This window comes from Streptomyces sp. NPDC030799 (assembly GCF_055572255.1).
This window is the reverse complement of the sequence record NZ_JBVIDS010000017.1, coordinates 99,406-154,229: the sequence shown is the minus strand read 5'-3', so window position 1 is coordinate 154,229 and position 54,824 is coordinate 99,406. Positions and strand designations below refer to the sequence as shown.

Sequence of the window (54,824 nt, the reverse complement as noted above, 5' to 3'; positions counted from 1 at the left end):
AGCCAGATCAACGGCTGCGGGGGATGCCTCGACATGCACACCAAGGATGCCTTGCATGCGGGGGAGACGCAGGTACGGCTGAGCCTGGTCGCGGCGTGGCAGGAGACGACGGTCTTCACTGACGCGGAGCGGGCCGCGCTGGAACTCACCGAGCAGGGCACCCGCCTTGCCGACTCCAGTGGTGTCACCGACGAGGCGTGGTCGAACGCGGCCAAGCACTACGACGACGAGCAGCTCGCGGCCCTGGTGTCCCTGATCAGCGTCATTAACGCCTTCAACCGGATGAACGTCATCACCCGACAGCTGGGCGGCGAGTACCAGCCCGGGCAGTTCGGCTGACGGGCGATCTCGATGCAGGCGGGGTCGGGCGGCCTGGCAACGCCCAGGTTCGCCCGGCTCTGCCCTCGGCCGGACCGCCGGACCCCTGTGCTCGGTGTCTCGGCGAGAAGGATGCGTACATCGCATGTTCGACCGCGCGTTCCCGGCAGGAATAGCTACAACCCTCTGAGGAGAGATCTCGTGAACACCGCTCTGTGGACCGTTGCCGGAATCCTGACCGTCATCTACCTGCTCTCCGGCTTCGGCAAGTTGTTCACCCCGCAGGAGAAGATGGCCAAGATGATGCAAGCCTCGCGATGGGTCCTGGACTTCAGAGCCGGCACCCTCAAGGCCATCGGAGTAGCCGAGATCCTTGCGGCCATAGGCCTGATCCTGCCCGCTGTGCTCGACATCGCGCCGGTTCTGGTGCCACTGGCTGCCTTCGGTCTGGTGTTGGTCATGAGCGGCGCCGTGGTCATGCGCATCCGCCGTCACGAACCAAGATTCGCGCTGGTGGACCTGACCTATCTCGTCCTGGCCGCCTTCGTGGCGATCGGCCGCTTCGGACCCGAGTCCTTCACCAGCTGACCGCACCACGGCTCCGCGAGCATTATGCGCCGTGACTGGGCATCAATCCACGTTGGCGACCCGTCTCGCGCAGCACTCCGGCGCGACTTCGCGATCTCGTGTCGGACCCGCGGGGGAACGGGAACGGTCACCGCGTGATCATCGGGGGTTGTGTGGACTCCTGAAGATCGTGCGGTGGCTGCGGGGCCCAGCATAGACGCCCGGTGGCGGGCGATGTTCGACCAGGCCATGGCCCGGATCGCGGGCCGGTTCAGGCGGGTGGAACCGCGGGCGACCGCGCGCGCCTTCGTGCTCGCCCTGCTATCCGGCGTCGAGCGGAAGAACTGCTGGCGCTTGGCCGAGCAGGCCGGTCACTCCCGCCCCGGGCCGAGGCAGCGGCTACTGCGGAGCACCCGATGGGACGCCGAAGCGGTCCGCGACGATATCCGGGCCTACGTCCACGAACACCTCGGTGCCGAGGACGGTGTCCTGATCGTGGACGAGACAGGCTTCATGAAGAAGGGCGCCGCCTCGGTCGGCGTGCAGCGGCAGTACACCGGCACCGCAGGCCGGATCGAGAACACGCAAGTCGGTGTCTTCCTCGCCTACGCCTCCAGCAGAGGACGGGCGTTGATCGACCGTCGGCTCTACCTGCCCGACGCCTCGTGGTGCCAGGACACCGAGCGCCGAACCCGCGCCGGGATTCCCGGCCACCTGGCGTTCGCGACCAAGCCTGCACTGGCCGGGCAGATGATCGCCGCAGCGGTGGACGCCGGGATCGGCGCTTCCTGGGTGACCGGCGACGAGGCCTACGACCAAGGCCCCGGCTTACGTGCCCTGTTGGAGTCCCGTCGGATCGGCTACGTCCTGGCCGTAGCCTGCAGCACGCGGGTGCGGATCAACCAGGGGCGGACCGCCGCCCGCGCGGATGCCGTGGCCGACCGCCTGCCCGCCTCGGCCTGGCATCGGCAGAGCGCCGGAGCCGGGGCGAAAGGGCCGCGCTACTACGACTGGGTGTGGATCGAGAACGGTGCCGACGGCCATCGGCACCTGCTCCGCCGCAACCCAAGCAGCGGCGAGCTCGCCTTCTACCTGTGCTGGTCCCCGAGGCGGGTGCCGCTGTCTGAGCTGTTCCGGGTGGCCGGGACCAGGTGGTGCATAGAGGAATGCTTCCAGGCCGCCAAAGGCCAGGTCGGACTGGACCACTACCAGGTCCGCCACTGGACCGCCTGGCACCGGCACATCACCCTGGCCATGCTCGCGCTGGCCTTCCTGGCCGTCCTCGCCGCCGCCGACGCGCTGCCGGCAAGGACCCCGCAGCCGAACCGGCCACTCCGCAGATCCGACCCGATTGACCTGACGGTCCCGGAGATCCGTCACCTGTTCGGCGCCCTGCTGAACCCACCAGGCGCCTTCCCGAGCAGGCTGCTGGACTGGTCAAACTGGCACAGACACCATCAAGCCATCGCCCGCCGAAGCCACTACCGGCGACGACGTGCCACCTCCTCAACCGGATGAAGCACAACTCGGCCTTGTGTTTCTTCGCCCAGCGGCGGATGTCGGCGCCCTTGTGGGCGGACAGGTTGTCCAGGATCACGTAGATCGGTGCGCCGTCTGGGCGGGCGGCGCGGATCGATTTCAGCGCGGCCAGCGTGTTCACGGCTTCCTTCTTTCGCCGGTTCACGCCCCACAGGCGATCGTCGCCCACCGAGTAGCAGCCGTGGAAGTACCGGACCCCGTGGGTGCGGTGGTAGGTGGCCGGCACCCGGTCGGGGTGCTTCCGTTTCGCCCAGCCCGAGTGGGCCGGATCCCCAGCGGACCGAACTCGTCGAAGGCGAAGACCCGGTCCGGGAAGCGGTCCATAACGTGCTCGATCCGGTCCAGTTTCGCCTCACGGTCGGGGTCCGGGGACTCCTTCCAGACATCCGATGCGGAAGAACTGCCAAGCGGCCATAGGTAGTTGAGTGTCCGATGGGGCGGGGAAGGCGACTGCTTCGCTGTAGTGGACGCGGTGGGCCAGGCAGTGGTGGAGGCAGCCGATCATGCGATTGAAGAGATTGCGCTGGGCAGCGGTGTGGCGGTCGTCGGCCTCACGTCGTCGGTCGTAGTGGGCTCTGGCACCGTCTGAGTGGGCCATGGCCGAGAAGGCCCACACGTAGCCGACGGCGGCCAGTCGCTGGTTCTTGACCCGGCGGGTGAGGACGGCCACGCTCTTGCCGGAGGCCCTGGTGACCGGGGCCGAACCGGCGTATGCCTTCAGGCCTCTGGCGTCGGCGAAGCGGGATCGGTCGTCACCGATCTCGGCGAACACCCGGGCGCCGTTGAGCGCGCTGAGCCCTGGGAAGCCGGTGATGATCTCGGCGTCCGGGTATTTCTCAAAAGACTCTGCCGTGGCCTCGGCGAGGTCGTCGGCACTGCTGCAGGCGGTGTCGAGTTGTCGCAGGAGGGCAAGGGTCTGACGGCCCATGGCCTCTTCAACCAGCGGAAGTGGGCGCATCTGCGGGGCGCGGAGCGCGGTCTGGAGCCGTTCCGCCTCGGCGTCGATGGTGTTCCTGCGGTCGGCCGCGACGCCAACTCCAACCTGCGGCCGCCCGGCTTCGTCCGTGGCACCAAGCACAACCAGGCGCGCGGACACATGCTGGCGCAGGTACTCGGCGGCTCCGGAGACACCCTGGACAACCTCTTCACTATCACGCAGAACCCGACCAACTCGCCGCACATGAGGGATCTGGAATTGGAGATCCGCGACGCGGTTCTGGGCAAGGGCCTCCGCAAGGGAGAGGCCGTGCAGTACAGCGTTTATCTTGAGTACACGGACGACAAGAAGACCTCTGTGCCCAAGTGGATCACTATGGAAGCGGATGGCCACCGCGGCTTCCACCTCGCAGCGGACTTCGTGAACCCAGACCACGCAGCACAACAGATCCGACGCAGGAACGGAATCGAATGAGCCCCCTTGAGCGCCTCACTGGACTCTGCCCCCCACCCCCCACCGAACAGCCTCCAGTGGACTGGCCGAGCGTCGAATCCGCACTCGGCTTGCGCCTTCCCGAGGACTACAAGAGGCTGACCGCAACGTACGACCCCGGTTGCTTCGCAAACTACCTCTGGATCTACGACCCCCGACACACATCGGTGCACGTCAACCTCACCGGACCTGTATCCGAGCGTATTCGCGAACAAATGCGCTCAGATCACGCTCGGGGAATCTACCCGTCGCCTGTCGATCCAGATCTCCTCCTCCCGTGCGGCGCGACCGACAACGGCGAGTACCTGTTCTGGGTCACCGCCCCCCGCGAGGATCCGGATGCGTGGACGATCGCCGTCAACGAAGCACGCGGACCAGGCTGGTTCACCTTCGACGGGAACCTCACCCAGTTCCTCGTCGCCGTCCTGAGCGGCAGCACAGCCGTTCCCCAATTCCCGAACGGCCTTCCGCAAGCCGGCCTCGACTTCAAGCCCTCCCGCCTGGATGAATGGTCCCCACCGCTCCCACCGGCAGATGTTCCGACCTCCGACCCTGAGGCCATCCGAGAATGGGCGCGAGCAAACGGATACGACGTACCGATGCGTGGACGCATTCCCGCCGCTGTCCGACAGGCCTGGGAACAGGCACACGGCAGCAACTGATCACACCGACGCGCCCGGGGCACACGGTTGTGACGCGCGTGCATGGGCGGGACCTGCGGTCCACCCTGCTGTGTTAGGGCAAGGTTGCTGCAGGATGTGGAGTTGCTGGCCGTCGTATCGCGTGCCTCCACTTGCTGCGGTAGCGCCTGTTGCGGCGCGCAGCCGACGGTGGGCCGTACCCTGCGTCGTAGACGTGGAAATCCACGTCTACGATAAGGCGAACCGCGAGGTGGGGCTGTTCAACAGCCAGGGATGGTTCAATAAACATGGTCATCAAAGCCTCGGAAGTCCAGGTCCCGCCCAGTGTGGAGAACGCCATCAAGGGGCGGATGGTCTACGAGCTGCGGAAGATTGGCCGTATCGGCCCCAAGGGGACCGAAGGTATTTCGGGCGACAAGTGGAGGCGTCCGCCTCTCAATGCAGAAGGTTGCAAATGAAGTTCGTCACGGCTGTCTGGAAGCCTGAGCAGCATCGGGTTCTGGTTGGACCCCAGGCCCTATCTCACCGAACTTCCCAAGTTTCGCGAACATCTGCCGCCCGGCGCACAGGAATTTGCTTCCGATCCGGCGCATTACGATATGGGGCACGGCAACAGTCACTGCGTCAAGGACCTGGAATTTTCCGGTGCCCAGGTGGCTACTGACAAAAGCGGGGAGCTAACCCTGGAGTTTGCCCCCAATCAATGGAAGCACGGTGCCGGACTGCGTATCAGCTATTCGGGGGTGACGCACTTCTCCATCGACTACAGGCATTCCATCGACTGGATGCTGGTCGACACCGTGCTCCTCGACGAGATCCTTCCCGACGAGGACGGCGGGTGCCTGCACGAGATCGAGCTCACTGACGCGACGATCACCGTCCGCTGCGAGGACCTGCAAGCTGTCTGGGGAGACGCGTCCGAGGAGGCCGCGCGCTGAGGTATTGGTCATCACCGGGGTTTCGGGAGCGGCCGACTCGGCCAACCACGTCCCAGATCAGGGCATGATGACCCACCTCTCGGCCGCCGGCAAGGTCGGCGTCGTCGCCCCGGACGGCCGCGCCGGCCCGCCGCGACATCCTGGCCCAGGGCCTGACGGAGGCGGGCTTCGAGGTGTTCGTCCCGGCCGGGACCTACTTCAATCAAGTGGGCGCGGGGCCTGATGCAGGGTGAGGACGGCCTGGACAAGGCAGGTGATCCGGGTCGTCGAGCACCGGAGCTTGCGGAGGAGCCGCCAGGACTTGAGGGGGGCCATGGCCTGCTCGACGAGTGCGCGGACCTTCGCGTGGGACCAGTTCACCGCCTGCTGACCGGTGGAAAGGGTCTTCCACCGCCCCCAGCACGGAGTGCGGACCGTGCCGCCCGCACCCCTCTCTTGTGCTTGCCGGAATAGAAGGGCCGGTCTGCGGCGATGCGGTCGATCGGCAGAAGTGTGCCGTCCAGGAGCAGGTACGCCTTCACCGATGCGACGCGACGCGACGCGGACGGCGTCGGCCAGGGTGGGCGCGAGGGCGGCCAGGAGATCGACGGCCTCGGTGACGTAGCGGTAGGCGGTCGTGGTTCCGACGCCGAATCCGGCCGCGAGCTGGGCATGGGTGTGTCCCACCCGCAGGTGGGCGAGCGCGAGAAGGGCCTGACGGCCGACGCTCAACCGCCGCCAACGGGAGCCGACCACACGGCGGTGCCGCCGCAGCTCCTGGGCGAGGAAGCAATGAGCCGAGCTGGACACGTCCATGCCGGACGGGTAAAGAAGCACGTGAAGCCTCTGGCGGAGACGGTTCTCTCGGTGGCTTCACCACGTTGTCAGCTCAACTGCCGAGCTCTACCCTCAGCTTGGCAGAGGTTCACTGTTGGACGGGTGTGGCGCGGGACTTGTCAGTGCCTGCAGCTACGGTGAGCCTCCGACCCCCATCGAGGGAGTGCCGTGTCCGTCCAGAACTCCTTGCAGGCGCTGCTCAGTCTTGTCTCCCCGCAGCACGGGGCTGATGAGCAAGTGGACTGGCCAGCAGCGGAGCAGGTGCTGGGTACCCGTCTCCCGAGCGATTACCGAGCTTTCATGCCCGTCTATGGCGCGGGTGACATCGGGGAACTCGGGATCCTGGGACCTGTGCCCGTCGACTACCTGCAGTGGGATCCTGGGAGCATTCTGGACAGCAGGCCTACGTTTTTCAGGACCTGTGGGGCAGGGATGGCGGTGTCCCCGGCATCACGGCGGCCGGCAGTGCCGTTCTGCCCTGGGGCTCTGGCTGCAATGCCAACGAGCTGGGCCGGCTGATGCTTGACCCGGACCCCGACAAGTGGCCGGTGGTGGCCTGGCGTCGACAGATCCGTTACGGCGACTCCAGATGGGCACTCTTCGACTGCGGCGTGGTCGACTTCCTGGTCAAGATGATGCGAACCGAGTTCGACGCATGCCCTCTTGGTGACGCCTCCCTCTGGGGTGCGACTGCTCCTTTCGTGCACTGGCGTGAGCAGCAGCGCCGCTGGCTTGCGGGCCTTGATCCCGGGACGGGCGAGCCTGATCCGCTCGTGCAGGACTTTCTTCAGTGGCCCGCACCCTGACCAAGGAGCTCGCCAACCTGCTCATCAGCCAGGTTGGCAAAGGCTCACTGACCTGCATTTCCACCGCGTCGCCAATCCCTTTCTCGTGACTTTCACTGAATCTGGCATACCAGGCAAAGTGGCCTCCGTCCTATCCTCATTCGTCGGCACCGGACGGCCGGCCATTCCCGCACCCGCGGGGATGGTCCCTCCCGCTCCTCGCAGATCTTCATCGCCCCTCAGTGAGTCCCCGCACCCGCGGTGACGCTGCGCCGCCAGCTCACCCAATTCGTTGGTAGCAGCCCCAAGTACGGCAGGGTGCCGTTCCGGGAGTGTCTTCCGCGACGCGGCGTTCTCCGGCGGCACGGTGGACTTCGACGGTGTGACGGGTTCGGCTCCCGGGGGGCTTCTCGCCGCAGCTGGTACTCCGGCCTCTTCAGTAGTTCTCCTTCCCTCAGTCTGGCTGACCCCGGATCCATAACGCTTGGGGGCGAAAACGGACAGCTGCGTCGATGCGTCGTGCCTCAGCTGGCGCCGCGGTCCGTCAACTGTGAGCTCGCCGTCGGGTGCCAGGGTGAACCGGAGGCCTTCCATCACGGTCGTGGCGGTGGCCGAGGTGCCGTTGATGAGGCTTCGTGAATTTGGCTCTGTCCGCGGTTGCGTGATGGCTACGGCCAACTGCGGATCTGCCGCGCAGCTGGACTGGCAACACCTCTCTGTGGGGTCATGTCTGGGCTTCCCACACTGGAAGGCCAGCAGGGTTGGCTCAGACGGGCGTCGCCCTGCCCCGTGGGGGAGTTCATGAGATCCCCCACGGGGTCGTGGGCTGTGGCTGTCAGTAGCCGATGGTGAAGCGGCGCTGCACGAAGCGCGGCAGTTCCGCCTCATCGATCAAGGCGATAGCCGCGTCCTCCACCGAGATGCGGCTGCGGCCATCGGCGTCCAGGACCGGCTGGTCGCCGCCGACCCGAAAGCGGCCGGTGCGCTCGCCGGGGCCGATCTCCTCCGCGGGGCTGAAGTAGGTCCACAGCCGGTTCGATGTCCGCAGGACGGCCAGGGCGTCGCGGTGACCGCGTACCGCTGCGGCGTATTCGCGGGGCAGCCCAAGCTGGTCGAGGGCGGCGTGCAGCAGTTCGTCGGAGTCTGCTCGCACCACTCCTGGTTCGATTTCGAGGCTGCCGGCGCCACCGATCACGATGAGCCGGGTCCGTGGGCGGCTCTCCAGCGCCTTCAGCAGGGCCCGCGCCGCCGTCGCATAGACGGTCGGGTCGGCGATCGAGCGCCGGACGGTGTCCGCGAAGTCCTTGGCGGCATTGCCCGGCTGGAACCCGCTGATCAGGACGTCGAGGCCGGGCAGGATGCCAGCGATGCTCTTCGGGTCCAGGACGTCGACGCTCGTCCAGGTGATGTTGTCCCGACGCTCCTCGCGCTGCGCCTGAACGGCGTCCCGACTGAACGCCGCGACGCTGTGCCCGCGGTCGAGGGCCTCGGCGACGACCCGGCTGCCGATGGTGCCCGTGGCTCCGATGACTCCGATGTGCATGGTTCTCCCCTGTGCATGCAGAAGTGAGACGCCACTGAGAGTGACGCCGTGAAGAAACTATACGCCGTGAAGTTTTTATACGATGCTAAGTAAGTCGACACTGTAGAGTGGCTGTTGTGACAGTCAGGGGAACCGGGGGAAGGCGCGAGCGGCTACGGGCCGAGACCACAGCCGAAATCAAGAAGGTGGCACTGGCCTTGATGGCCGCGGGCGGGCCGGATGCCATCACCCTGCGGGCCATCGCCCGCGACATGGGCATGACCGCCAACGCCATCTACGGATACTTCTCGACCAGGGACGACCTGGTCACCACGCTGATTAACGACGTGTACACCGCCTTGGCCGACGCTGTGGACACGGCCTGGGAAGCCACGCCCTCCGCCGAGCCTGCCGTCCGGATCGAGGCATGGGCCAACGCCTTCCGGACCTGGGCCTTGGTCAACCCCCAGGGGTTCCGCCTCATCTACGGCGACCCCGTGCCCGGCTACCAGGCCCCCGAGGGAGGCCCCGCCCCGGATGCCGCACGCCGGGTCTGCACCGGGCTCACCGCCCTCGCGGCAGCCGCCTGGCCCCACGCCCGGCACCTCTACCAGGACAGTGCCTTCCATTGGTCCGACTTCGACCCTGGTCTCCTTGAGAAAGTGCGTCCCGCCTTCCCCGACCTGCCGCCCGCAGCCGTCGCCCTCGCCCTGCGCATCTGGGGGCACCTGCATGGACTGGTGTCACTGGAGGTCTACGGCCATATGGGCACCCAGACCACCAGCCCGGAGAAGCTCTTCCGGGAGGAACTCGCCCAGCTCATACAGACACTGGGAATCCCGCGTCGGCGCTGAGTGGCCCAAGCTCCGACGTGCTCTGTGTTCCGGATCCGCGTTCCAGGCTCGTTCATTATCCGAGGTCAGAGTCACCAGATCCGTTCCAGCGTTCCCCCTTCCCCGGCGGGGCCCCGGTGGGATGAAAACGGCTGCAGGGTTGCCTCATCGGCCGGCCAGCCGGGCTGGTCGGCTCGGCAGCCACCCTCGTCTGCTGATCGTGATCGCGTGGGCGAGTGGGTGCTGACTTTCCCAACGGCAAGAGAAGGAACGATGATTCACATTCCCCAAGGCAGCCCTGCGGGCCTGGCCCGCCGCGGTCTGTACGCGTGCGGTGCCCTCCTGCTGGCGCTGATCGCACTGATCACTTCGCCGGGCACCTCATCCGCCATCGGCTGGGAGTACCCGGTCCGAAACGGCGACATCTACGAAATCCGGCAGGATTGGCTGGTGATGGATGTGTACGGCAGCTCGCACGACGACGAGGCCTCGGTCATCGCCTTCGACTACTGGCCGAACCACGCCAACCAGCTGTGGCGGGCAGAGCGCGGAGGCCAGGACGCAGGCGGCACGTACTGGTACTTCCGCAATCTCAACAGCGGCAGGGTCTTGGACGTGCGGAGGGGCGAGCGGAACGCCGGCCTCGACCAGTTCCGCTTCCAGAGCAGCATGAACCAGCAGTGGTACGTGCGCCAACTGGGCACCACAGCCGTCCTCATCAACCGCCAGACCAATCAAATGATCACCCTCACCGGCAGGGAACAGGAACTGCGCATGGCCGACGTGCAGGTCTCTTCCTGGTCGCGAGGGAACTGGATTCTGACGGATAAGGGCCCTCTGCGGCCCCGCGAGCTATAGGGACGCAGGACGCTTCCTACCGTGGGCCCGCCGTTCAACGGCGGGCCCACGGGCTGGCGTGTCAGACCTCTGAGACCGCGGCGAGCGCGGCATGGTGGCCCCGGCCGCCGGCGGCTGCGTTCTCGCTGAGTTCGACGGCATCCTCGCCGCGGCCGCGCCGGAGCTCGCCGGTCACGGCCAGGCCGTGGCGTTCGACGCGGACACCGGCCGCGTGGACGTCGCCCCCGATGCCCCCGCGTACGGCACGAAGCTGCGCTGGAGCGCGCCGAAGCTGGTCGCGGCCGCCAACGAGAAGGTGCGCGGCGCGAACGTCCGCACGCTGCAGGTCCTGGCGCCCGCCCCCGTGGAAGACCGGCCCCGCCGCGGCGGCCGCCGACCCGACTCCGCCGACCGTGCCCGCCGCTCCGGTGCAGCGACGGACCACGCCAGACGGCTACCGCCATGCCATCGAGGCGCACCGCCAGGCCGTCCGGCCCTCCCGAGTTGACCCGGCCATCGCCGAAGCGGTGGAGCGGCAGACCGCCGCGATGCGGGAGCTGAGCCGCCGCGCGTTCGCCGAGCCGGACGTCGTCGCGGACGACGCGCCGGCCTCGAACGAGGCGACCCGGGCACAGCGCCGCCGCCAGGCCGCGGCCACCGAGGTTATCTCGGGTCGCAGCGAAGCGTGAGGCATGTAGGCCGTGTGCCGACTTGCCCTACTTGCCCCACACATATCCGAGGGTTCGTCAGGTACGTAAGGACAACCGCCTACATAGCTGTTGGGGGTGGTCAACGTTTGATGCGGCCGCGTACGGCGAGGGCGGCGAGCGCGAGGAGGGTGGGTTCGAGGAGGCGGGAGGTCATCTCGATGTAGGTGCCGGCGGTAGTGAGGTTCTGCCCGCTGGAGCGGAAGACGACGGAGTTGACGGCGACGCGGGTGGCCTTTTCCCCGCGGGCCCAAGTGATGCGCTTGGTCCATCCGCCGTGCAGGGCTGGGTCCGGGGTGTCGGTGGTGAGGCTGACCTTGCTGCCGTGGAGGGCTCCGCTGGTGGCGGGGTGGGGACAGTAGCCAGTACCCCCACAGCAGGCGCCGTTCGCCCTTGGGGGTGCCGGTTGAGTCGTGGCGGCGCATCTCGCACTCGCCGTAGTAGAAGTCGGCGGCGCCGGGTTCGTTCTTGCCGTCCTCGAAGGCTGTGCGTCACTGCCGGTAGAGAGCGGCGACGTCCACGGGATCGGGGGTGTGGCAGTGATCGGGGTGGTGCGGGCCGGCCGCCACCGGTGGGGCGAAAGCACTTGGTCTGGGGCTGGGGTGGACTGGCCTCGTGTGTTCGCGGGCCGCAGCCGTTTGCGTGCTGCTCAGGCCGTCACTGGATGCGGTTTGTGTGGTGGCGTCGATGCGTTGCCCGGGAACCAAGGCGACTGACCAGTTGCCTCGGCCTCATTGCTCCGGGGAAGTTGTCCTGAAACACCACAGCCGGTCTGTTGGCCAGTGAATCGGCCACTGCACCAGAATCGCTCTGTTTGAGTCACCCCCGCCTATTACGAGTCACTACACATATGACTGTGCGTTGCCGAACATGAGCGTTCCAAGAGTCTAAGCTGGGGGTTCCGTCAGGCATGCTTACGGCCTGTAGCAAGCGGAAGCAAAGTTACCGATTTGTGTCGCAGCCCGAGACAAATGAGTCACGGATTACATCTTGTCCTGGCAAGACAATGCGAAACTCGGTAAGGGGAATAGCCGTGGCATTTCCATGCTGTCAGCTTCCATTGCACTGACTGGCACAAACGTCGCTTCTGCTGCTCCTTCGGTGTCCAAAGGGCGCGAGGTGACTGTCGTGACGCCGATGAAGGTGGTCGGATTCGATGCGGCAGTAGCAGAAGAGCACAGCTACAAAATCGTCACGTTATCGAACGGGGAGCAGACCTCCGTGCCGAAGGACGGGCGCGTCGTCCCGAACACAACCGTGCACGGCGACTGTGGAGACTCGTACCTCCACTTCCATGCAACGGGTGGTAACTACGAGGGAGAGATCTCTACCGGCTACAAGGTCCACCACTCTGTCGTTCGCTACGGCTGGAGCGTAGATCCCAGGGTTTGTGCGGCGGCGTGTGCGGTGGGGAAGTCTCCGGCGAGCCGGGCGGCCTGGGCGAGGCCGCGCCGGGCGGCGGGGCCGGGCGGTCGTTGCCGTCGGCGACCTGCTGGTATCCGTGGCGTGGTTCCTGGCTGTGGCCGGTGTCGCGGTAGGCCTTGGCCCGGTAGTACAGGGCCATCTCGTCGAGTTCGGCGGGCAGGAGGCGGGTGTCGAGCACGGCGGTCAGCCGGTCCACGGTGCGGGCGCGGTGTTCGTGCTGGCGGCGGGTGAGGGCGCTGAGGAGTTCGACCAGGGCGTCGGCGGTCGTGTCCAGTCCGGTGTGGTCGCCGGTGTCGGGCGGGGCGAGGGGTTCCCAGACGGAGTCGCTGATGTAGGCCCAGGCCGCGTCGGTGGCTGTCGCGCTGCACCGCCAGGCGCCGGTCCTCACCCGCCACTTCGGTGTGTACACGCCGGTCGGTGCGGGCGAGGTCGCGGCGGAAGACGGCGGTCTCGGACGCGGTCCACGGCCGCGCCCGCTCCGCCCGCTCGGCAGCCGGACGGTGCCGCCAGCCCCCGCCGGGGGTGAGCTCGTTGGTGTAGAGGGCGGTGCCGTCGCGCCGTACGACGGTGACGCGGTCGGCGAGCTGCTCGGTCTCGATGACGGCCAGCGTGGCGAGCAGGCCCTTCGCGCAGGTGTCGTGGTTCTCCACGACACGTACCGACCCCCGCCGTCGGCGGCCTCGGTGAGGAAGCGGTCCACGATGCCGAGCTGGCTCAGGGCCTCCGAAATGGCCGGCACCACCACCTCGATCCGGTGGCCGGCCGCCCGGTAGGCGCGGGAGGAGGCGCGGAAGGCGTCCGGGTCGGCGAGTGCCGACTCCACCACGGCGTCGAAGCCCATCTCGCGGACGTGGTGCGCCTGCCGGATGACCACCCGGTCGTCAAGCAGGTAGCGAAGGCGAAGTGGCAGCTCACGCAGCGCGGACTCGGGTCGTGGGCGCGGATCTACCGCAAGGCGCAGGGGCGCGAGCGGCAGTGCGTGCAGCTGGCGATCCTGTCCTGGGACGCTCTCGATGAGCGGTCCTGGCCGGGCGTCGCCGACATGGAGCCGGCCGACATCGCCCGCGTTCTCGGCGTGTACGCGCAGCGGGTCATCACCCCGCGCGGCTCCACGGCCGTGTCCGGGCTGGAGCTGATGACGGCGCTGCGCCCGCCGACGAGGGCCGTGCAGGACCTGGCGACCGGGAACTGGGTCAGTGGCCACAACCCCGGCTCGCTGGGCACGGAGCCGATGGACCCGGCGCCGGCGGAGGCCACCCAGGAGCACCCCGTGGTCGTCAACTCCGGCTGGACGGGGGGCTTCCTCAATGAGGAGGCGTACCAGTGGGTGCGGTCGGTGGACCTGCTGACCGATGTGGAGTGCACGCTGCCCTTCGCGGTCGGCCTGGAACCTCAATACGGCGTTCCTTGCGGCCGCGGCCCGCCTGGTCGTCGGCCTGTCGGAGCCCGTGCACTTCGTGAATCCGCCGTTCAACCCGAAGATCCCCGGCTCCTGGCTGGTTGACCTGAGGCACATCGAGCTGGACCCGCGTCTGCCCAGCCCGTTCACGCCGACCGGGGAGCGCCCGACCGGCCCGGCCTGGTACCAGACGCACACCGTCGCCTACGCCCAGGAGCTCGGCTACAACGTCCAGCCGATCGAGGCGTACCTGCGCCGCGAGACCGGCGCCTACCTGGACCCGTGGCACGACCGGCTCAAGAACGCCTACGGCGACACCCTCGCAGACCTCGGCGTCACCAAGGACCTGGACGACCGGGCCTTCCTCACGGCGATGGAGCAGCACAAGCAGGTCGCCCCGGCCCTGGCCGCCGTCCTCTCCGCCATCAAGGCCACGGTCAAGGGCGGCGTCGGCAAGCTGCGCGAACGTCCGCAGGGCCGCCACTACAAGGACGGCGAGAGGTGGTCGGCCCTGGAGCGCCCGACCCGGCGCCCCGACATCCGCGCCGCTGTCATCTCCAAGGCACGGGTCAACATGCACCGCAAGCTCAACAACATGGCGAAGATGACGGGCCTGTACCCGCTGGCCGTACTGTCCGACTGCGTCGTCTACCCGAGCCCCGGCCCCTCCCCGCTGGACTTCCTGCCGCACGCAGCCTCCGGCAAGCCGTAGCCCGGCGGCTTCCGCCTCGGGCCCACCCCGGGCCTGGCGAAGCTGGAAGGCGTCCAGGAGATGCTCTGGGCGGTCGACCTGATGGAGCAGGGCTACAACCCCGCCCGGCACATCAAGGGCGGCGACGCCGTCCTGGACGAAGGCGAGTAGACGTGGCCACCCACACTGGCGGCACGACATCGCCGCTGGAGGCCGACGCGGAACTGGAGCGGACACTCGACCGGCTTGAGGCGCGCATGGAGGCCCTGCAGCACTCCATGCGCACCCGCCGCGTATCGCCGCGGGTGGAGCTGTGGCGGCATGACCTGCACGAGACGCGCGAGACCTGGTTCCGGCTCATCGACCCCGACGGCCAGGACCCCACCCGCGAACGGAGCTGAGCACCACCGTGGAGATCCATGACGCCCTGCAGCGCGCCGAACAAGAGGCCTTCACCCGGGAGCCGCCGAAGACGCTGAAGGGGCAGATCGGCTTCCTGCTCAAGCACTTGAAGTCCGCGAAGGCCGTCGCGGCAGAACTGGGCATCACGGCCGACTCCGTCAACCGCTACCGGCGCGGCGCGCGCAAGCACCTACCGAAGCACATCCAGCAGAAGATCGACGCCGCCGTCCGGTCCCGCTGGCAGCCCGGCGTACGCAAGCGCCGACAGCGCCAGGCCGCCGCCAACGGGTGGGATCACCGTCGAAATCAGGGCTCGGTTCGGTTACACCGCGCCCATCGGAACGACCGGCGACGGACGGTTCCGGCGATTCACCGTGCACCTCCCCCCCGACTACGCCCGCCGCCTGTTCGAAGCCCGCGAAGCGGGAGCCAGCGACCAGGAGATGCGCGAAATCATCGCCGAAGGATTTAAAGACGTGTACTTCCAGGATGGCGGTGCCCGCGCTATGGGCCTCTCGGACGTCACCTTTACCGACATCGACTATTTGGACCTGGAGACTGAGCGCCCCAGTTGGCCATTGATCACTTCAGTTGGCCGCTCTGCGCTCGGCCGCCGTCCTCGGAACGTGCCTGCCGGGCGGGCCGGGCGGTGCGGCATGATTGCGACCATGCGTAGAGGGGTGGGCGGGGGGCTCCGCCGATTGTGGCCATGGCGCGGACGTGACGAGTCGGCGCTTGCCGACATCGAGGCCGAGATCACCGCCTTCGGTGAGGCTTTGGATGTCCATTCCTTCAGTCCCGGCCAGCCCGGCGCCACCGATGAGATGCGGGCCGAGCTGACCCGTGCCCTCGACGCATACGACCAGGCAAAGCGGGACATTACCGACAATTGGATGCAGGCGGACACACTTGATGTCCTGCGCACGCTGGACGAGGGCAGGCACGCGCTGGCTTGTCTGGACGCCCTGATCGCCGGCCGACCGCTGCCGGAGCACATGCCGCTGTGTTTTTTCGACGCCCGGCACGGTCAGGCCGCCCAGCAGATCAGTTGGGCGCCTCCCGGGGGAGCCACCCGCAACATCGCCGTATGCGCGGCGGACGCGGTGCGCCTGAGGGAGGCCCCGAGCCCAAGCCCTCCGAGACAGCCGGGCAGCAGAGTCCGAACACAGCCCGGCGGGGCAAAGTCCCGTCCGCCGACGCCGACGCGTGTCCCCCAGCCGCAGGTCAGCGGGAAGGGAGACAGCGGCGAGTAGACTCATCAGCTGAAAATGCCGTCGTACCGCCCGGCCATGATGGTCTTCTCGACCAACGGGCAGACACGGGTCCACCTACGCTTCGAGGGCGGCAGGAAGGGGCGTTCCTCGCGCCTGTACCGGCTGTCCGGCGACGGCACCCCCATCACCGCCCGGATTCCGCTGCCGGAAGGGAACAAGGCAATCGCCTTCCGCGTGTTTGCCGCCGCCGAACAGGAGACGTGGACGGCGACTGCGGCCCCGCTGCGAGAAGTCCCGCGCTTCCACGACGAGACCAACGGGACCGGCTCGGATGTCGTGCATTACCGGGGCGAACCGGGACCGGGCGTCCTGCACTACGCGGGGCCGGGCCTGATCCAGTTGGAGGCGCTGGACGACCGCCTCGCCTACTGGGTGACGGTGGCCGAGGGGCGCGCGGGGGAGCATACATTCCAGTGGCCGGGCCGCGGCTACTACCAGGTGCGCTCGGCTGGAGCATGGAGCCTGTCTGCTACGTGACGAAGTGCGGACCGCTGGGGTTGAACCAGGCCGGTCCGGTGCCCGAGCCCTGCGGCAGACGCGAACCAACTGCCATCAGCTCCCTGCCAGACCTTCTCCCGGGCCACCATCCATACGGCCCACATCGCCCACGCCACCAGGCCCGTCCACAGCCAGAAACCATCCCGCCAGGTACCCGCCCTCCCACTGGCACCAACAGCACCAGGCTCGTCATCGTCACAGTGATCACGCCCGGAAGTCCGTCTGTCCCGCGTACCGCATCACGCGCCGGCCCCAGAAGTCGAAAACCGCCCCGGCCGCGGCCAACTCCACCACCGCACTCGCCAGGAACACCGCCCCCATGACGCGGCCGCCAAACGTCAGCGCCCGCAGCGCATCCGACAGCCCCAGCCGGAAGAGCACCACCGCCGACACCAGCAGCCCAAGCACCATACGGCAGCCCGTGGCACACCGCCGCCACCTGGGCTGCTCCCCACGGTCACGAACCTCAGCGTCGCCTTGCGGCCCACCAGTCCTCATCCCCCCAGCATTGACCGCCCACGACCGCCTTGCAGCCGCCGCACGCATGCGGGTGACACCCGCCCCACGGCGACCACGGCGAGATCATGGGCACCTTGCTGCATGTTGCCGAGGAGTGGGGGCCGGACGCGCTCTCCGTGCTCCCGGTCATCCTGCCGCTCCTGAAGGACACTCGGTACTCGTTGCGGGTGGTCGACGTGCTGCTGGCGACGGGGCCCGGTGCCGCTTCCACGGCGCCCGCCGTGCGTGACGCCGTCGTCCTCGACCATCCGGGCAATCACGACAGGATCGCCTGGGCCGCGTGGCGCATCGCGGGGGTGACGACGGTACCGCGCTGCGGCTCCTGGGCGAGGCGGTGCACGACGAGCAGGCGTCGCCGTACGGACCGGTCCTCCTCCTGTCCGACTTCGGTCCCGCCGCCGCGGCGCACGCCGGACGGGTGCGTGAGGTCATGGAGAACGCCGAGTACGGAAAGGCGTCGGCGGCGGTAGCGAAGCATGACGTTCTCCAGCGTGGATGCGGCCCGGCGTACGGCACTCGTCCTTCAAGGGCGCCGGGTGGACGATCCGGGGTGGGGCGTCTTCACCGTCACTGACGTCAAGGCCGACGCAACCTGCTGGCCGATCCAGGTCGCAGGCGATCCGAATGACTCGCATGCGGTGTTGAGAGCTCTCACGGCCACCGTCGTCTGGGACAACCGGCACACCACCTGCCCGAACGGTCGCACCAGCAAATCTGTAGTCGTGGTCCGCCCGCCGAAGCAGAAGGCCTGGCCCCTCGCGCAGCTGCGCGCGTGGTGGAAGGCGCGCGCGATCCTCACCTCCGGGGTGGCCCCCGACGTCATCAACTCTCTCCTCGAGTACGCCCGCGGCGCAGCGGCGGCGATCCGGGCCCGGGTCGCCGCCGTGGTCGATGTCGCCCTGGCGGCCGCCGACGTCGCCGCGACGGCGTTCGTGATGAACGACGGCGGCCGGTTCCACCGCCGGCACCTGCTCGCGAAGCGCGCGCCGGGTCCCAGCCGTCCGGCGCGTCGATCGTGAGCTGTGCGCGGATCCCGTGGGAGACGGCTCGAGCGGCTCCAGGAAGAGGGCGGCCGGCCTCGCCGAGTTGGCGAGGATCTTCCTCCGGTGGTTCCGGGCCGCCTTCATGGTCTTGCCGTGGACAGCCGCTGACCGATGCGGAACCGGGTGGCTCGGGCGGCATGCGCTCCGTGATCCAGTCCGGGACGTCGAACGCCGGTGCACCTTGGAGTCATCCGCACCGGCTCGAACCAGCGCTCGTCGCTGTTCGGGCGGTGAGAGTGACTGCTGAGGCTCATGAGGAGTCGTCCGGTTGCCAACTCGGCACTCGGTTGGAACGCTCGGCCGGACTTCGTGTCCGGGCTCTGGGCCGCAGCGCGGAGGGGAGGGCAGGCGGTGGTCTCTCCTCCTCCGAGGAACGACGCTTTCAATCCCTCCGGTGTCCTCGCCGGCGAGCAGGCCATGCCCCAGGGCAGCTTTCTCCACTACCTCTCGTGCGCGACGTGGTCGCGGCTGGTGAGGGCGTGGCGTCTGGACACCCGCACCTTTGCCCAGGGCGAGGAGGCTCCCCTCGACGGCAACGACGGCCTGGTCTACATACTCCTGGGCGGCTGCGTCGTACAGGAATGCTTTCCCTTCGGCACCGGCCGCAATGCGCCGGCCGTCGTCCGGTTCCGGGGCGTCGGCGAGTTCTTCGGCGAGGCCAAGCTCATAGAGGCGGCCGCCCAGGTACGCACCGTCTGCCTCAGCACCACGTGGGTCATGACGTGCCCCGTCCACCACATGAACGTGATCCTCAGGCGTCACCCGGATGTCCCGCTCGCGTTGCTGCACTGCCGAGGGCCGCTGACCGTTGCGACGCTCAGGTCACCCTGCCCCTCACCGATCAGCCGATCAGTCTGTCCCGCACCATCGCGCAGCCTCCGGCGGCGAAGACACCGGCGATGACGGCCTTGGGGCACGACCCGTCGGTGTAGAAGGTCAGGACACCGATGCTGTCATCCTGGCCGTCACCACCGCCCGCGATCTGAACTACTGACGCTGAAAGCCTGGTTCGCCGGGGCTGATGGTGGTGATCCTTGCGGTTCGCCGTGTGCATGAGGTACGCGCGGGGCGGGATCTCACGGCCGGACGGCGGGCCTTTGTGAGTGGTTGCGGATGGAGGCGGCCGAGCGGTTCGCGTACGAGGACGACAATCCCCATTGCCGGCCACGCCATAGGCGAGCAGGCTCTGCCGCCGATCAGCGGGGGCGTTGGCCCGCGATCACTCTTATGCCAGACGAGAGCTGCTTGGGCCCAGCAAGATCACCACATAGAGTCCGAATCGATGGAGCCGTCACAGCATTCGGCTGTACCCGGTCCGCTCATCGTCCCGGATGGGGCATTTAACAGCCGGAGGTTCGCGGTGGTCCTGTTTCGGATGGCGCACGCGCTGTTCATGGCACGACGGCCAGGAGGGCGCTACACCGCGGCAGGCTGTGCCGGCCTTCTTGCGGCAGGAACGCTCGTCTTCGGTGGCGCCGCAGAGGCCGCCGCACAGCCGACGTGCTTCGGTGTTCCGGCCACGATCCAGGCACAGCCGGGAGTGCCCACCACGGGCACCCCGGGCAATGACGTGATCGTCGGTACCTCGGGGCATGACAGCATCGACGGCCTGGGGGGAGACGACCTGATCTGCGGGCTCGACGGAAACGATCTTATCTTCGGTGGTCTCGGTGACGACCAGATCGATGGCGGCGCAGGGGGTGACGACATTACCGGCGACGTCGAGGCGCTGGCCGGCAACGCCATCGGAGGCGGCAACGACCACCTGTATGGCGGTGACGGCGGCGACTTTATGGTCGGCGACTCCTTTGCACACAGTGGAGACGCAGAGGGCGCCGGGGACGATGTGCTCATGGGAGGCCCTGGCCATGACGAACTGATTGGTGACTGCCTCAGCTCCCGCAACGCGCGAGGAAGTGACGGAGACGATTTCCTGGACGTGGGAACTGGTGGTGGGGAGGCCGCGACCGGGGATCACGTCGTCAACAGCCCCAGGGGCGGGACCGCGTTCGGATCCGGCAACGACCGGATCTTCGGCAGCGACGGCTTCTCAGGCGGACCCGGCTTCGACGATACTCTCGTCGGCGACTCCGTCGTACCCCACATCCCGCCCACGGCCGGTAATGATGTGATCTCAGGCCGTGGAGGAGACGACCTGGTGTTCGGCGACAACGCCAACCTTCCGCGCCCGACAGAGGTCTACCCCTCCAGAACCATCGGGACTGCGGGCGGCGACGACGACATGAGCGGCGCCGATGGCGTGGACACGCTTCGGGCGGGTCCGGGCAACGACTCCCTCAACGGCGGTCCCGACGCTCCTGACTACTGCAATGGCGAAGCAGGGACCGACCGCGCGACCGAGTGCGAAATCCTCAGAAGGATCCCGTAACCGCCGTGCGAAAACGGCCCACCGGCAAGGAGAAGCGGCTGAACGCCGCCTCCTGTGGCGACAAGAGCAGCCTCAAGGACGCCGAGTACGACCACCTCCTCAGCCCCCAGCTGGGTGGAGACCCGAACGACGCCCGCAACCTGTGGGTGGAGCCGGGTCACAAGCCGGGCTCGGGGGTGAACAACCTGAAGGACCCGGTGGAGACCAAGCTGCACACGGCCATCTGCTCCGGCAAGGACCACGTCATGACGGATCCCTTCCACACCAATCCCCGGCAGCGCAGCGAGCGGTGCTCAGTCATCCGGCAGCCGGTCGACGCGGCCCGGATCTAGTCGAGTGTGCCCAGGGCCGTGTCCGGCCGGCAGTGGACGCTGTTGGCGCTCTTTGAAAACGGCTCTGCCCGGAGTTCCGTGCAGCCTCGGCCCACCCATGCCCAGACACAGCAGATGCCCGGTTTGGACCACCGATGCGCCTATCCGAGTGCCTTGCGGACGTCCCGCGAGCGAGAGACGCGCGGTGGGGGGGTATGTCCTTTCGCGTGACGTGACCTTGGGATCCGTGAGGAGATCAGCTATGTACGCAGTGGTTCGGCGGTACGAAGGGGTGACCGATCCTGCCGAGGCAGGACGTCGAGTGGACGAGGGGTTCGTGCCTCTCCTGCGCCAGGTCCCCGGGTTTGTGGCCTACTACTGGGTGGACTCCGGGGAGGGAGTGATGGTCTCCACCAGTGTCTTTGAAGACCAAGCCGGGGCCGAAGAGTCGATCAAGAGGGCGGCCGACTTCGTACGGGACAACCTTGCGTCACTGCTCCCCAACCCTCCTCAGGTCATGGCCGGCCAGGTTGTGGCTGCTGGATAGCCACCTGGCGGTATGTCGCTGCTTCTCGTCTACCACCATTCGAGCGCGTGCCGGATAGCTACGAACCTCGCCTACAAGGCCGCAGTGCTGAAATCTTCGTTGCGGCGCTGAAATCTTCCGTGCGGTGGCACCGGGATAAGCTCCCCGCCTCAGGCCTTCGCGGGGTACCACTCGGGAGGCAGGAACAGCCTGTCGGGCAGGGGCTTGTCAGACGCCGGCACAAGACCCGATGGCGGTCGCCCCCTCGCCGTCGACAGGTCGACCGTGGCGCCGGAGAACGTCGCGCCGCGGAAGGAGACCGAGGCGTCGAAGAACTTTGCGCTGCTGAAGTCGACTGTGGCGCCCGAGGACTTCGCGCCCCTGAAGTCGCCGCCGTCGAAGGTGACACCAGTGAAGTCGAAGCGAAGGCCCGCCCAGGAGTGCGGGTGCCCGGGTTCAGGACGGAGACGGTCGCGGATGACGCGGATGACGAGGTGCCGCACTTCCCGCAAGGCCAGATGGGTGTTCCGGGCTTGCGCGTCGTCTGCTGCCAAATCGACCTCCGCTGTGTAGGGCAGGCGGAGGTAGGCACGCAGCACCTCGATGCAGGTCTGGCGCAGAGCGTGGGTGGGGGCGTCGTCGGCGAGGCCGGCCAGGGCGTGGACGGCTCCCGGACGTACGGCCTCGGACTTCTCGCCAAGCTGTGTGACTGCAGCGGTGAAGTGTTCGGTGTGTAGACGGGTGTCTTCGCGCAGGGTGCCGGCTTCGTCGACGCGATGGCGCGCCTCGTCGACACGCTGACGCCGGTAGACGTTGACCAGGGCGACCAGAGCGCCAGCACCAGCGACGCCCTTGAAGGACAGCTTCACGAGGTCGAACAACGTCTTGGAGCCGGTGTGCTGCTCATGCGCCAGGTCGTGTACATGGAGCAGTCCCCAGCCAGCGAAGAACGCCGCGGCGGACGCGGCGATCGCGGCGGTGAAGGCCGGGACAAGGATCCGGCGGACCGGCCGCAATCGCAGGCCGTTTTTACTGTTCCGGTCGGTGCCGGGGCAGTGGTGCGCTCACCTTCCACCACAACAGCACGGGCCGTGCACGGGGGCGTCAACGCGCCGCGTAACGCGACCTCTCCCCGGGATGCCGCATGGACTCCATATCGAGGTTCCATGGAAGCGCGTGAATCCAATGAATGGGGCTTTTTATGTCGGATGGTTAGAACGCGGTTGAACCGACCGTAGTACCGGCCGCGCCAGCCCGGCCGGAGGAGTACGACGCTGCGACCCGGGCCGCGCTCGACCACATCGACCTCCAGGCCGTGCGCACCGTCGCGGACGGCCGCCCGCCGAGCACCCGCAGGAGCTACGCCCAGGACTGGGCGAGCTGGACGAAGTTCTGCGCCGCCTCCGGGGTACCGGTGCTCGCCGTCACCCCGGGCTCGTCGAGTGGCTCCGGCTCAAGCAGCTGGTGAAGGAGATGGAGGAGCAGGGGGAGACCCGCGGCCGGGGTCAGGCCCTGCCGCTGCTTGTCGAGCACCTGGTGAAGATCAGCGCCGCCTGCCCGGACAACCTCACGGGCCTGCGCGACCGCGCCTTGGTGCTCATGCGCTGAGCCGTCGCCGGCCGCCGGCAAGAACTGGCCTTCAATCGGGTCCGGGACTATGCCGAGACCCCCGGCGGCATCCAGGCCGACCTGCGCGTGTCCAAGGTCCGCCCCCGCGTCCGCCCCCTACGGCTCCCGGCCCTCGGGTGAGGGCCTGGCAGGCTTTGGAAGGAGGCGGCTGGCCTCACCGACCCGGACGGATACGCCTGGCGCCGCCTGCACAACCGGTGGCACACCGTCCTGGCGGGTGGCCTGCAGCCCGCGGCGATCGGCGATGTCGTCACCCGCGCCGGTGAACCGGCCGGGACCGAGTTCCGCTTCACCGGCCGCAGCCTCACCACGTCCTCCCGGTCACCGAAGTGATGCGATCATTGCGAACCAGGGCCCATGCCCAGAGCACGGCACCCGCCTCGGCGCTTCGGGGCGCTGCGCGGGGTGCGAGCTGGACGACGCAATCCCCCGGCCTGCTCTCGTCCCGGTCCCGCGTGTACCGGAGAGCCCACCGCGCGGTTCCTGCGGAGACTGCAGCGCACGGATTCTGTTGGCTGGTCGCGCGCTCGAGGACGGACTGTGCAAGCTGTGTCGCGAGGAAGCCGCCGCTCTGGCCGCTGCAGACGCGCTCCCCGGAGTGACCTCAGGGACCATCCCCGCGGGCGCGCGGAGCACGCTTGCTGACCTGCATTCATACCGCGCCGTCAGCTCTCATTGGTTTCACCGAATTCGGCATCACGGACAAAGCACCCTTCCGTCTTGCTGAGGTGTAGCCCACGGCCTCTGCGCCAGCGACCGAATCATGGTGCTCGTCGGTCACTTCAGCTGAGATGTCAGCTTGAGGCGGTTTTGACGATCGCCAACACGCCAGCAGGATGAACGCCGGCATTGACACTTCCCGGGCGTCGTTCTGCGGAGGCCAATCCCGCACAGGCAAGCAGAGACGCTGCGCTCGCCGGTGTTGCGGGCGGGGAGAGGTCACCGTGGTCAGGCCACTGGTGTGGTGTAGCGGCGGGAAGCTGTTCTCTGCCCTGGTGGTCAGCAACCTGTTGCGGCGCCCGTCGCGTCAAGTGGTGATGGCATGGACCGTCGCGTGCGTCGGGTCAGGAAGCGGTTCGCGAAGAAGGTAATCCATGGGCTATTTGCGGTCCGAGCAAGAGTGGCCGCCGACGACTGAGACTTGAACGTGTTCAAAATCCGTGCCAGGGTACGGCATGAATTCTTGAGCCCATCGGTCGCGCACGTGGCCTGCGGAACCCATTAGGGGTGGAGTGTGTTGCGTTGCTGTCGTACTGCGCTGATCTTGCTCGCCTTGGCGCTTGCTCTTACGGCCTGCGGCAGGTTGACGGTCATGCCGCCGCCCGAGGGCGAACCGGTCGTGCTGAAACCAGCCGAGCTTGCGATCACGTGGACCGATGCCGAGGGCGGCACCCTCACGCTGAAGCAGGACGGGACGTTCATCGCCGACAAAGTCTGCGTCGCCGTCAGCTGGTACGACAGTTTGACCTGGTCCGGAACAGGCACCTGGGAACAAGTCTCCAACAAGAAGCAAAGCTTCGTCGGTGTGACCTTCGACGCCGCTCACCCCGTCGACACCTATCACCCCGAAATGGTTGAGCGGCGGCCCGACTCCTACGCCGCCTTGAGGCAAGGCAAGGTCCTGAAGCTCTGGGTCGCCGTCGGCGATCCCGACAACGATTATCCGAACTGCGTCCTGACCAGCCCGGCGATTTGACCCGGCTGCCGCGCGGCCGGGTGAGCTGCACAGGTCCGGCATCGCACATGAGCGGCTTTAGCCGATCGTGTCCCCCTGTGGCCGCAGCCGACCGCTCAGACCGCGGCCTCTTTTGCAATCCAGGCCGCAGCAGTTGCCGCTCCCGTGGCCGTCCGCCACGCGGCCCTGTCGTCACAAAGGCGGTCAATAAGGCGGCCCCTGTGGTCAGGGGCGCGGCCAGGGAACACCTCTCCGCCACGCTTCTGCGACTGTCCGCGATGCGTGCCCGGGAAATGATGAAGTACATAGTTCAGGTCAGGTGAGGCCTGTTCGGTCCAGGAGCTAACCACGGCGAGGCGTCGCACACGGAATCCTGTGCGGCGTCTTGTCGTGTTCGCCCGCGCACTATCAGTGGCCGCCGGTAGCGTGCTGCGCGTGACGGCGGTCCAGGACGGTGCGCGAGAGGCCCGGCGGTGACAATCGACTGGACCACCACCTCCTGGTCTACGTGGACCGGCAGCTTCGGGAGTACCGGGCCCAGCGGGCTTCTACCGCTCGCGCAGCTCGTACGGGCTGATCTCCTCGTACAGGCCGTCAGACTCCTCCAGGCCGAAGCTCGCTTCCCAGCGTTCCGGCCAGTTCGCCGGACCGCCGACGCGCAATCGGTCGTCCGCCCACCGCGGTTCTCCCACCCAGAAAGCATGAATCTGGGGCTGGTCGTCACCAGACCGGCGGATGAACTTCTCGTCATAGATACGGAACAACAGCCGACTGAGCCCGGCCCGGGTAGGGCGCGCCAGCGGCTGGGCACCGCGAGCGACAGACTCGTGCGCCTGGCGGTGAAGGCATCGGCGACCGGCTTGCTCGAGTGGACGGTCTCATCAGAGACAACCACGTCAGGACTTGCTTCAGCCTTCAGACGGCGGGTTGTCAGTGGTGCTGGATCCACCAGTTGAGGACCGCGAGGCCAGCAGCGCCAGCGGATCCGGCGAGACTGAGTACGGCGCGACGGCCGGCTTCCCGCCACAGCGGCAAGGTGCCGTTGGATCCGCAGCGGCAGGTTGCGGGACTGTGGTGGCGGGCGGGGTGGCGGGGGGCTTGCGGCGGCGAACAGCCGTGATCGTTCTTCCCCTCAGTTGCGAGACAGATACGGTTCGCCGGGCACCGGCGTTGGTCCGAGATTCGCTCGCGCAGGGGGGCAGTAGTCCTGATTGCGGGGTGAGTGAGGCAAGTTGGGCACTAACCTGCTGGTCCAGCCCGTTCCGTGCGGCTGCCCGATCCACCCGTGTCAGGCAGCTCGAGAAGATAGGCGGCTGATGCGGGCGTGTACAGGACGGGGAAGCAATGGGAGTGCACCGCCAGAGGTTGCACCTGCGGCTACGGCAGCTGCGCACCAAAGCCGAGGACGCGTATCGGGCCCGGGCGGGGTCGGGGGCCTGCAGAGGGCGCTGGAGAAACAGGTGCGACTCACCGGTCTGCCAGGGGCTTCCTCCTTCGAGGGCAAGGTGGCCAGCCGGTGGGCGCCGCAGCGTCCGGAGGACTTCAGTACCCCGCGCCCGGACAGCTTCGAGCAGGTGCTGTCTGTGGTCGCTGTCTGGGGGTCCTGGACGGGAACCCGCACTCTCGACTCCGACGGCCGGGTCAGACAGGCATGGATGTCGGGCGAGGCGTGCAAGGACTGGCAGCAGCTGCTGGAGAATGCGCACCAGGAGACCATGAGCGCCCGGCGCCGCAGCCCGGGGACTTCTGGGACCGAAGCCGAAGCGGATGCGGCCGTAGCCCGCTACCGCCGGCGGCTGGTGCAGGCCTACGGCCGGCTGAACCCGGATGTTCTCGGCCCGGACGAGCGAGCTGGTGAGCAGCCCGTGATCGGGTTACGCCAGGTTTTCGAGGCACCGCTGGTGGCGTGGGATCCGCCGCGGCCCGAGCTGCCGGCGCGGATGTGGCGGGAGCTGGTGGAACGCGGTGAGTTGACCGAGGAGGACCTGCCGCCGGGACTGCGCCCGGAACAGGTCGACACCTGGCGCAAAGCCCGTACCGAGCGGCCGCCGCAGCCGGTGCTGGAGGCCCTAGTCGCGGAGGCGGGCCAACGGCTGGTGTTGCTGGGAGATCCAGGGGCGGGCAAATCGACGCTCGCGAGATACCTGGCGCTGGCACTGGCCGGAGGCCTGGAGACGGTACCGGACGAGCTGGAGTACCTGGCAGACGCAGTGCCGGTAGTCGTGGAGCTGCGTCACCTGGCCGCCGAGCGCTGGCAGGGGCGGACCGTGGAGGACTTCTGGGAGGAGTTCAACACCACCGAACGGATGTTCCTGCCCCGCAACGTCCTGGAACACCTGCTCCACACCACGCAACGGCCGGTGATCACGATTTTCGACGGTCTGGACGAAATCTTCGACCCCGCCCGGCGCGCCGAGTTGCCCGGCAGATCGCGTCGTGGGCTTCGCCCCTGGTGTGTTCACAGCGGCCGGCTTCAGCCAGGCCAAGCTGGAGGACCTCACCCGCAGGCAGATCGAGTCGTTTATCCGCCGTTGGTACACCGCCGCCCATCCCACCGAGCCGGGCGAAGCCTCCCGCCTCGCCGACCGGCTGACCAGCGCAGTAAGGGGCTTTGCCTCGGTGGCCGAACTGGCCGGCAACTCGCTCCTGCTGACCATCCTGGCCTCCATCGGCCTGGGCACCACCATCCCCCGCGACCGCCGCGAGGTCTACCGGCACGCGGTCGACGTACTGACCGGGCGATGGGACCGCGACGCGAAAAACCTCCGTCTGCCACGCCAGAAACCCCCCGATGTCGCTGCCGCCATCGACGAACTCGACACTGGATCCCTGCAAGAACTTCCTCGAACGCCTCGCACGACAGCTTCAGGAAGGCGCCGTAGACACCCGCACCGGCACCCTGATCTCCAGCACCGACCTGACCGGGATGATCGCCCGCTTCGTGACCGAGGAGATGGGCTACGCCCAGCACGTCGCACGCATCGTCGCCCAAGCCATGGTCAAACGACTGCACGAGCGGGCATTCCTGCTCCACCCCTACGGCGCCGGCATGTACGGCTTCGTCCACCGCACCTTCCTCGAATACCTCGCCGCCCGCGACCTCAGCCAGCGCTACAGCGCACGTGAACGGACTCCCGACCAGCTGATCGACATGCTCGCCCAGCGGGCCATCGACCCCGCCTGGCACGAGGTCATCCTGCTTCTCCTCGGCCAGATCAGTCGTCAGGCAGAACCAGAACCCGCCGCCTTCATCGCACGGCTGCTGGACATGCACCGGCGACGCAGTTCCGCCGCCTACCGCCGGCCCTATCCCGATGCGGGATTTCTGAAGCTGGCCATCCGGGCGCTGGCCGAGGCCCACCGCATCGGCCGCACACCAGCTCATTCCCCCCAACACCCAGAGCGATCACTCGCTATCCAGAGCAACGCTGTTATCGACGCCCTCACCGCTCATCTGACCAACTACCCATGGCAGCACATGGACGATGCGCTGCCGGCTTTGGTCTCCTTCCCCTGGTCGTGGACCGGCCGTGAACGCTTCCAACGCTGGTACCAGGCACAGTTCACACAACCGCAAGTTTGGGCTGGGGGCGGAACTATCGCCGTATCAATGTGCCGCAACGCACGCGAGGCAGCCCGCTTGGCCCGTATCACCTGGGCATCAGAGACCGCCACCGTTCTTCGGGTGTTGGGGGAGTGGTTGCCGGATGCGGAGGACAGCCGCACCACCGTCACCGCCATCACTCGTGACACCACCGCCCACGAAGGCGTCCGCTCCACCGCCCTCCGTGTGTTGGGACAGCGGTTGCCGGACCCGAATGCTCGGGGTTACGTAGCAAGGTGTGTCAAGGAAGCCGAGTCGGAAAACGTGCGAGAGACAGCAGTCCGGCTATTGGCGCTGGTATGGCCTCAAGACTCGGAAACGGTAACGCTGCTACATAACGCAGCAGAACAGGACGCAAGTCAGCAAGTTCGTACCAGCGCGGCACAGGCCATGACCTTCGTTTACTCCACCGCTGGCTCCGGTCCTGCCTAACCGGATGGCTCTAGCACGGCTGATTGATTCGCTGTGACCGGCCGCGAACCGCAACACGGACCCGGACAGCGCCCACTGCGTACGGGTCCGGCTTGCTGTCGGCGGCCGTCACCGGCGTCATCGCGGCCGCCGCCTGTGCAGTCGGGGTGGCGGAGTACTTCCCGGCGCGCATCGCGGCGGTACGGGTGGACAGCAGATGCCGCACGGTGTGCTTACGGGCCTGCCGGGCGACTTCGGCTGCGGCCTCCTTGGTCGTGGCCTGGGTGGCGTAGCGGTGCGCCGACGAACGAATCTTCGTCTCGTACGCCAACCTCGCCTCGGTCTCGTCAGGCTCGCTGCGGGCCAGCACCGACAGAGTGGAACGCCGGTACTTCGAGGTCGCGTTCTCCACCGTCAGTATTGCCAGCAGCGTTGGCAAAGCAGACGTTGTCGCGGGCGGCGGCGAGTTTTTCGTTCAGGGACTTGCACTCCGAGGCTGGCTGGCGGGCTCGTTTCGTGAGATTGCTGTCCTCCGTGGTGAGCCGGACGATGTCCGTGCACAGAGTCTGTAGATCACGGAGTTGCCGGGAGATCGGCGATTGCCCGCACTGCTTCAGGAGCTCGCGGTGGTCGGCCTTGCACGCTGTGGACTGCGGCTTTCCCCGCACCAGGGCGTGATCGCAGAACAGTTCGACGGCGACGGGCTTGCCCACCGCTCCGACGGAACTGGCGCCCGCCGAGTGGACCGCCCCGGTCCTGACGCGGCCTGGGATAATGCGCCCATGGATCATGCGACCGCGCGGCAGTTCGTCGACTCCTGGGTAACGGCGTGGAACGCGCACGAACTGGAGGCTGTGCTGACGCACTATGCCGAGGACGTTTCGTTCCGGTCGCCAGTGGCCGCGCAACTGCTCGGTGGTGACGGGGTCGTCCGAGGCAAGGACGCACTGCGCGCCTACTGGGCAGAGGGCCTACGGCGTATCCCCGACCTGCGATTCGAGGTACTTGGCAGCTACGTCGGCGTGAACTGCCTGGTCATCAACTACCGCAACCAGAAGGGCGGCCTGGTCAACGAAGTACTCATCTTCGACGGCCCGCTGGTCATCGAGGGATACGGCGCCTACCTTGGCGAGGACACCAATCCGGCCGGAGCCCGGTGAACTTGCTCCAAGGTCATGAAATGGACAGCTGTCGGCTTTCCGGACGTGAGTATGGTTTCGTTCGTCGGGCACTTTGGCGGCGCGGCACCGGTCGCGGTCGTCGCTCCAGGACCTGGATAGGTACAGCTCGCGGCCGCCTGGGGCGCGGCCGATGGCTGTCGCACTCCGTCGGCATGACCATCACCGACGCCATCCACCGCGCCGCTCTACACGTTCCCGCGAGCCTGGACAGCGGCAGTCGAGCCGGGCGGGGAGATCCGCGAAGGCGTCTTCGGGGTCGATCTGGTCGGCGACGTCCTCAAGGAGTGGTCGAAGGGGATACCGACGCCAACAGCCTGCGGCTGACCTGCTTCGCGACCGACACCCCCGGCGTGCCCACCGCGCAGTTGGCGCTGCAGCACCGCCAGCGGGCGCGGGCCGAGAACCGCATCCGCGGCACCCGCGCCACCGGCCTGCGCAACCTGCCCCTGCACGCCACCACGCAGAACCAGATCTGACTGGAGATCGTCCAGATCGCCCTCGACCTGCCGGCCTGGATGCCGATGCTCGCCCCGACCGGCAAAACCCGCAGGCGGAAGCCTCCCGCCGACTGCGGCTCCGCCTGTTCTCCGCAACTCGAAGCCGACTCTCCCTGCCCCACCATGACGACATCACGCATCAACCTCAGCGGACAGCTGACGGAGAGCTCTTATGCTTCAGCGTGTTGGCACAGCCGGAGCTCCGTGGGGCGGCGCGGAACGCGGGCCCGTGGTGCCTGCTCATAGCGGAGATGCCCTAATCGCCACATCAGTCGACAACGAACAGACGGGCCCCTTCTTGCGTGCTTGAGCGGTGTGGCTGCGTGTCGTTTCCGACCTGATAGCTGGCGCCAGCCTTGATGGTGACGATTTCACCGTTTGCCAGTTCGGTGGTGAGTGTTCCTTCAAGGACGAGCAGGATGTGGCCCCGACTGCACCAGTGATCGGCCATGTAGCCGGGGCTGTACTCCACCATCCGAACGCGCACGGCACCGAATTGACGTGTGCGCCAGGTAGCGGTCCCGGAGTCGCCCGCATGCACTGAAGGGGTGACGTCCGACCAGTCGGTGATTCCGAAGGGTGTGTCGGCCAGATCCATTATTCCGCGCGCCTTTCTTCGGCACTCGCCTGCCATGTGCGTCCCATTGCTCGAAGCAGCGCCGGATACACCCACACGTACCGGAAGGGCTTGATAGCGGCCATGTATGTTCTGCCGAACAGCCCGTTCGGCTTCACCAGGATGGCCATCTGGCCGCGGTGGCCGCCGGCCTCGTCCGGGACCCAGCCGATGTGCATCACGGCGTGCACGGTCCGGTTCGCAGTCTCGGCCGCCCACTCGTCGTGCAGTTGGTAGAGGGAGGTGAACGGATCCGAACGGACATCGGGCCCCCGGGGACCCTCGCGGAGGTCCGTCGGCAACCGGTCGCGCAGCGTCGGCACCCGGGTGCCGATGCCGGAGTCGGCTTTGTCCCAGCCGAGCAGCCTCCCGAGCTTCCAGCGAACCGCGAAGAGCAGGCGGTACACGAGGGAGGGGGAGGATGTGGTGGCCCCGTCCCTCGGCCCGTTCGCGATCTGGCGGACCAGGTGCGGGAAGTCGTGGGGACCACCCGGTGTCGGCAGCACCCAGACATCCTCGACGCGAAAGTCACCGGCGATCTCGTGGATCCGCCAAGGGCGGGACGTGTGCGCCGTTGTGGGGAGCCTCATCAGTTGGCCTCTATCCATACGTTGCTGCATCGTGTGGCGAATTGTGATTGCGCATCAGAGCGCCAACTTCCTGTAGAAGCACACCCGGTCCTGCCCAGGACCGTCGTAGTCACTGTGTACGGGCAGACCATCGACCTCTCGGTCCCCGCTTTCCAGGGTGAATCCCATAGCGCGGTGAAAGGCGATGGATCCCTTGTTTCCCGGCGAGGTGATCGCACGCACCTCTGTGCGGCCGACGTCGGCGGCATGCTGGAAGAAGGTGGTGTACAGACGCCGGGCAACCCCCTGCCCACGAAGCTTGGGATCCACTCCCACGAAGTGGATGTACGCCTCTTCGTCGTTGTCGGCGGCGTGAAAACCAATGAGGATCGCCCTGACGCCGGCTTCGTTCTCCAGGACCAGGCTGGTGCCTGAGAAGAACTGCAAGAACAGCTTGGGCAGCAGCAGTGACAGCTCGCGGGCCTGCGCGGGGGCGCGCGAGTCCCCCCACCACTGCTGTACACATGCGACGATCGTGCCGTGGTCGGAGACGCGGGCCTGTCGCAACACTGGCATGTCGTTCCCTCTCGGAGTCATGGCGTTACTGAAGGAGCCGGTGGGGTGGGGCCGCGCGGCCGACTGAGACGAGCAACAAAGTCCCTGATGGCAACGCCGCGACGCGGGATGCCGGGCGCTCGAGCCGGGCACCCGGTTTGCGCCGGACTCCTGGTCAGACGCTGACGGCTATTTTCCCGCGCGCACGGCCACTCCTCAGGTAGCCGATGGCCTCGGGGACGTCGGCCAGCGGGTAGGCCCGGTCGATGACGGGGGTCATCGCGCCCGCCTCGATGAGCTCCGCGAGGAACCGCAGGTCGTCGTGGCTCTGCGTGGAGAAGAAGCCGCGAAGGCGCTGTGCGGTGAACGGAGACAGCAGCAGCGCTCGCAGGAGCCGGCCCATGCCGCCGAACCATTTCCCGCCGTCCTCACCGCCGACCATGACCAGCGTTCCGCCGGGGCTAAGGACGCGGCGGAGCCGGGCCAGGGGGCGGTTGCCGGCGATGTCGAGGACGAGATCGTAGCGGCGGGTGCCGTCGGTGGGGTCCTGATGCCTGTAGTCGATCACCTCGTCGGCGCCGAGGGAGCGGACCAGCTCCGCTGTGGCGTCGCTGCAGACACCGGTGACATGGCCGGCCCCGAGGGCCTTGGCCAGTTGCACCGCGAAGGTGCCCACGCCGCCCCCGGCGCCGATGACGAGGACACTCTGCCCGGACCGCAGCCGCCCGACATCGCGCAGCGCCTGAAGGGCTGTGCAGCCGGAAACCGGGACGACGGCCGCCTGCTCGAAGCCGGCGTTGCCGGGCTTGCGGGCGAGCCTGTCCTGCTTGGCGCAGGCGTACTCGGCGAACGACCCGTTGCAGGTGCCGTACACCTCGTCGCCCGGCTGGAAGCGGCTGACGTCCGGGCCGACGGCCTTGACCCGTCCGGCGACATCCATGCCCCGAACGCGTGCCTTGGGCGCCCGCAGCCCGAAACCGAGGGCGCGCAGCAGATACGGCTGGCCTGTGGTGAGGTGCCAGACGCCCGGGTCTACGGATGCCGCCCGGACCTGGATGAGCACCTCGCCGCTACCGGGCTCCGGCTGTGCGATCTCTTCGACACGCAGGTCCTCAGGCGGTCCGTAGGCGTCTTGGACGATGGCCTTCACTTGCTCTCTCCCTCGATTTCGCCGGTTTCATCGGTGCCGGGGTACTGGAAAGCCTCTTCGAGCGGGACGCCGAACACTCGGGCGATCTGGAAGGCCGTCTCCAGGGTGGGCGAGTAGCGGCCCTGTTCGATGGCGATGACGGTCTGGCGGGTCACGCCGATGCGGCGGGCGAGTTCGGCCTGGGTCATCTCGCCGTGGGCGAAGCGCAGCGCCCGGATCGTGTTGGTGACCCTGGTCGGCCTCACCACGGGTGGAAGCCCAGCCGGTAGGCGACGATCTTCGCCGTGGATGACAGGATCGCCGACAGGACGAACGCCAGGTAGATGGCGTTGGCGATCCAGAACTGATCGGCGCGGACCATCGCGAGGACGAGTCCGGCCACGCCGCCGATCACGATGAACGACTGCCCGATGTACATGCCGAAGCGGTGGATCTCCCGGTCGCGCTGGTCCTTGGTGTTCGCGCCCTCGGGAGACACGATCGCCACCGTGATGTTCAGCCCGATCTGCGTGACGATCGCCGCACCGACGGTCCACAGCAGCGGGGACGCATAGGACGTCTGCGCCAGCGGCGCCGTTCCTTCGTGCCGCCCGAGGACGACGCCCAGGTACGCCGCGTATGACGCGACCGTGACCAGGACCATGATCCAGGCACGTTTCTCTTCGAATGCCACTGCCGCCCCCCTGCGATGTAAAGAAAGCTTGACACGGGCAGTGTCAAACAGCAGCGACATGATGTCAAGTTTTCTGTACATCACAGGGAGGCGGCAGCGGTTGGGCCGACAAGCGCTGACCAACCCGGCCTCCCCCCATCGCCACTGAGGGTGCCTTCGAACCGGGCTGGAAGCCGGGATCGTCGGTGGCCGCTGCCGCACCGCCGACCCCGCGCAACGCCCGTCGCAGCCGGGCGGCGGGAGACCGGTCAGGCGGACGGACGCCGGGCCCTGCTGGTCCGCACGGAGGGGGACGCGCCCTGACCGACCAGGTGCAGCGCCGCCGCTCGGCGTTCACGGCGGCGTGGCCCGCGCCCGACCGGCCCCTGTTCGCCCGCCCTCTGACGTCCTTCGTCGAAGCCCTCGGCGGCCTGCCGAACCGAGAGAACTGGAACCCGCCCGCCGGCTCCGGCACACACCACCGGCCCAACCTGGGGGCTCAGCCGCGGGATCTGAGCCGCCGGAGCATTCGCGCGTCCTGGAAGCCGACCGAGCGGGCCGCCGATTCGACCGTCGCGCCCTGGCCGATGAGGTGTTCGGCCCGCTCGACGCGCAGGAGTTGCTGGTAGCGCAACGGGGTCAGGGCCGTCGACTCCGTGAAGCGGCGAGTCAGTGTGCGTTCGCTGACGCCGACGGCAGAGGCGAGATCGGCCAGGCCCAGGTGCTCGGTGAAGCGGGAGTAATGGCGATGGCCATCAACGTCGCCAAGTACCGGGCCGCCGAGGAATTCTGCCGGCCCAGGGGCTGGGGCCTCGTGGCCACGGACGGCAACCGCACCCGCCGACTGCTCGAACACCGCACGGGCGACCCACGTCTGGAGACGGCGCTGGCCGCCGCCCTCGATGCGCAGGGAGAACTCATCTGGCCGCAGGTCATAACCGCAGCTGATTCCCTGCCCCTGGACACGTTGGGCCTGTGTTCCTTGATCCTCAAGCGTGGCTGGACATGGCATAGCCGCCCCTACCGGCTCCGCCCGGCCCCACCATCAAACGGCCCCAGCACTCCATCGGACCCGGTGATGCCCGCACTCGACCGTCTCCCCGGGGAGACCGGTCCGGCGCCCTCCCCCACGCGCATCGCCCCTTCCCCGGAGGGGATCGAACTTGCCCGCACTCCCGCCGGCGGCTGGACCCGGGAGCAGCTCGCCGACTGGGGCGTCCCCTGGCCTCCGCCCAAAGGCTGGAAGGAGCACCTCATCACCGGGTGGCAAGCCGAGTAGCCCAGGAACTTCTCAGGAACCGGCCCGGCCGGGGGGCCCGCCCGTCACTCAGCGGATGACTCCGCCGCTGCCTCAGGAAGAGGTCCCGGGGTCGGGTGCCGGTAAGAACGCTGTCACCGATCCTGCTGGCTTAGAGGTCGTCTCGATTGGTGCGTATGACCTGGGGCGATGGCTCTGTGGCCCTTGTCTGCCGACCTGCCATGATCATCTCGACGTGTTCCATGGTGGGAGGCAAGAGATGGCGATACTGCTGCCCGATGGGCTGGCTACGCCGGCGCTCGTGGTCGATCCGGATGTGCTGGAAGGCAACATCTCGCGGATGGCCGAGGCTTCGCGGGCTCAAGGGTTTGCCCTGCGTCCGCATGCCAAGGCCCATAAGTGCGCGCAGATCGGGGACCTTCAGCTTCAGGCTGGTGCGCGCGGGCTGTCGGTGGCCACGATCGGGGAAGCCGAGGCATTTGCCCGGGTTGGTGTGGACGACCTGTTCATCGCGTACCCGGTGTGGCTCGATGCCGACAAGGCGCAGCGGCTGCGCCGACTGGCGGACCGCGTTGCTCTGAGAGTCGGCGTGGAGTCGGTCGAAGGCGCGCAGCGGCTGGGGGACGCCGTGCGTGGCAGCGACCGGCCGGTCGAGGTTCTTGTCGAGGTCGACAGCGGGAGCCGTCGCACGGGAGTGCAGCCTCACGTGGCTGGTGAGGTGGGGAAGGCGGCGGCCGATGCGGGACTCATTGTTGCGGGCGTGTTCACGTTCCCGGGACACGGCTATGGTCACGACGCACGGGCACGTGAGCGCGCCGCACGAGACGAGGAGCGCACGCTGGGCCAGGCTGCGCAGGTGCTGCGGGATCTCGGGCTCGGCGTCCGTGTGGTCAGCGGCGGGTCGACGCCGACGGCGGGGCAGTGGCAGCCGGGCGCAGTGAACGAGTTGCGGCCGGGTGTCTACGTCTTCAATGACGCCACCCAGCTGGCCATCGGCACCTGTGGGGTGGAGGACCTGGCGCTGGTCGCTGCGGCGACGGTAATCAGCGTTCCCGCCCCGGACCGCTTCGTGCTGGACGTCGGTAGCAAGGTCCTTGGCTCCGATCGGTCGCCTTGGGTGACGGGCCACGGCTACCTGCCTCAGTTCCCGCAGGGATCCATCACCGGGTTGTGGGAGCACCACGCCGTGGTCCGCCTTCCGGAAGGCGTGAGGGGACCGCGCCTTGGGTCGGTGGTCGCTGTCGTCCCCAACCACATCTGTACGCCGGTGAATCTCGCCGATGAGCTGCTGGTCGTCCGAGACCGCGAGGTGATCGACCGCTGGCAGGTCACGGCACGAGGGGCCAATAGCTGAGCTTCACTTCAGGGGAGAGACGGCGGTAGCAGATCAGAGTTGCGGCTGTCCCGGCGAAGGCTAGGAAGTGTTCGGCCTTGCGCTCGTAGCGGCGGTGCAGTCGGCGGCACCCGGCCAGCCAGGCCACCGTCCGCTCCACCGTCCAACGGTGGCGGCCCAGCCGCTGCGATGACTCAATCCCCTTGCGCGCGATGCGCGGGACGATGTTCCGGCCGCGGAGCCACCGTCGCAGGGAGTCGTAGTCGTACCCCTTGTCGGCGTGGAGCTTGGCAGGCCGCCGCCGGCGCGGTCCACGGCGAGAGCGGATCGGCGGGATACCCCTAACCCGAGCCCAGGGGGGAACAAAAGGTGTTCGTTTTGTTCTGGCTTATCGGTAGCTGCTTCCTTTTGCTCGGGGTTGTTCTGTCTCTGCCTTGCTTTCGTGATGTGGTTGGGCTGGCGAAAGGGCCTGGAGCGATACACGTTCGCGAAGTTACTGCTGTTCGCATGCGCGGGGATCGCCTCGGAGGGGCTCATGGTGGTCTTCTACAAGATCCACGCGTGATCGCTGGTGCTAGCGTGCCGTTCATGAGCCGCACGCTGCCTGGATCGATCGGATCCGGGGCCGTCGCTGGGCCGTCCGAGGACGCTCGACGGCAACCAACGCTGACAACCACCGACAGCCAAGTCGCAGGTCGCAGCGTTGGTCGATTGCACGGCCGCAGGTCAGAGACCCGGCCCTTCACTTCTTCGACTACTGGCGCCGTCGCGGTCCGCCGTCCGACGGGTCATACCCGAGCTGAGATTGGCAGCCCGTTCGAGCACAACCACATGACGTTCTTCATCGGCGGCGAGAATATCCATTGGTGGATCTACTACGTTGCCGGGAGGGCAGTGCGGTGGAACTGCGCCAGGACTGGGACGCGGTAGGCCCTCGCTGCCCCTGGTACCGAGAGCCGCGCACTGCACTGCCGTACGGGTGCTCGGGCGGCCCGGTCATCTGAAACACCGCTAGCTGGCCCACCTTCATGCGCGACCGCAAGATCGGCAACATGGCGATGTTGGACAGCTCAAGGGTGATGTGGCCCTCGAAGCCGGGGTCAATGAAGCCCGCGGTGGAGTGCGTGACCAGGCCCAGCCGGCCGAGCGAGGACTTGCCCTCCAACCGGGCGGCAAGGTCGTCGGGAAGGCTCACCTGCTCAAAGGTGGAGGCGAGGACGAACTCGCCCGGGTGCAACACGAACGGATCCCCGCCCTCGGCCCGCACGAGTCGCGTCAGGTCCTCCTGCGCCACCGCCGGGTCGATGCAGGTGTGCCGATGATTCTCGAACACCAGGAAGTCCCGGTCGAGGCGGACGTTGATGGACGCCGGTTGGAGCATCGCCTCGTCGTACGGCGTGATGCCGAGCCGTCGGGCGGATATCGCTTCGTGGAGGTCTCCGGCGGAGAGGAGCACCCGCAGAGCATAGGCACAGGTCAAGCCGGGGTTTCCCTCAGCCTGTCTAGGATGATCGAGCCTTGGTAGCCGACCGGGAGGACCCTCATGCCCGCTACGCCAGCACCACGTGGCACCTACCTGATCATCGCGAAGGAGATAGCCGAAGAGGTGCGAGCCAATCAGGACAGGGCGGAGTTGTCGTCGGTGCACGAGGTCATGGCCCGCTACGGGGTATCCCGTGGTGTGGCACTGCGCGCCTTCCACCACCTGGAGAAGGAAGGAGTTGCTGCACCGGTGCCCGGGGCGCGGTGGCGCGTGGCCTGGCGGGGCCCTCAGGTTCCGGATACTCCCCTTGCAGCTCGGATCGCCGGTCTCATCACCGAGGATCAGCTGCGGGTCGGTGACCCGTTCCTAAGTGAAATCAAGCTGGCGGATCGGCTGGGGGTGTCCAGGTCCACGGTGCGCAAGGCGTTGGCGGAGCTGGAGACCGCGGGGATCCTGTCGGCCGGTGGGCAGGGTAAGCAGCGCACGGTGAAGGCGCTGCCTGAGGACCCGGCTATTTCTTGAGGCTGGCCCGCCACGCCTCCAGTTCAGTCAGACAGACCACATACAGCCGGTTGCCACCGTGGCCCTAGTGGTGAGTGAGCTGCTGACACTTCACACACGGGCCAACCTGGGACGGCGCGCACGTCGGCGTGGGCGGCTTGGGTCTGGCGGAGGGGGCTGGGCTGCTCACGGCACCAGTCAAGGGAACGGCGCGGCCCTGGGCCGGAACCCTGGGCGGTCCCCTGCTCCCCCCGCCCGATCGGAGCCTTCCCCTGTCGACCCCTACTGTGCCCGTGTTCCGTGGCGACGTGACTGTCGAGCCGGTGAAGTCCAGTGCTTCGGACACCGACGTTCTCTTCGCCGCCCGGGTTTCGACCGCCGGCGAGCAGTCTCTGGACGAGCTGAAGAAGGACTGAGCGTTCCAAGGGCTTGATCAACTATCTGATGCGCTCGAGGCATGGCTCGCCCTGGGAACACACGTCGATGACGTTCCTGATCAATGCCCCGATCTTCGTTTTCCGGTAGTTTCACCGCCCCAGGGCCGGATGGAGCTACAACGAGGAGAGGGCGCAGAGCTCACCCGCGCCGCCCTGCTCCACGCCCGAATGGCCCCGCCCCGCACACGCTGGCCGCTCCGTTACGTGCTCAGTGAACCGATCGAACTTGGCTTGGTCATCGACAATGGCGATGACCGAGCGGGGCTTGGCCGCCCCGCCCGGCGGTGGCAGCGTCCTCGCCCAGTTCGACGACATCCTCGCCGTGGCCATACCCGAGCTCGCCGGGCACGTCCAGGCCGTGGCGTTCGACGCGGACAGCGGGCGCCTGGACGTCGCCCCCGACGCCCCGGCGTACGGCACGAAGCTGCGCTGGAGCGCGCCGAAGCTGGTCACGGCCGCCGATGAGAAGGTGCGCGGCGCGAACGTCCGCACGCTGCACGTCCTGGCGCCCGTGAAGGCCGGCCCCGACACGGCAGCCGCCGACCCGACCCCGCCGAGCGTGCCCGCCGCGCCGGTGCAGCGACGGACCCGCCGGACGGCTACCGGCGTGCCATCGAGGCGCACCGCCAGGCCGCCCGCTCGTCCCGGGTTGATCCGGCCACCGCGGAAGCGGCTTGGCCAAGGACCCCGCCCAGCGGCCGGACAGCGCCGATGAGGTCTATGACTTCATCGAAGAGATCAACGACCGCCACTTCGGTGACACCCCGGCGCCCAACCGCGGGGTCGACATCACTTCCGAAGTCTGGCTCTCCCCGAGCGAAGCCGCCGACGGTGCGGTCATCCCCATGCGCATGACCGCCCGCGTGACCTGCCCTCACTGCGCCACAACAGGAGACGAGACGAAGGTGTTGGTAGAACGGCGGAGCGCCCGGAGACCTGTACGTCACCGTGCACATCGTCGACTGGTAGCCCGGCCGCGCGGTATTCGGCCAGGTCCGATGGCTTTGTGCCATTCGTCGGCAACCCGCCTCCAACATCACTGAGGCCCGGCTACACAAGAAGGCTGGCGGCAGCATCTTGCCGTCCGCGGGGTGATGGCCGGTCGGTGGGGGAGGTTCGGGACGGTTGGTGACCATCAACGTGGCGGTGCTGCTCGCAGTCATCGTCGTCTGGCGGCTACGGCGGCCTACGCACTCCCGCAGCCGCTTCGACGAGAAGCTGACCGTCGTCATCGTCCTGGCGCTGGGAGTCCTGATCGCACCCACCCCGGCGGGCCAGGGGATCTTGAACATCCTGGGCCAGCTCGCGAGCGGCGTCACCCAGGCCGGCCGATGAGTCCCCGCACACGTACGGGCCGGACGGCTCCCGTCGGCACACCCTGCGGGGCACGGGTCTGGGGAGCGGGGGAGTGATGGCGTCACGTCGCCGGCGCTTGAAGACGAGCACGCGCAGGCAACTGCAGGTCTGGGGCGCGGGGGCGGCGCTGGTGGCCGTGGTGTGGGTGGCCGGGCACTGGTCGATGGTGTGGCCCGTCCTGGTGGCCGTGCTCGCCGCGGCCGTGGTGGGCGGGGCAGGGTGGACGCTGTGGCGGGCACACCGTCGCGCGGTTGGTCAGGACCGCGCGTGGCGGGCGCAGGAGAAGGCCAGGGCGCGGGAGTTGTCCATGACCGAGGTCGACGCGTTGTCGTGGCAGGAGTTCGAGAGGTACGTCGCCGAGCTGTGCCGGCGGGACGGTTGCAGAGAGGTCGTCGTCAGTGGCAAGAGCGGCGACCTGGGCGCGGATGTCGTCGGCTATCTGGCCGACGGCCGCAAGCTGGTGGTTCAGGTCAAGAAGTACGCGCCGCACCGGAGCGTGTCCTCTGCCGACATGCAGAAGTTCGTCGGCACCGCCCGCCTTGAACACGGTGCGGACGTCGCGCTGTTCGTCACCACCTGCCGCTCGTTCACGAGGGACGCGCTGGGCCTGGCGCTGCGCCAGGACATCGTGGCCATGCACCGCGACCTGCTGGGCTCGTGGGTCAAGGGCGCTCATCTGGAGACCCTGATCCCGCTGAACGGAAGCGGCGGCGGCACCAGGCGGCGCCCCTCTGCCTGACCGTGACAGCTGACACGCGCCGATGCAGCGCAGCGCTTGGGGCCAGGCAGAGAGCAGAAGCCATTGGCTGACACACCTCTGCTGTATCCCATGTTCCATATCTACGGTCTGGTGCCACACAAGACTGCCCGACTGGTCGCCAGTTGCGGTGTAGACGAAGGTGAGACTTCTTTATGCGATTAAGGGCCGTCACGAGTGGGTTCGCTGTGAGTGTGGCGTTGGCCGCTACAAGCGCCCCTACAGTTCTGGCGGGTTCCGCCGCCGAACCCCGGCTCCGCCTGAGGCCACGGTGACGACGCAGGACTCGGACTCTGCCCATGTCACGACGTGCGACTTCTACGCCTCCAAGCCTCTCCACAGCGGCTCTCGGATGACGGGCACCAAGGGCATCAAGACCTGCTCGGGCGGTCCTGTGGCCTGTACCAGCGAGGTGGACCTGGAGTTCTACAATGACTTCTCGAACTTGTGGATGACGGCTGGGACCGCGCGGCAGTCCAAGTGTGCGCCGCTGCTGCGGTCGTCGACCGCAGCAGCAACCTGTGTGAACCGCCCGGGTGACCCGAAGGTGGCCTGGCGCACCAGCACGGTGGGGACCCTGGTGAGTTCGGGCGGGTCCCATGGCTCGGGCACAGCGAACAGTCCCGTCTTGTACGTGCCCTGCGCGTAGGGGAGCCTTGGAAGGCTGTGTAGGTCAGTTGGCGCTCGGCTGCGGGTGTTCCACTCGCCGGAGAGAGGAACCACTGTGACCTCGGTTCCCGACACGCTATGGCGTCGCTGCGCTCACCTGGGTCGTGTCCTGCTGCCGCTGGTGGACCAGGAGCCAGGGCGGCAGGCTGACCGTCACGAGAACCTGCGGACCTGGGGCATCGACACTGCGGTGGGCGAGCGGCTGATAGAGATCTTCGCAGCCCTGGCCGCCCATGCCGGCGCCATCGACGCCTCGGTGCCAGCCGCACAGTTCGACGCTCTGCCTTTGAGGACGGTAGCTGACGCGGCGACCGGCAAGCGTGACTTCGAACTGCTTGCTGGGCTCCCGGACAGGTTCGCCGATGTCCGCGACGAACAGGCTGTCCAGCTCTTCCGGCTGTCCGCCTATGAAGGCGGACAGGCCAGCCGCCGGCTCTTCCAGCTGAGCAGAGAAGTACGTCACGCGCTGATCATTCTCGTCGAACGTCCGCTGTTCCCGGGTCCCACGTGTGGGGACGTCTTCCGCCGTGCAACCGAAGCCGATCTGCCTGAGTGATCAGCAGGCAGGCCCGGCGGGTGCAGGTACCAAGCTCCTCGCCTCATTGGTGGCCGTCGCCCCTCCCGTGGGGAGGCCAGGAGGGACGGCGCGGCCCGCGCCTCGATCAGGCGGGCCATACCGCTGACGCGGTCGAGAGCTTCTTCGAGAAGTTCGTCGGCACGACACCATCACTCAGCGAGGTGGGCGACCACGACACCCTCCTGGCGAACCTCCCCGCGGCCTGCACGACCTCATAGCCGGCGACACGCGCATCACCTCGCTCGGCAACATCCCTCACGCACTGGACAGCTCCCAGTCCCGAGTCAAATGCCGCAGCCGGACAACGGCGGACTCTTTCCCAACCTCCCGCCTTCCGCGGCCCCTGATCCGCGTCCCGACACCGGTCCCGGCCGCTTACCGTCCCCTGCCCTCCAACACTCCGCACATTCAGCCAATCCCCCCGGCGATGCCCCCCACCCGCTGTTCCCACCGCTCACGCCCAGCCAGGGGCAGAATTTCCAGACCTGGCTCGACTCACTGCGCAAGGGCGACATCTCCGGCGGTAAGCCGGCCGAGCAGGCCTACCAGAGGCGCGTGGCGGGCTTCCCCGAGTTCGAGGTGCCAATGCCAGCAGGGCAAAATACGTGAACAAGCCGAACCAACGCTGCTACCGCTCGTTGGAAGACCTCCGCAAGAATCACGCGACCGGCGACAGAGACTTCCTCTACAAGGATGACCGCCTGGAACTCCGCAAGTACGCCGCCGCGCTCGACGACCCACACAACAAGGAGATGCGCGGAGTCGAGACGGTCACCAACAACCAAGATGCCGTGCAGTACTGGCGCATCATGATGGCGGCCTACGGTGTCAAAGGCCACACCCGCTACGTTCCCTGACCACCCCAGCCCCAGGAAAGTACCGCTATGGAACCGGAAAAGATCGCGGAACTGCGCACCATGTACGTCTTCACCCCACCGCGCGGGCAGAGCTGGGGCCTGACCTTCGAAGGGTTCGAGGCACGGCTGCGTGAGCGGAATCCGAACACATTCATCCGTATCGATAACGAAGGAGACGGCCCGGTCCGCGGATCGTCGATGATCTTCGGGATAACTTTCGACGAAACCCTGGAAGGCTTTGCCAGCCTGGAACCCGAGGGCGTGTCCGTCCGGGAGTGCAACGCCCACATGGCAGCCCGGGTCGCCCTGTGGCTCCGGAACAACGTGGCACCGGCTGACGTTCCCGTCATGTTCAACACGGACTGGGGAATCGAGGAAGGCATGGAGCCCACCCTCGTCCCCGACGCCACCCGCCCACAGGTCGTGGCAGCACTCGTCCAGCACGTCGAAGAGACCGGCGGCCTCGACTGACAATGCCCCCAACCGGTGGTCGCAGAGGCGCACACCACTGCAAATCGCCGTCGGCACTTCGCCGTCGCCGCCCGCCGGCACGGTCTCTCCTTCACACGATCTCGCCTTCAACCGGGTCCGTGAGTACGCCGAGACTCCCGGCGGCTTCCAGGCCGACCTGCGTGTGTCCAAGGTCCGCCCCCGCGTCGTCCCGGTTCCCTACGGCTCCCGGCCCTCGATCTGCCCGGTCCGGGCCTGCAGGCCTGGAAGGAGGCGGCCGGCCTCACCGACCCGGTCGGCTACGCCTGGCGCCGCCTGCACAACCGGTGGCACACCGCCCTGGAGGGTGGCCTGCAGCCCGCGGCGATCGGCGACGTCGTCATCCCGCGCCCGCGAACGCGCCGTAAGCGAGAGCCGCTTCACCGGCCACAGCCCCCGCCGCGGCCACGTCCTCCCGCCTGAACGGCCACGACCAGATCGTCATCGCCAAGCAGGGCGGCTGAGCCCCCCACTCCAAGGTGCTCGCCGGCTACCTCGAAGTGGTCGACCAGTGGGAGGACAACGCCCTGCTCGGCGTGCTGCAGACGGGGCTGTCGCACCGAACGGGTCCTCCCAGGCGGCCGGATGCCCCGATTACGAGGCGCCGTCCTGACCGGTGGCCGCGTCCAGCGCGTACACCTTCTCAAGACCATGCACCTGCTCGCCCTGGTCGACCCGGTCGACGACACCTACCGGCGGCTGATGAACCGGCAGCTGGCAGTGCAGGAGTCCCGCCACCGCCTGGCCCGTGCGATCTGGCATGGCGGGCGCGGGCAGATCCGCCAGGCCTATCGCGAGGGGCAGGAAGACCAGCTCGCCGCCCTTGGCCTGGTCCTCAACGCCGTCGTCCTGTGGAACACGCGCTACCTCGACGCTGCCGTCGCCCGACTCCGCGCCGAGGGCCACGACATCAAGGACGAGGACATCGTCCGCCTCTCCCCGCTCAAAGGACCGATACATCAACTTTCTAGGCCGCTACCTGTTCAGCATCCGCGACGGCGGCCCCGGCCAGGGGGCCTGCGCCCGCTACGCGACTCCAATGCCCCCGGGGACGCCGAAGACTGACCGCTGGCACACCCGTCTGCAGCATATTTGTCGACCTCATATGGCGGGCGATCACCGAGTGTGGTGGCCTGTACCACACGTCGGAATACTGTCCTGCTGCGGATCCCGACTTCCTAGAGTCTTGCTGTGAGAGATCTTGCCCTATTGCCCAAGGCCCACCTGCACACCCACCTGGAAAGCACCATCCGTCGCGCTACGATCCGCGAGCTGGGAGGCGAGCCGCCCCACCAGAACCGGCCGTTCACCAGTTTCAGGGAGTTCGCCGACGAGCGGGCCACGGTGCGTGCGCTGCTCCGCGACTATGGGCACTTCCGTCGTATCGCCGAGGAGTTCTGCCAGGATGAGGCGGCGCAGGGTGTCCGCTATGCGGAGGTCACCTTCACGGCGGCGGCTCACGGTGAGCGCCTCGGCGATCCGGACATGCCGTTGGAAGCGGTGCTGGAGGGACTGGCTGTCGGCGGGGAGCGGTACGGCATTCGAACTCGGGTGATCCTGGACCACTCGCGCCGTCGCTCCGTCGACCGGCTGTGGCACAGCCTCGAGCTGGCCACCCGGCACCCGCAGGTGATCGCCATCGGGCTCGCGGGGGACGAGTCCTACCCGGCGGCGCCGTTCGCCGAGGTGCTGCAGGCCGCCCGCGAGGCAGGGCTGCACCTGGTGCACCACGCCGGAGAGACGGCCGGCCCGGCCAGCATCTGGGAAGCCCTGACGGTGGGGCACGCGGAGCGGGTAGGCCACGGCATCCGGGCGCTGGAGGACCCAGCCCTGATCGCCGAGCTGCGGACACGCCGTGTGCCGCTGGAGGTCTGCCCATCCTCCAATGTCCTGCTCGGACTGGTGCCGTCGCTGGCGGAGCACCCGCTGCCGCGCCTGGTCGAGGCCGGTCTGACGGTCACTGTGAACACTGACGGGGAGACGGCGTTGGCGGCGGAGTACCAGCGCGCCCGGGAGATTTTCGGGTACGGCGACGCCGAACTGGCGGACTTGGCCCGTGCCTCGGTCGAGGGCAGCTTCGCTCCATCAGAGCTGAAAGCGCAGCTCGGCGCCGAGATCGAGCAATGGCTGAGCAGCTGAGAACACTGGTTCACTGGTGGGCTCCTCTGATCAACTGTCGCGCATCGGTCTACCAGCGAGCTGAACAGTGACTTTCGGGTGACGAGGCCGGGGAGTGTTGAGTCCTGGCAGGCGGTGAAGTGCTGATGGGCGCGCGTCGCCGGCCTGGCCGGCCGTGAGATGGAACGCCAGTGGCCGGCACCGGCCGTCGGCCGCGAGGTGGATCTTCGGGGTCAGTCCGCCGCGGGACCGGCCGATGGCGTGATCGTCCGGCTCTCCGGCCGGGGCCCCTTTTTGCGGGCCCCGGCCGCGTGCTGGTGCGCCCGCACGATCGTGGAGTCGACCGAGACGGCCCAGTTGAGGTCCTCGTCTGCGTCGGCCTGGGCCATCAGCGCGGTGAACACCCGCTCCCAGGTGCCGTCGACCGCCAACATTCGCAGCCGGTTGTAGACACCTCGCCAGTTGCCACACGTCTCCGGCAGGTGGACCCACTGTGTGCCGGTCTGGAACTTGTGGGCGATCGCGTCGATCACCTCACGATGGTCGCGCCAGTGGCCACCCCGCTTCGGTGTCCGGTCCGGGAGTAACGGCTCGATCCGGGCCCACTGCGCATCAGTCAACGACACACCGGACCAACGATCCGATGATCTAAACGAAACGCCCGAGGGCCCTGCGCGCCCTGACCGCCGACGGGCAGGCGGCGCGGGCGGTCGGTCTGACCGAGGAGGCGATCTGGACGATCCGCGGTGTGGGGTGCCGCTGCACGCGCGGAAGAGCTCGGACCATCGGGCGGACGGCATGCCACCCTCGTCGGTCACCCAGGCGCTCTCCGAGTCTCCGGGCCTGCCGGGCTTTCCCAAAGCGGCGACGGTCCTGCCCGCCCTCGTCAGCGCCGAAGGGGGACTGCTGCGGAGGTGCTTCGCGTGCTCCATGGTCCAGGCGGTGAACTCGGTCATCGAGGCGGTGTCGAGCTCGGGGTCGGCCCTCGCCCCCGGCGCAGGACCTGCTGACCGGGTCCGACCGGTTGATTCTGGAGGAGAAGGCCGCACTCCTGGCGCAGCCCGTGGCGGACGCGCGCGAGGGCATCGAGGTCGAGGTCATGCTCCCCGAGAGCGGGGCGCTGTTCTCCATAGGCGGTACGCCTGCCCCGGGCCCGGTCGTACGGCCGAACGACACGGCGGAAGCTCGGGGAGGACCGGCACGGTCCTGCCTCCGCGCCTGCGGCTTCTCCCGCGGTTACGGCCGTGGGAGAGGGCGAGCGGCAGGACCACCGATGGCTGCTGGCCGTCGGGGAACCGGGGATCGGCAGGCTCGCCGTCACGGCACGGCGCCATCCAAGGCTCGTTGACGGCGCCGGGACATGTGAAGGAAGCTGCCCGGGCAAGTCCTGCCCGGGGCGGGCATCTGTTCCGTCACGCAAGCATGGTTGGCCGTGTGGGGGCACCGACCGGCCGGGGCGGGAGGGGAGTGCGTGGAGCAGGACGCCAGGGCTCTGTTGCTGTCGGAGCAGGAGGCGCGGCTGCCGGACCTGTGCGCGCCGTGGCGGTCCGTGGCGGCCATGGACACACCGGTGGACACGGCTCTCGCGAGGTGGCGCTCGCCGACATGTACGACCACGTCGGCCTGGCGAGGCCGCGCGTGGTGTGGGTGGACTCCCCGGGAGCGGCCGCTCGGGCGCTGCGTGAGGCGGGTGTGGAGGCCGAGGACCGGTGCAAGCCCCCCAACGGGTTACCGGGATCGCTTCGGCGGGCACTCGCACGTTCACACCGTGACGACGACCTTTCCACGTGCGTGCTGCACCTCGAGATACCGGATGGCCTCTGCCGCCTCGGCCAGCGCGTACGTCCGGTCGATCACCGGAGTCAGCTTCCCGGCATCGGCGAGTTCCCGCAGCGACACCAGGACCTCCTTGCTCGGTGCCGGGCCGACCAGCGGACGCAGCCGCTGGGGGACCAAGGGGGAGAGAGCGATGCCCTTCAGGATGAGGCCGATCGCGCCGAGGAATCCGCCCGGGCTGCCCCCTCCGGCGAGGACGAGTGTGCCTCCGGGCTTCAGGGCGCGCCTAAGACCTGAGACCGAGTGGTTGGCGACCAGGTCAAGGACGATGTCGTACCGTCGCCCGGAGCGTGTGAAGTCCTCCTTGGTGTAATCGACGACGTGAGACGCGCCGAGCGCGCGGACGGCGTCGGCGTTGCGCCGGCTGCACACGCCGGTCACCTCGGCGCCGAGCGCCTTGGCGATCTGCACGGCGAACGTCCCGACCCCGCCCGAGGCGCCGTTGACCAGTACGTGCTGTCCCTGCCGCAGCCGTCCCACATCACGCAGGGCACGCAGGGCGGTGTTCCCCGCCAGTGGCAGGGCCGCCGCCTGCTCGAAGGTCAGTTTGGCGGGCTTGAGCTCCACCGCGGTGTCCGGTACGCACACGTACTCCGCGAAGGTCCCGTCGACTTCACCGAACACCTCGTCGCCGGGGCGGATCTGCTGCACGTTCCGGCCGACGGCCTCCACTTCTCCCGCGAAGTCCCGGCCCCGGATCCTGGCGCGGGGCGCGCGAAGCCCCAGTGCCAGGCGGGCCAGGTACGGGTCGCCGCGCATTTGGTGCCAGTCGTAGGCGTTCACCGCGGCCGCCCGCACCCGCACCAGCACCTCTCCGTCGGAGGGCACCGGTTTGTCGACGTCCGCTACTTCCAGCACGTCCGGTGAGCCGTACCGGTACTGAACGACTGCCCTCATGAACCTCTCCCCCTCGTGGTGTACTGGGCAGGCTAGGGCGAGCCCGCCCGGCCGGACATCGGGGACATGCCGTAGTCCTGGGGGAGGAGAGCCGATGGCCGTCGATCGGTGGCGGCCTTTGCCGACTCTGGTACGCGGCGGCCGCTCATGGTGGAGCCGCGGCCAGGGGACGCGAGGTTCTGGGAACTGCAGTTCGGCTGTGCAGTCCACTCCACGTCGGAGGTCCTCTTCCCGTGGCCGGTCGGCCTCCACCGGGTCTGCATGGCTCGCCTCGTGGGCTGGACTCAGCCCGACGGTGCGCAGGTCGAACCGCACCTTGCGCTTTGGGCGCATCTCCAGACGAACACGCCTCATCGATGTCGTTCGGCCAGGCGGACCCCACGTCCACATGGCCGAGCTCCACGCGTATCCCGGGGAGCGCCCGCGGGGCCGGGCTCGGGGAGAGCAGGGCGGTGAGGGACCGGCAAAGGCCGTTCTCGTCGCCTTCAGGATGCTTCGCGTGCAGGCGGTGAGGCCGGGGGTCCTGGACGAGGACCCAGCTCAGGTCCCAGACGCCGGTGCGACGGCCCCGTACGACCGCGACGGGGTCCACGACCGTGCAGTGGTAGGTCACCCGGACGGGGAAACGCGCCGCGGAGTCGGATGTGCGCAGGTGCCATGTCGCGAACAGCCGCACGTCGGGGCGGACGTCGACCAGGGTCACAGCGGTGGCCCGCGCCGTGTCGACGGCCCCCGTCCGGTGTTCCCCGTCGATCTCGTGCACGAGGATCTCACCCGCCCCCGCGACCAGCGGAGCGCGCCGCTCGCGCCACGCGCTCCACCGCAGCCGGGGCCGCAGTTCGCGGTGGCAGAGGATCGGGTACCGGCTCGTCACGCCGCCGCCTCCTTCAGTACTGCAGGGCCGTGGCCACGTCCCCGCCGATGCGCTTGACCGCCGCGAGGTCGAGACCGTAGTGGACGTAGCGGCCGTTGCGTTCCACGCGCACGAGCCCCAGGTCGCGCAGGGTGCGAAGGTGACGGGAGACCTGGGGGCGAGTCATCGACAGCCGGTCCGCGAGGTCGGCCGTGGTCATCGCCTGGCGGGCGATGAGCCGGCACAGCCGGACCCGGCGAGGATCGGTGAGCGCCAGCATGCGGCTGCGGGCCAGGGTGACCCCGATCTCCGGGGCGTGGACCGGGAAGTGGACGACTGGTGGGAGCCCCGGTTCGTCCTTCACCAGCAGGTGCGGAGCTCCGTATTGGGTGGGGATGAGCAGGATCGGCGTACGGGCCGGGCTGATCACCGCGTGGTGCACCTTGTCGAAGACGACCCGCGACGGACCAGCCGGCCGCGCGCTGGACGGGCTGAGCGAGAGCAGGGCCGCCTCCGGTCCCTCGTCCGCGAGTCGCTGCCGCACGAGGTGCGCGGCACGGGCGAGCGCGGGCTCGGTCGTCGCCCACAGGTCGGCGAAGAAGACGCCGCGGCACAGGTCGAGGAAGGCGAGGATGTCGGTGCGCAGTTGCTCCGGGTCGCGCAGCAGGTCTTCGGCGAGGGTCGGGTGCGGTTCCGGCAGACCGGAGGCCGCCCGGCGCAGCGCGGCGGCCTGTGCCGGGTCGTGGAGCAGGCGGCTGAAGCCGAAGCCGCGGTAGCCGCTGGCACAGGTGTGGGCGGTGAGTTCGGCGAACCGGTCCGTCGTCAGTTCCGGCAGGGGCGCGTTCAGCCCCGGGTAGAAGCCACGCCAACGCAGCGCCGTCCACAGCGGGGAGAAGCGACGCAGGCCGGCTCGGAACGCGGGCGGGGCGTCGCGGGTGGTCTCCTCGGCCCAGGGCGCGTGTTCGGTGTGGTGGGCGTGTTCTGTCAGGACGTGCAGGCTCGCTGCCAGTTCCGCGAGCGGCGACACGGTGACGGTGAAGCGGTCGGGGGCGGCCCCTTCCAGGACGATCACGACCGGCATGACGAGAAGTGTAGGATCGCGGGCTGCTCACGTCAGCACCTCGGCTCCCGCAGCGATCTGTGCGAACTCCGCTCGCACGGCCGCCAACAGCTCCTCGTCCGTGAGCAGTTCGGCGACTACGCGAGCCAGACCGGTCGCCGCGATCTCGGTGCGGTCGTGGGCGAGCGAGGTCGCCGCCGCCTCGCGCATCGCCTCGGAGTGGGCGGGCGTACCCGGCTCGGCGATCTGGATGTACGGGTGGATCACCGGCAGAAGCTGCGAGAGGTTGCCGATGTCGGAGGAACCGGCGGGGCTGTCCGGACCGGCGGGCGCGATGTCCAGGCCCAGTGCGCGCACGGCTTGCCCGAACCGTTCGGCGAGCACGGTGCTGTCGCGGCGCTCCGCGTAGAGCGGTCCGGTCTCCGACACCTCGGCCGTGGTTCCGGTGGCCAGCGCCGCTCCCTCCGCGGCCGCGCGAACCCGCTCGACCAGGGCCCCGGCCGATACGGCCGTACGGTCCCGTACGTACAACTCCACGGCGGCGTGGGCGGGAACGACGTTCGGGGCTTGCCCGCCGTCCGTGACGACGCCGTGCAGGCGTGCTGTCGGCGGCACGAACTGCCGCAGCGCGTCGAGGGCGGTGAGGAACAACTGGGCGGCGGCCAGTGCGCTGCGGCCCTCCCACGGTGACTTCGCGGCGTGCGCACTCACGCCGGTGAAGGCGACGCGCAGGTGCGCCGCGGCCAGCGCGTGCTGGGTGGTGACGGAGCGGTCGGCCGGGTGGAACATCATCGCCGCGTCCACGCCCTCGAACACCCCGGCCTCGGCCAGCCGGACCTTGCCGGCGCCGCCCATCTCCTCGCCGGGCGTGCCGATGACGGCGACCGTTCCCGGGTGCGCCGGCAAGGCCCGTACGACGGCGATCGCGGCCGCGGCGCACCCGGCCGCGATGAGGTTGTGCCCACAGCCGTGCCCGACGCCGGGCAGCGCGTCGTACTCCGCCAGGACGGCGACGTACGGGCCGGGCCGGCTGCCCTCGTGCACGGCCACGAACGCGGTGTCCATCCCGCCCACCGCCTCCGTCACGGCGAAGCCGGCTTCCGTGAGCCAGCGGGTCAGCGTCTCCTGGGCGTGGAACTCGGAGAACTTCAGCTCCGGCCGCGCGTGGATCGCCAGGCTGACCGCCTCCATGCGGGGACGCAGCGCGGCGAGTTCAGCGGCCAGGGCCCCCAGCGGGGGCGGCGTGATGGTGGGCATGGGGGCCTCCGTCGTACGGGTCGGGCACCGTGACGTACGGAACGAGCTGTCACGGTGTGCGTCGAGACTGCGGCAGCCGTCGCGTCGTCGGCCCGCGATTACCGCGCCGGAGGTAACCCAGGCGGACCGCGCGCTCCGGACGGACAGGATGCCTCCGTGACGAAGTGATTTCAGGGGTGTCGGCCCGGGTCCTGCCGATTGACTCGGGACGCCGGATGTCGTGGAGGGGGAGCATGGGCTCGGAACAGAGACGACAGACCTCCGTGCGGGATCGCGCGGAGGCACTCGGTCTCGGCGAGGAGCGAGGAAGTTATGCCGTCGCAGGGCTGTGGGGTGCCCTCGCACAGCTCGCACGGCGGTTGCATGCAGGGGTGTTCGTCGTCTTGCTGGTCTGTCTGGTCGTCGTCTCGCCGGGATTCCAGAAGGGCGTCATTACGACGGGACCCGTGATGCTCTCACTGTTCGGTCTCACGCTGGCCTGGCGCGGTCTCAGCGCCAGGTTCGGGCTGCGCAGGTGCTACCTCTACACGCGCGGTCTGGTGGTCACCGGCACCTTCGGCCGAGTGCGCCATGCGGTGGCATGGAGCGAGGTGACCGAGCTGAAGTGGATGGCCAACCCGACGCTCTCGCTTTCGTCCTCACCGCCGGACAGGCAGGCGATGCACCGGTCTTCACCGATGTCATGGCCCGCCTGCGTGTTCCCCGCCGACGGGGCCGGCCGCGCACCAGGCCGGACGTGGTCCTGGCGGACAAGGCCTAGTCGTCCCGCGCGATCCGAGTACCTGCGCCGACGCGGCATCCGCGCCGTGATCCCGGTCCCGGCGGACCAACGCGGCCACCGACTGCGACGCGGCAGCCGAGGCGGCCGACCACCGGCCTTCGACCGCGAGACCTACAAGCAGCGCAACACCGTCGAGCGGTGCATCAACCACCTCAAGCAGTGGCCAGGCATCGCCACCCGCTACGAGAAGACAGCCGCCATCTACTTGGCCGGACTGCACATCACAGGCATCTTCCTCTGGTCCGCCCCATGATCCAAACGAAAGCGCCCAGCTGGAGGTGCAGCCCGTGACGATCACGGAAGGTGACTGTCACGCTGTCACGCCCAGGGGTGTCACGCACCCCGTCCGGCTGTCACGACCGGGTGTCACGCGGTCGATTTGGCCCGGAACCACGGGCCCGGACCCCCATCCCGGGCCTCCTGCGCCTGATCAGCGTGACACGGCTCGCGCCCGGTTACCGTCCGCTCCTGAACAATCCGGCCGGGCAGAGCCGACCTGTGTCATCAACCCCGGCTTCCCCCAGTGGACATGCCTATCTGTGTCACTGATCAGCTGATCAGTGTCATCGCCGACCGGGACCTGGGTGGCCCAGCAACCGCCCACAACCTGGGTCCCACCCGCCCGCCCAGGCCGGTTCGTCCGGAGTGGTCCCCAGCAGCGAGTGCGGCCGATACCGTTGGGGAGACGCCAGTTCCGCCCTTACGGAGCCCTCGATGAGCGAACAGCCGGCACCCGCCGACCACGCCCGGCAGCAGCTGGACCCCGCAGCCGCCGACGCGGTCCGCGCCTACGCGGCCAAGACCCGCGAGAACGCCGACCAGCTCGCCGCTGTCCTGGAGGACATCGCCACCAACGGCCTGCCGTCGGTGGAGGACTGCACGCCGTGGGAGGAGCTGCGCGAGGCCCACGTCGCCCGGCTCGCCTCGCAGCGCCCGGCCGTCGCCTGATGGCCCCGCAGCACGGCCCGCGCCGCGCCCGGATCGCCTTCTCCGGCTCCGCCGCCAAGCAGCTGGAGAACATCACCAGCGAGACGGAGATCCACGCCCTGGACCGCGCCCTGGTCGTCGTCTCCGTCGACCCCGACGTCGGCGAGCCGATCCCCGGCGACACCGCCGGCCCCCAGCTGCGCCAGTACACCGACGAGATCGAGTCCGTGCGCGTCCTGTACTTCGTCACCGCACTGCGCACCGTCGTGGTCGTCGCCTACATCGAGGTCTAGCCCGACCAGACCGGTGCGCCGCAGCGGCCTGGCACCCATCACCGCGAGTCGGCCGCCCCGGACCTCACTGTCCCGTGCCGCTGGATCCTGACCGTTTGCCATCGGACTTTGACGGACGCGAGTTTGGGTCATCGGAGTTTGATCACCGCAGGTCAGCGACTCAGCGCACCTTCGGTGCGCGCCGGGGGCGTGGTAAAACCCATGGCGCGCTGGAGGTGCTTCTGTCTGCCCTGACGGTCATCTGCACGGGTGCAGCCTGTTGTCACCGTTCCGTCACAAGAGTCGCCGCACGGAACCCTGCCGCTCTCCCGCCCTGTCTGCACTCACGTACCACGACCACGCGTACCGCGGGGCAACAACCGACGACCGAAACCCGCGGACGAGACGACTCAGGGGGACGACAGCATGCGTCACAGCAACGGCATTCGCAGGGCGGCTCTGGCGACGACGGCGGTCACGGCCGTCGCGGCGGCGGTGACCGGCATCCTGCCCGGCACCGCCATGGCGGCGAGCACCACCACTTCCACCCCGCCGCCCGCCTGCCCGGCCTCCGCCCTCCGGGTCAGCGCCTGGCAGGCCGTCCACCGGCCCGTCGGGACCGGGACCGGGGCGGCGGTCGTGCAGTTCACCAACGTCTCCCGGAAGACGTGCGTCCTGAAGGGCCATCCGACGGTCGCGGGCGCCGGTAACGGCTCCCCCGCCCACAACACCCCGCTCAAGGTCACCCCCACCGGCAGGGCGGCCACCGTGACGGTCCGGCCGCACGGCAAGGCGTGGGTGAAGCTGACCTTCGTCCAGGTCCAGGGGGAGGCCGACGGCTACTGCGTGTCGGGCAAGGACCCGGTGACGTATCCGACGATGGTCATCGGGCTGCCGCACTCCGGGAAGCACCAGGTCGCCCTGAACGACGGGGTGTGGGCCGAGTGCGACAACAAGGTGACCGTCACCCCGGTCTCGGCGGTCAAGCCTTCCTGACCCCACCGTCCCCACAAATCGAGCAGCCTGCATGACGATCGCAAGGTTCTGACCTGGATGTTTGCGAGGAACTGCACATGAGTGCAGGTCGGGGGGGGGGGGGGGGGGGGAGGGGAGGGGAGGGGGGGGGGGGGGGGGGGGAAAACCGAGAAAAGGCACAAA

54 protein-coding genes and 15 pseudogenes (1 of these 69 running past the window's edge) are annotated in these 54,824 nt (G+C 68.3%); 41 read left to right on the top strand and 28 right to left on the bottom strand.

Features of this window, described 5'->3' with window-relative positions:
- The 3 genes from ACZ41I_RS35675 to ACZ41I_RS35665 form a co-directional block, all read left to right on the top strand.
- Positions 1-339 carry the 3' portion of a carboxymuconolactone decarboxylase family protein gene (locus ACZ41I_RS35675; protein ID WP_468516037.1) on the top strand. The gene continues 132 nt to the left of window position 1, outside the view, so only the last 339 of its 471 coding nucleotides appear in the window; the start codon falls outside the window, past its left edge; it ends in the stop codon at positions 337-339.
- A gap of 180 nt (positions 340-519) precedes the next feature.
- Positions 520-906 (top strand): DoxX family protein, encoded by a 387-nt coding sequence (locus ACZ41I_RS35670; protein WP_468516036.1) that lies wholly within the window; start codon positions 520-522, stop codon positions 904-906.
- Between the two features lie 213 nt (positions 907-1,119).
- Positions 1,120-2,403 (top strand): IS701 family transposase, encoded by a 1,284-nt coding sequence (locus ACZ41I_RS35665; RefSeq protein ID WP_468516103.1) that lies wholly within the window; start codon positions 1,120-1,122, stop codon positions 2,401-2,403.
- Here the strand turns inward: ACZ41I_RS35665 and ACZ41I_RS35660 are convergent.
- Positions 2,402-2,805, bottom strand: a pseudogene (locus ACZ41I_RS35660) (transposase); the annotation flags it as partial. The gene ACZ41I_RS35665 and the pseudogene ACZ41I_RS35660 overlap by 2 nt on opposite strands.
- A pseudogene (locus ACZ41I_RS35655) lies at positions 2,777-3,448 on the bottom strand (transposase); the annotation flags it as partial. The pseudogenes ACZ41I_RS35655 and ACZ41I_RS35660, both read right to left, overlap by 29 nt.
- On the opposite strand from ACZ41I_RS35655, the gene ACZ41I_RS35650 reads away from it, so the two are divergent.
- From ACZ41I_RS35650 to ACZ41I_RS35640, 3 genes are all read left to right on the top strand, one after another.
- Positions 3,341-3,835 (top strand): DNA/RNA non-specific endonuclease, encoded by a 495-nt coding sequence (locus ACZ41I_RS35650; protein ID WP_468516102.1) that lies wholly within the window; start codon positions 3,341-3,343, stop codon positions 3,833-3,835. The pseudogene ACZ41I_RS35655 and the gene ACZ41I_RS35650 sit on opposite strands and share 108 nt — an antisense overlap.
- A 56-nt stretch (positions 3,836-3,891) precedes the next feature.
- On the top strand, positions 3,892-4,515 hold the full coding sequence (locus tag ACZ41I_RS35645) for an Lsr2 family DNA-binding protein (RefSeq protein ID WP_468516035.1): 624 nt from the start codon (positions 3,892-3,894) through the stop codon (positions 4,513-4,515).
- 482 nt (positions 4,516-4,997) lie between these two features.
- Positions 4,998-5,432, top strand: coding sequence for a hypothetical protein (locus ACZ41I_RS35640; RefSeq protein WP_468516034.1), 435 nt, complete (start codon positions 4,998-5,000; stop codon positions 5,430-5,432).
- A gap of 198 nt (positions 5,433-5,630) precedes the next feature.
- Here ACZ41I_RS35640 and ACZ41I_RS35635 read toward each other — a convergent pair.
- A pseudogene (locus ACZ41I_RS35635) lies at positions 5,631-6,248 on the bottom strand (transposase family protein).
- 371 nt (positions 6,249-6,619) lie between these two features.
- Between ACZ41I_RS35635 and ACZ41I_RS35630 the strand changes: the two are divergent.
- Positions 6,620-7,054, top strand: coding sequence for a hypothetical protein (locus ACZ41I_RS35630; RefSeq protein ID WP_468516033.1), 435 nt, complete (start codon positions 6,620-6,622; stop codon positions 7,052-7,054).
- Positions 7,055-7,868: 814 nt separating this feature from the next.
- Here ACZ41I_RS35630 and ACZ41I_RS35625 read toward each other — a convergent pair.
- Positions 7,869-8,576, bottom strand: a complete 708-nt coding sequence (locus ACZ41I_RS35625) for an NAD(P)-dependent oxidoreductase (protein ID WP_468516032.1) — start codon at positions 8,574-8,576, stop codon at positions 7,869-7,871.
- Between the two features lie 116 nt (positions 8,577-8,692).
- On the opposite strand from ACZ41I_RS35625, the gene ACZ41I_RS35620 reads away from it, so the two are divergent.
- Together ACZ41I_RS35620 and ACZ41I_RS35615 are read left to right on the top strand one after the other, a co-directional pair.
- The gene (locus ACZ41I_RS35620; protein ID WP_468516031.1) at positions 8,693-9,409 is read left to right on the top strand and encodes a TetR/AcrR family transcriptional regulator; all 717 of its coding nucleotides are present in this window, start codon (positions 8,693-8,695) and stop codon (positions 9,407-9,409) included.
- A gap of 252 nt (positions 9,410-9,661) precedes the next feature.
- Positions 9,662-10,246 carry an RICIN domain-containing protein gene (locus ACZ41I_RS35615; protein ID WP_468516030.1) on the top strand — a complete coding sequence of 195 codons (585 nt, stop codon included), beginning with the start codon at positions 9,662-9,664 and terminating at the stop codon, positions 10,244-10,246.
- A 171-nt stretch (positions 10,247-10,417) separates the two neighbouring features.
- On the opposite strand, the gene ACZ41I_RS35610 is transcribed toward ACZ41I_RS35615, so the two are convergent.
- Entirely contained in the window at positions 10,418-10,564 is a 147-nt protein-coding gene (locus ACZ41I_RS35610) for a hypothetical protein (RefSeq protein ID WP_468516029.1), read from the bottom strand.
- Positions 10,565-10,638: 74 nt separating this feature from the next.
- Between ACZ41I_RS35610 and ACZ41I_RS35605 the strand changes: the two genes are divergently transcribed.
- Positions 10,639-10,914 (top strand): hypothetical protein, encoded by a 276-nt coding sequence (locus tag ACZ41I_RS35605; RefSeq protein ID WP_468516028.1) that lies wholly within the window; start codon positions 10,639-10,641, stop codon positions 10,912-10,914.
- 100 nt (positions 10,915-11,014) lie between these two features.
- Here ACZ41I_RS35605 and ACZ41I_RS35600 read toward each other — a convergent pair.
- The 3 genes and pseudogenes from ACZ41I_RS35600 to ACZ41I_RS35590 form a co-directional block, all read right to left on the bottom strand.
- Positions 11,015-11,423 (bottom strand): annotated as a pseudogene (locus ACZ41I_RS35600) (pentapeptide repeat-containing protein); the annotation flags it as partial.
- Between the two features lie 836 nt (positions 11,424-12,259).
- The gene (locus tag ACZ41I_RS35595) at positions 12,260-12,766 is read right to left on the bottom strand and encodes a hypothetical protein (protein ID WP_468516113.1); all 507 of its coding nucleotides are present in this window, start codon (positions 12,764-12,766) and stop codon (positions 12,260-12,262) included.
- 285 nt (positions 12,767-13,051) lie between these two features.
- Positions 13,052-13,198, bottom strand: a pseudogene (locus tag ACZ41I_RS35590) (zeta toxin family protein); the annotation flags it as partial.
- A gap of 12 nt (positions 13,199-13,210) precedes the next feature.
- On the opposite strand from ACZ41I_RS35590, the pseudogene tap reads away from it, so the two are divergent.
- The 4 genes and pseudogenes from tap to ACZ41I_RS35570 form a co-directional block, all read left to right on the top strand.
- Positions 13,211-14,618 (top strand): annotated as a pseudogene (gene tap / locus ACZ41I_RS35585) (telomere-associated protein Tap); the annotation flags it as partial.
- Between the two features lie 2 nt (positions 14,619-14,620).
- Positions 14,621-14,848 carry a hypothetical protein gene (locus tag ACZ41I_RS35580; RefSeq protein ID WP_468516027.1) on the top strand — a complete coding sequence of 76 codons (228 nt, stop codon included), beginning with the start codon at positions 14,621-14,623 and terminating at the stop codon, positions 14,846-14,848.
- Positions 14,849-14,856: 8 nt separating this feature from the next.
- Positions 14,857-15,406: pseudogene (tpg, locus tag ACZ41I_RS35575) on the top strand (telomere-protecting terminal protein Tpg); the annotation flags it as partial.
- Between the two features lie 711 nt (positions 15,407-16,117).
- Positions 16,118-16,600 carry a hypothetical protein gene (locus tag ACZ41I_RS35570; protein WP_468516026.1) on the top strand — a complete coding sequence of 161 codons (483 nt, stop codon included), beginning with the start codon at positions 16,118-16,120 and terminating at the stop codon, positions 16,598-16,600.
- A gap of 225 nt (positions 16,601-16,825) precedes the next feature.
- Here the strand turns inward: ACZ41I_RS35570 and ACZ41I_RS35565 are convergent, their stop codons facing one another.
- Entirely contained in the window at positions 16,826-17,032 is a 207-nt protein-coding gene (locus ACZ41I_RS35565; RefSeq protein ID WP_468516025.1) for a hypothetical protein, read from the bottom strand.
- A gap of 364 nt (positions 17,033-17,396) precedes the next feature.
- A complete protein-coding gene (locus ACZ41I_RS35560) occupies positions 17,397-17,618 on the bottom strand; it encodes a hypothetical protein (protein WP_468516024.1) in 222 nt (73 codons plus the stop codon).
- A gap of 58 nt (positions 17,619-17,676) precedes the next feature.
- Between ACZ41I_RS35560 and ACZ41I_RS35555 the strand changes: the two genes are divergently transcribed.
- The 5 genes and pseudogenes from ACZ41I_RS35555 to ACZ41I_RS35535 all read left to right on the top strand — a co-directional run bounded on the left by ACZ41I_RS35555 (position 17,677) and on the right by ACZ41I_RS35535 (position 21,430).
- The gene (locus tag ACZ41I_RS35555; protein ID WP_468516023.1) at positions 17,677-18,159 is read left to right on the top strand and encodes a hypothetical protein; all 483 of its coding nucleotides are present in this window, start codon (positions 17,677-17,679) and stop codon (positions 18,157-18,159) included.
- Between the two features lie 375 nt (positions 18,160-18,534).
- A complete protein-coding gene (locus ACZ41I_RS35550; RefSeq protein ID WP_468516022.1) occupies positions 18,535-19,086 on the top strand; it encodes a cyclic nucleotide-binding domain-containing protein in 552 nt (183 codons plus the stop codon).
- A gap of 379 nt (positions 19,087-19,465) precedes the next feature.
- Positions 19,466-20,572: a calcium-binding protein gene (locus ACZ41I_RS35545; RefSeq protein ID WP_468516021.1), complete on the top strand. Its 1,107-nt coding sequence runs from the start codon at positions 19,466-19,468 to the stop codon at positions 20,570-20,572.
- Between the two features lie 20 nt (positions 20,573-20,592).
- Positions 20,593-20,808 (top strand): annotated as a pseudogene (locus ACZ41I_RS35540) (hypothetical protein); the annotation flags it as partial.
- Between the two features lie 337 nt (positions 20,809-21,145).
- Entirely contained in the window at positions 21,146-21,430 is a 285-nt protein-coding gene (locus ACZ41I_RS35535; RefSeq protein ID WP_468516020.1) for an antibiotic biosynthesis monooxygenase family protein, read from the top strand.
- A gap of 149 nt (positions 21,431-21,579) precedes the next feature.
- Here the strand turns inward: ACZ41I_RS35535 and ACZ41I_RS35530 are convergent, their stop codons facing one another.
- The gene (locus ACZ41I_RS35530) at positions 21,580-22,425 is read right to left on the bottom strand and encodes a pentapeptide repeat-containing protein (RefSeq protein ID WP_468516019.1); all 846 of its coding nucleotides are present in this window, start codon (positions 22,423-22,425) and stop codon (positions 21,580-21,582) included.
- A 299-nt stretch (positions 22,426-22,724) separates the two neighbouring features.
- On the opposite strand from ACZ41I_RS35530, the gene ACZ41I_RS35525 reads away from it, so the two are divergent.
- The 3 genes from ACZ41I_RS35525 (at position 22,725) to ACZ41I_RS35515 (ending at position 24,734) form a co-directional block, all read left to right on the top strand.
- Complete coding sequence (locus ACZ41I_RS35525; protein WP_468516018.1) at positions 22,725-22,877, top strand: hypothetical protein; 153 nt, start codon at positions 22,725-22,727, stop codon at positions 22,875-22,877.
- Between the two features lie 5 nt (positions 22,878-22,882).
- Entirely contained in the window at positions 22,883-23,017 is a 135-nt protein-coding gene (locus ACZ41I_RS35520; protein WP_468516017.1) for a hypothetical protein, read from the top strand.
- Between the two features lie 1,333 nt (positions 23,018-24,350).
- A complete protein-coding gene (locus ACZ41I_RS35515) occupies positions 24,351-24,734 on the top strand; it encodes a hypothetical protein (protein WP_468516016.1) in 384 nt (127 codons plus the stop codon).
- A gap of 527 nt (positions 24,735-25,261) precedes the next feature.
- On the opposite strand, the gene ACZ41I_RS35510 is transcribed toward ACZ41I_RS35515, so the two are convergent.
- A complete protein-coding gene (locus tag ACZ41I_RS35510; protein WP_468516015.1) occupies positions 25,262-25,405 on the bottom strand; it encodes a hypothetical protein in 144 nt (47 codons plus the stop codon).
- Between the two features lie 1,377 nt (positions 25,406-26,782).
- Positions 26,783-27,370, bottom strand: coding sequence for a hypothetical protein (locus ACZ41I_RS35505; protein WP_468516014.1), 588 nt, complete (start codon positions 27,368-27,370; stop codon positions 26,783-26,785).
- A gap of 134 nt (positions 27,371-27,504) precedes the next feature.
- Here ACZ41I_RS35505 and ACZ41I_RS35500 point away from each other — a divergent pair, with 134 nt between their 5' ends.
- Positions 27,505-28,749: an NACHT domain-containing protein gene (locus ACZ41I_RS35500; RefSeq protein ID WP_468516013.1), complete on the top strand. Its 1,245-nt coding sequence runs from the start codon at positions 27,505-27,507 to the stop codon at positions 28,747-28,749.
- Positions 28,750-28,759: 10 nt separating this feature from the next.
- Here the strand turns inward: ACZ41I_RS35500 and ACZ41I_RS35495 are convergent, their stop codons facing one another.
- Together ACZ41I_RS35495 and ACZ41I_RS35490 are read right to left on the bottom strand one after the other, a co-directional pair.
- Positions 28,760-29,140 carry a hypothetical protein gene (locus tag ACZ41I_RS35495; protein ID WP_468516012.1) on the bottom strand — a complete coding sequence of 127 codons (381 nt, stop codon included), beginning with the start codon at positions 29,138-29,140 and terminating at the stop codon, positions 28,760-28,762.
- Positions 29,076-29,441, bottom strand: a complete 366-nt coding sequence (locus tag ACZ41I_RS35490) for a hypothetical protein (protein WP_468516011.1) — start codon at positions 29,439-29,441, stop codon at positions 29,076-29,078. Before ACZ41I_RS35490 ends, ACZ41I_RS35495 begins: the two co-directional genes overlap by 65 nt.
- Positions 29,442-29,510: 69 nt before the next feature.
- On the opposite strand from ACZ41I_RS35490, the gene ACZ41I_RS35485 reads away from it, so the two are divergent.
- Both ACZ41I_RS35485 and ACZ41I_RS35480 read left to right on the top strand, forming a co-directional pair.
- A complete protein-coding gene (locus ACZ41I_RS35485; protein WP_468516010.1) occupies positions 29,511-29,888 on the top strand; it encodes a YybH family protein in 378 nt (125 codons plus the stop codon).
- Positions 29,889-30,031: 143 nt separating this feature from the next.
- Positions 30,032-30,666 (top strand): annotated as a pseudogene (locus ACZ41I_RS35480) (transposase); the annotation flags it as partial.
- A gap of 8 nt (positions 30,667-30,674) precedes the next feature.
- On the opposite strand, the gene ACZ41I_RS35475 reads toward ACZ41I_RS35480, so the two are convergent.
- From ACZ41I_RS35475 to ACZ41I_RS35445, 7 genes and pseudogenes are all read right to left on the bottom strand, one after another.
- Positions 30,675-31,004 (bottom strand): DHCW motif cupin fold protein, encoded by a 330-nt coding sequence (locus tag ACZ41I_RS35475; RefSeq protein ID WP_450987552.1) that lies wholly within the window; start codon positions 31,002-31,004, stop codon positions 30,675-30,677.
- Complete coding sequence (locus ACZ41I_RS35470) at positions 31,004-31,612, bottom strand: DUF2867 domain-containing protein (RefSeq protein ID WP_468516009.1); 609 nt, start codon at positions 31,610-31,612, stop codon at positions 31,004-31,006. The genes ACZ41I_RS35475 and ACZ41I_RS35470 overlap by 1 nt, the downstream gene beginning before the upstream one ends.
- A gap of 54 nt (positions 31,613-31,666) precedes the next feature.
- Positions 31,667-32,167: a GNAT family N-acetyltransferase gene (locus ACZ41I_RS35465; protein ID WP_468516008.1), complete on the bottom strand. Its 501-nt coding sequence runs from the start codon at positions 32,165-32,167 to the stop codon at positions 31,667-31,669.
- A 154-nt stretch (positions 32,168-32,321) separates the two neighbouring features.
- Positions 32,322-33,296, bottom strand: a complete 975-nt coding sequence (locus tag ACZ41I_RS35460) for an NAD(P)-dependent alcohol dehydrogenase (RefSeq protein ID WP_468516007.1) — start codon at positions 33,294-33,296, stop codon at positions 32,322-32,324.
- On the bottom strand, positions 33,293-33,544 hold the full coding sequence (locus ACZ41I_RS35455; protein WP_363221175.1) for a helix-turn-helix transcriptional regulator: 252 nt from the start codon (positions 33,542-33,544) through the stop codon (positions 33,293-33,295). Before ACZ41I_RS35455 ends, ACZ41I_RS35460 begins: the two co-directional genes overlap by 4 nt.
- Complete coding sequence (locus ACZ41I_RS35450) at positions 33,538-33,969, bottom strand: hypothetical protein (protein ID WP_468516006.1); 432 nt, start codon at positions 33,967-33,969, stop codon at positions 33,538-33,540. Before ACZ41I_RS35450 ends, ACZ41I_RS35455 begins: the two co-directional genes overlap by 7 nt.
- 478 nt (positions 33,970-34,447) lie before the next feature.
- Positions 34,448-34,687 (bottom strand): annotated as a pseudogene (locus tag ACZ41I_RS35445) (helix-turn-helix domain-containing protein); the annotation flags it as partial.
- Positions 34,688-35,026: 339 nt separating this feature from the next.
- Between ACZ41I_RS35445 and ACZ41I_RS35440 the strand changes: the two are divergent.
- Positions 35,027-35,227, top strand: coding sequence for a hypothetical protein (locus tag ACZ41I_RS35440; RefSeq protein WP_468516005.1), 201 nt, complete (start codon positions 35,027-35,029; stop codon positions 35,225-35,227).
- Between the two features lie 238 nt (positions 35,228-35,465).
- Complete coding sequence (locus ACZ41I_RS35435; RefSeq protein ID WP_468516004.1) at positions 35,466-36,560, top strand: alanine racemase; 1,095 nt, start codon at positions 35,466-35,468, stop codon at positions 36,558-36,560.
- Here the strand turns inward: ACZ41I_RS35435 and ACZ41I_RS35430 are convergent.
- Both ACZ41I_RS35430 and dcd read right to left on the bottom strand, forming a co-directional pair.
- Positions 36,535-36,885: pseudogene (locus tag ACZ41I_RS35430) on the bottom strand (transposase); the annotation flags it as partial. The gene ACZ41I_RS35435 and the pseudogene ACZ41I_RS35430 sit on opposite strands and share 26 nt — an antisense overlap.
- A gap of 529 nt (positions 36,886-37,414) precedes the next feature.
- Positions 37,415-37,995: pseudogene (dcd, locus tag ACZ41I_RS35425) on the bottom strand (dCTP deaminase).
- 87 nt (positions 37,996-38,082) lie between these two features.
- On the opposite strand from dcd, the gene ACZ41I_RS35420 reads away from it, so the two are divergent.
- From ACZ41I_RS35420 to add, 10 genes and pseudogenes are all read left to right on the top strand, one after another.
- Positions 38,083-38,544, top strand: a complete 462-nt coding sequence (locus ACZ41I_RS35420) for a GntR family transcriptional regulator (RefSeq protein ID WP_468516003.1) — start codon at positions 38,083-38,085, stop codon at positions 38,542-38,544.
- Between the two features lie 251 nt (positions 38,545-38,795).
- A pseudogene (locus ACZ41I_RS35415) lies at positions 38,796-39,114 on the top strand (FAD-dependent thymidylate synthase); the annotation flags it as partial.
- 96 nt (positions 39,115-39,210) lie between these two features.
- Positions 39,211-39,675, top strand: a complete 465-nt coding sequence (locus ACZ41I_RS35410; protein WP_468516112.1) for a hypothetical protein — start codon at positions 39,211-39,213, stop codon at positions 39,673-39,675.
- A gap of 410 nt (positions 39,676-40,085) precedes the next feature.
- Positions 40,086-40,295 carry a hypothetical protein gene (locus ACZ41I_RS35405; RefSeq protein WP_468516002.1) on the top strand — a complete coding sequence of 70 codons (210 nt, stop codon included), beginning with the start codon at positions 40,086-40,088 and terminating at the stop codon, positions 40,293-40,295.
- A 76-nt stretch (positions 40,296-40,371) separates the two neighbouring features.
- Positions 40,372-41,055, top strand: a complete 684-nt coding sequence (locus ACZ41I_RS35400; protein ID WP_468516001.1) for a restriction endonuclease — start codon at positions 40,372-40,374, stop codon at positions 41,053-41,055.
- 742 nt (positions 41,056-41,797) lie between these two features.
- Positions 41,798-42,298 carry a hypothetical protein gene (locus tag ACZ41I_RS35395; RefSeq protein WP_468516000.1) on the top strand — a complete coding sequence of 167 codons (501 nt, stop codon included), beginning with the start codon at positions 41,798-41,800 and terminating at the stop codon, positions 42,296-42,298.
- A gap of 626 nt (positions 42,299-42,924) precedes the next feature.
- Positions 42,925-43,176 carry a restriction endonuclease fold toxin-2 domain-containing protein gene (locus ACZ41I_RS35390; protein ID WP_468515999.1) on the top strand — a complete coding sequence of 84 codons (252 nt, stop codon included), beginning with the start codon at positions 42,925-42,927 and terminating at the stop codon, positions 43,174-43,176.
- 60 nt (positions 43,177-43,236) lie between these two features.
- Positions 43,237-43,647: a hypothetical protein gene (locus ACZ41I_RS35385; RefSeq protein WP_468515998.1), complete on the top strand. Its 411-nt coding sequence runs from the start codon at positions 43,237-43,239 to the stop codon at positions 43,645-43,647.
- A 657-nt stretch (positions 43,648-44,304) separates the two neighbouring features.
- Positions 44,305-44,730: pseudogene (locus tag ACZ41I_RS35380) on the top strand (Tn3 family transposase); the annotation flags it as partial.
- 126 nt (positions 44,731-44,856) lie between these two features.
- Complete coding sequence (gene add / locus ACZ41I_RS35375; protein ID WP_468515997.1) at positions 44,857-45,804, top strand: adenosine deaminase; 948 nt, start codon at positions 44,857-44,859, stop codon at positions 45,802-45,804.
- 84 nt (positions 45,805-45,888) lie between these two features.
- On the opposite strand, the pseudogene ACZ41I_RS35370 reads toward add, so the two are convergent.
- From ACZ41I_RS35370 to ACZ41I_RS35355, 4 genes and pseudogenes are all read right to left on the bottom strand, one after another.
- A pseudogene (locus tag ACZ41I_RS35370) lies at positions 45,889-46,583 on the bottom strand (IS5 family transposase); the annotation flags it as partial.
- Between the two features lie 961 nt (positions 46,584-47,544).
- Entirely contained in the window at positions 47,545-48,516 is a 972-nt protein-coding gene (locus ACZ41I_RS35365; protein WP_468515996.1) for an NAD(P)-dependent alcohol dehydrogenase, read from the bottom strand.
- 887 nt (positions 48,517-49,403) lie between these two features.
- On the bottom strand, positions 49,404-50,450 hold the full coding sequence (locus ACZ41I_RS35360; RefSeq protein ID WP_468515995.1) for an ArsR/SmtB family transcription factor: 1,047 nt from the start codon (positions 50,448-50,450) through the stop codon (positions 49,404-49,406).
- Between the two features lie 27 nt (positions 50,451-50,477).
- The gene (locus ACZ41I_RS35355) at positions 50,478-51,686 is read right to left on the bottom strand and encodes an amidohydrolase (protein ID WP_468515994.1); all 1,209 of its coding nucleotides are present in this window, start codon (positions 51,684-51,686) and stop codon (positions 50,478-50,480) included.
- 233 nt (positions 51,687-51,919) lie between these two features.
- Here ACZ41I_RS35355 and ACZ41I_RS35350 point away from each other — a divergent pair, with 233 nt between their 5' ends.
- The 4 genes from ACZ41I_RS35350 (at position 51,920) to ACZ41I_RS35335 (ending at position 54,662) form a co-directional block, all read left to right on the top strand.
- Positions 51,920-52,720, top strand: coding sequence for a hypothetical protein (locus ACZ41I_RS35350; RefSeq protein ID WP_468515993.1), 801 nt, complete (start codon positions 51,920-51,922; stop codon positions 52,718-52,720).
- 461 nt (positions 52,721-53,181) lie between these two features.
- Positions 53,182-53,415: a hypothetical protein gene (locus ACZ41I_RS35345; RefSeq protein ID WP_363220118.1), complete on the top strand. Its 234-nt coding sequence runs from the start codon at positions 53,182-53,184 to the stop codon at positions 53,413-53,415.
- Positions 53,415-53,687: a hypothetical protein gene (locus ACZ41I_RS35340; RefSeq protein WP_468326960.1), complete on the top strand. Its 273-nt coding sequence runs from the start codon at positions 53,415-53,417 to the stop codon at positions 53,685-53,687. The genes ACZ41I_RS35345 and ACZ41I_RS35340 overlap by 1 nt, the downstream gene beginning before the upstream one ends.
- Positions 53,688-54,092: 405 nt before the next feature.
- Positions 54,093-54,662 (top strand): DUF4232 domain-containing protein, encoded by a 570-nt coding sequence (locus ACZ41I_RS35335; protein ID WP_468515992.1) that lies wholly within the window; start codon positions 54,093-54,095, stop codon positions 54,660-54,662.
- Positions 54,663-54,824: the final 162 nt, after the last annotated feature.

Excerpts from the sequence above, each read along its gene's own strand:
- ACZ41I_RS35665 (WP_468516103.1), top strand. The coding sequence starts at position 1,120 with ATGTTCGACCAGGCCATGGCCCGGATCGCGGGCCGGTTCAGGCGGGTG.
- ACZ41I_RS35625 (WP_468516032.1), bottom strand. The coding sequence starts at position 8,576 with ATGCACATCGGAGTCATCGGAGCCACGGGCACCATCGGCAGCCGGGTC.
- ACZ41I_RS35615 (WP_468516030.1), top strand. The coding sequence starts at position 9,662 with ATGATTCACATTCCCCAAGGCAGCCCTGCGGGCCTGGCCCGCCGCGGT.
- ACZ41I_RS35570 (WP_468516026.1), top strand. The coding sequence starts at position 16,118 with ATGCCGTCGTACCGCCCGGCCATGATGGTCTTCTCGACCAACGGGCAG.
- ACZ41I_RS35565 (WP_468516025.1), bottom strand. The coding sequence starts at position 17,032 with ATGGTGCTTGGGCTGCTGGTGTCGGCGGTGGTGCTCTTCCGGCTGGGG.
- ACZ41I_RS35560 (WP_468516024.1), bottom strand. The coding sequence starts at position 17,618 with ATGCTTCGCTACCGCCGCCGACGCCTTTCCGTACTCGGCGTTCTCCAT.
- ACZ41I_RS35545 (WP_468516021.1), top strand. The coding sequence starts at position 19,466 with ATGGAGCCGTCACAGCATTCGGCTGTACCCGGTCCGCTCATCGTCCCG.
- ACZ41I_RS35535 (WP_468516020.1), top strand. The coding sequence starts at position 21,146 with ATGTACGCAGTGGTTCGGCGGTACGAAGGGGTGACCGATCCTGCCGAG.
- ACZ41I_RS35520 (WP_468516017.1), top strand. The coding sequence starts at position 22,883 with ATGGAGGAGCAGGGGGAGACCCGCGGCCGGGGTCAGGCCCTGCCGCTG.
- ACZ41I_RS35515 (WP_468516016.1), top strand. The coding sequence starts at position 24,351 with ATGCCGCCGCCCGAGGGCGAACCGGTCGTGCTGAAACCAGCCGAGCTT.
- ACZ41I_RS35505 (WP_468516014.1), bottom strand. The coding sequence starts at position 27,370 with ATGGTCAGCAGGAGCGAGTTGCCGGCCAGTTCGGCCACCGAGGCAAAG.
- ACZ41I_RS35500 (WP_468516013.1), top strand. The coding sequence starts at position 27,505 with ATGTCGCTGCCGCCATCGACGAACTCGACACTGGATCCCTGCAAGAAC.
- ACZ41I_RS35485 (WP_468516010.1), top strand. The coding sequence starts at position 29,511 with ATGGATCATGCGACCGCGCGGCAGTTCGTCGACTCCTGGGTAACGGCG.
- ACZ41I_RS35475 (WP_450987552.1), bottom strand. The coding sequence starts at position 31,004 with ATGGATCTGGCCGACACACCCTTCGGAATCACCGACTGGTCGGACGTC.
- ACZ41I_RS35470 (WP_468516009.1), bottom strand. The coding sequence starts at position 31,612 with ATGAGGCTCCCCACAACGGCGCACACGTCCCGCCCTTGGCGGATCCAC.
- ACZ41I_RS35465 (WP_468516008.1), bottom strand. The coding sequence starts at position 32,167 with ATGCCAGTGTTGCGACAGGCCCGCGTCTCCGACCACGGCACGATCGTC.
- ACZ41I_RS35440 (WP_468516005.1), top strand. The coding sequence starts at position 35,027 with ATGCCCGCACTCGACCGTCTCCCCGGGGAGACCGGTCCGGCGCCCTCC.
- ACZ41I_RS35435 (WP_468516004.1), top strand. The coding sequence starts at position 35,466 with ATGGCGATACTGCTGCCCGATGGGCTGGCTACGCCGGCGCTCGTGGTC.
- ACZ41I_RS35420 (WP_468516003.1), top strand. The coding sequence starts at position 38,083 with ATGCCCGCTACGCCAGCACCACGTGGCACCTACCTGATCATCGCGAAG.
- ACZ41I_RS35410 (WP_468516112.1), top strand. The coding sequence starts at position 39,211 with ATGACCGAGCGGGGCTTGGCCGCCCCGCCCGGCGGTGGCAGCGTCCTC.
- ACZ41I_RS35400 (WP_468516001.1), top strand. The coding sequence starts at position 40,372 with ATGGCGTCACGTCGCCGGCGCTTGAAGACGAGCACGCGCAGGCAACTG.
- ACZ41I_RS35385 (WP_468515998.1), top strand. The coding sequence starts at position 43,237 with ATGTACGTCTTCACCCCACCGCGCGGGCAGAGCTGGGGCCTGACCTTC.
- ACZ41I_RS35365 (WP_468515996.1), bottom strand. The coding sequence starts at position 48,516 with ATGAGGGCAGTCGTTCAGTACCGGTACGGCTCACCGGACGTGCTGGAA.
- ACZ41I_RS35360 (WP_468515995.1), bottom strand. The coding sequence starts at position 50,450 with ATGCCGGTCGTGATCGTCCTGGAAGGGGCCGCCCCCGACCGCTTCACC.
- ACZ41I_RS35355 (WP_468515994.1), bottom strand. The coding sequence starts at position 51,686 with ATGCCCACCATCACGCCGCCCCCGCTGGGGGCCCTGGCCGCTGAACTC.
- ACZ41I_RS35350 (WP_468515993.1), top strand. The coding sequence starts at position 51,920 with ATGGGCTCGGAACAGAGACGACAGACCTCCGTGCGGGATCGCGCGGAG.
- ACZ41I_RS35345 (WP_363220118.1), top strand. The coding sequence starts at position 53,182 with ATGAGCGAACAGCCGGCACCCGCCGACCACGCCCGGCAGCAGCTGGAC.
- ACZ41I_RS35340 (WP_468326960.1), top strand. The coding sequence starts at position 53,415 with ATGGCCCCGCAGCACGGCCCGCGCCGCGCCCGGATCGCCTTCTCCGGC.
- ACZ41I_RS35335 (WP_468515992.1), top strand. The coding sequence starts at position 54,093 with ATGCGTCACAGCAACGGCATTCGCAGGGCGGCTCTGGCGACGACGGCG.